Here is a 55,415-nt window from a genome sequence, read left to right on the forward strand (position 1 = left end):
GCGGCGGCCACATCATGGATGGTAATTCTGCTCATGCCGTTACTTGCCCGAATAAAAACGCCGGAAGAGAGGATAAAACGTTACACCTTAAAGCCGAAAAATAATATCAGCCCTGGCCGGAAGAGTGTGATTCAGCGCGCACATCACTCTGATAAAACGTTTTATCATCGGCTTACTTTATCACTGTGACTAACTGCCGCCGGAGTCATCATGCCCGCACCTCAACAAAAAATGTCTGTCTGGGAGTTTTTCCAGAGCCTGGGGAAAACCTTTATGCTGCCGGTTGCCCTGCTCTCATTCTGCGGCATCATGCTGGGTATCGGCAGTTCGCTGAGCAGCCATGATGTCCTGACGCTGTTACCGATGCTGGATCAGCCGTGGCTGCAGTATCTGTTTTTGTGGATGGCGAAACTCGGCTCCTTCGCCTTTAGTTATTTACCGGTGATGTTTGCCGTGGCGATCCCGCTCGGCATGGCGCGTGAAAACAAAGGCGTGGCGGCATTTGCCGGCTTTGTTGGCTATGCAGTGCTCAACCTCAGCATCAACTTCTGGCTCAATATCAATGGCATTCTGCCTACCACCGATGCCGCAGTGCTGAAAGCCAACAACGTCCAGTCGATACTCGGTATCCCGTCGATTGATACCGGCATTCTGGGTGCGGTGATTGTCGGCATTGTGGTGTTCTGGCTGCATGAGCGCTTTCATAACATCCGGCTGCCCGATGCGCTGGCTTTCTTTGGTGGTACCCGCTTTGTGCCGATCATTACCACGCTGGTGATCGGCGTGCTGGGACTGGTGGTCCCGTTGATCTGGCCTTTCTTTGCTCGCGGCATTACCGGGCTCGGCTGGATGATCAACAGCGCGGGCGATTTCGGTCCGATGATCTTTGGCACCGGTGAGCGTTTACTGCTGCCGTTTGGCCTGCAGCATATTCTGGTGGCGATCATGCGCTTTACTGATGCCGGCGGCACGCTTGAGGTGTGCGGCAAAAGCGTCAGCGGCGCCCTGACCATCTTCCAGGCACAACTGGCCTGTCCGGAGACTCATGGTTTTGCCGAAAGCGCCACCCGCTTCCTGTCGCAGGGCAAAATGCCGGCCTTCCTGGGTGGCCTGCCTGGCGCTGCGCTGGCTATCTATCACTGCGCCCGCCCGGAAAACCGCCATAAAATTAAAGGATTACTGATTTCCGGTGTGGTGGCCTGTGTGGTTGGCGGCACCACCGAACCGATTGAGTTCCTGTTTTTATTCGTCGCGCCGTTCCTCTATCTGATCCATGCGCTGTTAACCGGCGTCGGCTTTAGCCTGATGGCGATACTGGGCGTCACCATCGGCAACACCGACGGTAACGTTATCGACTTCGTGGTGTTTGGCGTGCTGCACGGCCTGTCGACCAAATGGTATTGGGTACCGGTGGTGGCTGCGATCTGGTTTGCCGGTTACTACCTGATCTTTCGTTTTGCCATCCTGCACTTCAATATCAAAACGCCGGGCCGTGAAGTCGAAAGTGCCAGCGCGCTGGCACAGCAGGTCAGCAATGCCGGTAAAGGCAAGTCGGGCTACAACTCACCGGCCATTCTGGCGGCGCTGGGCGGGGTGGAAAATATCACCTCACTGGATAACTGCCTGACGCGTCTGCGTCTGACCATCGCCGATATGAGCAAGGTCAACGATGCGGCGCTGAAAGCCAACGGCGCGATTGGCGTGGTGCACCTTAATAAGAGCAGCCTGCAGGTGGTGATCGGGCCACAGGTGCAGTCGGTGAAAGACGAACTGTCGACGCTGATGAACGTCACCGCTTAACGTACCGGGAGCCGCAATGTTCAATTTTGATGAGGTTATCGATCGCCGTGGCAGCTGGTCTACCCAGTGGGATTTTGTGGCCGATCGCTTTGGCGTGCCCGATCTGCTGCCGTTCACTATCTCCGATATGGATTTCAAAACCGCGCCGGTAGTGCTTGAAGCGCTGCGTCAGCGCCTCGATCACGGCGTATTCGGCTACAGCCGCTGGCAGCATGATGCGTTTCTGTCGGCCTGCTGCCACTGGATGAACAGCCGGTTCGGCTATCAGCCGTCGCCCGATACGCTGGTATATGGGCCGTCGGTGATCTACATGGTGGCGCAGATGATCCGGCACTGGAGCGAGGTGGGCGATGAAGTGCTGATCCACACGCCGGCCTACGATGCGTTTTACAAAACCGTGTACGGCAACCAGCGGCAGGTGCTGGAAATGCCGTTGCAGCGGGTGGGCCCGGAGTGGCACTGTGATATGACGGCGCTGGCGGCGAAGCTGGCGCGTCCGCGCTGCAAAATCCTGCTGCTGTGCAGCCCGCACAATCCCACTGGTAAAGTCTGGACGGCAGCCGAACTGCAGCAGATGGCTGAACTCTGCGAGCGTCACCACGTTCGGGTGATCAGTGATGAGATCCATATGGATATGATGGTCGGCGATCGGCCACATACGCCGTGGGCCCGCGTGGCGCGTGGCGACTGGGCGCTGTTTACCTCAGCATCGAAAAGCTTCAACCTGCCGGGGCTGACCGGCGCCTGGGGCATTATTCCGCAGCCAGACGATCGGGCGGCCTGGTTTCAGGCGCTTAAAAACGCCGACGGACTCTCCTCACCGGCGGTGCTCGCGGTTGCCGCACACATTGCCGCTTACCGGCACGGTGCGCCGTGGCTTGACGCGCTGCGTGACTATCTGAGAGGTAACCTGACCCTGGTGGCCGACCGCCTTAACGCCGCCTTTCCGTCGCTTAACTGGCAGCCGCCTCAGGCGACCTATCTCGCCTGGATCGATCTTAATCCGCTCGGCATCGCCGAACAGACGCTGCAGCAGGCGCTGATCCAGCAACGCGTGGCGATCATGCCCGGCTCAACCTACGGCAGTGCTGGCCAAGGTTTCCTGCGCCTCAACGTAGGCTGTCCGCGCAGTAAGGTCGAAGATGGCGTCAGCCGGCTGATTGCCGCGATTCACGCCTCGTCCGCCTGAAGCCAAGCCATTTGTCGGCGATCACCGGCCGGTTATGGGTAATTAAACAGCATCCGGGCCGGTTGTTGCGCAAATAGCTGGCGCTGTTGCGCAAGATATTTTTATAATGTTATGCACTTTAGTCACCACTGAGCGAGTGCACCATGATCGATACCACCATTCCTCTTACCGATATTCATCGCCATCTCGACGGCAACATCCGTGCACAAACCATTCTTGATTTAGGTCGCCAGTTTAATCTTGCCCTGCCCGCCACCACGCTGGAGACCCTGCGTCCGCATGTGCAGGTCGGCGACAATGAGCCTGACCTGGTGAGCTTCCTGCAAAAACTCGACTGGGGCGTGAAGGTGCTGGGCGACCTCGATGCCTGCCGCCGTATTGCGCTGGAAAACGTTGAAGATGCGGCCCGCGCTGGCATTCACTATGCGGAACTGCGCTTCTCACCTGGCTATATGGCGATGACCCATCATCTGCCGATTGCCGGGGTGGTCGAAGCGGTGATTGATGGCGTCAGAGCCGGTTGCCAGCAGCACAATATCGACGTGCGCCTGATTGGCATCATGAGCCGGACCTTCGGTGAAGAGGCCTGCCTGGCCGAGCTGGATGGCCTGCTGGCGCATCGCGATCACATCACCGCCGTCGATCTGGCCGGCGATGAGCTGGGCTTCCCCGGCAGCGAGTTCCTCAGCCACTTTACCCAGGCACGCGATGCCGGTTTCCGGGTGACGGTGCATGCCGGTGAAGCCGCCGGGCCGGAGAGCATCTGGCAGGCGATTCGTGAGCTGGGTGCCGAGCGTATCGGCCACGGCGTCAAGGCGATTGAAGATCGGGCGCTGATGGATTTCCTCGCAGAGCACCACATCGGGATTGAATCCTGCCTGACCTCCAACATTCAGACCAGCACCGTGGCGTCACTGGCGCAGCATCCGCTGAAGGCCTTCCTTGAGCACGGCATTCTGGCAACACTGAATACTGATGACCCGGCGGTTCAGGGCATTGAACTGGCGCATGAGTATCACCATGCCGCACCGGCAGCCGGCCTGAGCCCGGCGCAAATTCGTCAGGCGCAGCAAAATGGTCTGACCATCGCGTTTCTCAGCGACGCCGAGAAAGCCGCGGTCCGCGCCCGCGTGCAGTAAGACGGTAGCTTTAAAGCAAAAAAACGGGCCGGTTATCCGGCCCGTTTTTATGGTGACGCGCGAAAGGACAAGTGGCTTTAAGACCGAGCCTGCGCAGGGAACAGGGTCAGATCGGAAAGACGCAAAAGCCGCCATCCCTGGCACGCTCGGCTCACGCAATTGCGCACCTCAACCCTGAGGTGCGCCCGTAGCGGGCCAACGCTTTGCGTTGTTCAAAAACGCTCCCGGTGTTGTTGTCCATGGCTGGGACGCTTTCCTCTTCTGACCCCTGTTCCCTGAGCGTTGAGCAAATTTATTGCTGCCGGACTTACCCGTTTTTGAACTTGTCAGCTCTCTTACAGCAATATTAAGCAGCCAATATTGCTCTCACCGATCAGACGCGCTTCAGCGACAGCGTCTGGCGTTTCTCAGCCGATTGCAGTCCGAGCTCAATCAGCTCCATCACCTGAATCGCCTCTTCTGCCGTCACCGGGTTACTGCCGCGACCGGCAATCGCATCACGAATGCCCGCATAGTAAGCCGGATAGTTACCTGGCTGCGTCAGCTGGCTGGTTTCGGTCAGTGAATCGCCGTCGACCAGCGTCAGGGTGCCGTCACGCATGTCGTAACCCCAGTCTTCCTGCGGCGGGAAATCACCGGACTTCAGGCGATCTTCCTGCGGATCGAGACCATATTTAACGTAGCTGCCGCGGGTGCCGTGCACGGTGTAACGCGGCGACTCGGCGGCCACCAGCATGCTGGCGTGCAGCACCACGCGGCGCTGTGGATAGGTCAGGGTCGCGTGGAAGTAGTCGGTGGTTTGCGCGCCAGGCCGCATCTCGGCCAGATCGACGTTAATCGCCACCGGCGGGCCAAACAGCTGCAGGGCCTGATCCAGCAGATGCGGTCCCAGGTCATACCAGATACCGCTGCCGGCGCCTTTCATTTCACGCCAGCGCTGACGCACTTCCAGCCGGAAGCGGTCGAAATGCGACTCGAAGTAGCGGACTTCTCCCAGCGTACCGGCGTCGATCAGCGATTTCAGCGTCAGGAAATCACTGTCCCAGCGACGGTTATGGAACACCGATAACAGCAGCCCTTTCGCTTTGGCTAAGGCATCCAGCTCGCGCGCCTGTGACAACGTCACGGTAAACGGCTTATCGACCACCACATGTTTACCGGCGTTCAGCGCCGCTTTCGCCAGCGGAAAGTGGGTATCGTTGGGGGTAGGAATAACAATCAATTGCAGAGACGGGTCGTCCAGCAGTGCCTGAGGATCAGCCACTACCTGAACCGCAGGCCAGTCGGCGTGGACTTTGCTGGCATCGCTACTGGAAATAGCGGCCAGTTCAACGTCCGGGGTGCCCGCAATCAGCGGGGCATGAAACGTTTTGCTGGCAAAACCGTAACCGATCAGGCCAACACGCAGTTTATCGCTCATTTTAATCCCTCTTAGAGCCTATCCCGCTAGGCGTAATTATTGCAGACAGTCTGGACCCGGACAGCGCGGAGTAACCGGAGCGTACAGCGGGTTCGTCAGGATTGTGAGCCCTGTTCAGGTACAGACTGACAAATAAAATAGCCTACCGGGATAGGCTCTTAGTTGCTAACCTGATTGATTTAAGACTATTAACCAGGCCAGGACAAGGAGGAATTTCCCGAAAAAACTAAGAGATAGCACTCTGTGTCATCGGCCAGGCGGTTTGTGCCGCCAGGTTGTCGTGCGCGTCCTGATTGCGGCGACGGAAGTCACTCGGGCTGACGCCGACCCGCTTACGGAACACCCGGGAAAAGTAGAGCTGGTCGTCGTAGCCGACTTCGCGCCCGACGGTAGCAATCGGTTCCTGAGTGGTTTGCAGCAGCAGTTTAGCGCGAATCACCCGCTGATCTTCGCGCCAGCGCAGCAGGTTAACGCCCATCTGTTCGCGGAACAGGTGTGCCAGCCGCGACGGTGACAGGCAGACATGACGCGCCACCTCTTCAATTTTCACTTCGCTGGCCAGATGATTGGTGACGTACTGACAGGCTTCAATCACCCGCGGATCGCGGATCAGCTGATGACTGCGCGGATCCTCTTCCACCGCCCGCAGCAGCAAGCGCTCCAGCAGGTTCATCGCCAGCTCTTCCGCAAAGCGGCGGCCGGAGTTATGGGTCTGTTCGATACTGGCAAACAGCCGGTCAAATTCGCCGCGCAGCGATTCCGGCAACAGCAGACGGCCGACGCCCTCCTGCTCATCCTGCCAGCGCAGCCAGTCGTGCCAGTAGGCGCGCGGCCGGAAATAGACCCAGCGATGAAACCACTGTGGGCTGTCAGGCGCGCGGCCATAGTAGTGGGCGGTTTTAGGCTGAAACAGCAGCATTTCGCCCGGCTCGCAGTCAAAGGCCCGCTCGCCATCGAATACCCGCCCTTTGCCTTTAATGGTGAGATTGAGAATGTAACCCTTCATGCCGTGCGGACGATCGATAAAAAAGTCCAGCGGACCGTCGGCGGTAATCGGCGTCAGCCCCGCCACCAGCCAGGCATTGAACGAATAGCCCGGCAGTAAAGGATTTTGCTGCTCGGCCGGTAATTCACGGTGATACATAGCGTCCTCACTCAGTCTGTCATTGATCGGATCACCCGCGGACGCCTGATGCGTCCGCGGGTTAACTGCTCGCCAAATCAGGCTTTATGCTTTTGTTTGTAGCGGTCAAATATCACCGCTGCTAACAGTATCAGACCGCGCACCACATACTGTGAGAATGGCGAGATATTCAATAAATTCATCGCATTCTCAACAGTTCCCAGAATCAGCACCCCGGCAACCACATAGGAGATTTTACCGATACCGCCCTTCAGTGAGACGCCGCCCAGCACGCAGGCGGAGATCACCACCAGCTCATAACCCAGCGAGGTCATCGGCTGACCACTGGTCATGCGTGAAGCCAGAATGATGCCCGCCGCGGCCGAGACCAGGCCGGACAGAATAAAGATAATGATCCGGGTCCGCACCACCGGCACCCCGGCCAGTCGTGCCGCTTCTTCATTACCGCCAATCGCCAGCGTATTACGGCCAAAGGTGGTTTTGTTCAGCAGAAAGCCGAAGATCAGCATGGTGGCGATGGTCAGCCAGATAGGCGCAGGGACGCCCAGCCAGTTGGCAAACCCGAGCGCGAAGAAGCGTTCATCTTCGATACCAACGGCTTTACCGTCGGAGAAGATGTAGGCCAGACCGCGCACGATTTGCATGGTCGCCAGGGTGGTGATCAACGCATTGATCTTCAGCCGGGCGATGACAAAGCCATTGATAAAGCCGGTGAGCATACCGAGCACCAGACCGGCTGCCACGCCAATCCACAGGCTTTCGGTCATGTTGATCACTACCGCCGTGACCACGCCGGCACAGGCGATGACCGAGGCGACCGACAGGTCAAAATCACCGGAGGCCAGGCAGAACAGCATGCCGCAGGCGACCATGCCGGACATCGACATCGCCAGCCCGAGGCCTTTCATATTGATAAATGAGCCGAAGTTCGGCACAAATACCGCACAGGCAATAAACAGCAGCGCAAACACCACCAGCATGCCGAAATTGTCCCAGATGCGACCAAACTGCAGGCCGCTGCGTGACGCTGGCGGCGGCGTATTTGAGGTCGTGGATGAAGCCATGTTGCTCTCCTGTCAGGCCACGGCGGCCGCTTGTGTGGTTTTTGGCATTGCCAGGCTCAGCGTTTGCTGCTCCGTGGCGTCGTCGTGCAGCACTTCACCGGCAATCGCCCCTTCACGCATCACCACGATGCGATCGGCAAGGCCCATCACTTCCGGCAGGTCGCTGGAGGCGAACAGTACCGCGATGCCGTCATTGGCCAGCTGGTAAATCAGGTTATAGATTTCGTGTTTCGCCCCGACATCAATGCCGCGCGTCGGCTCATCCAGCAGGATCACCTTCATCTCTTCGGATAACCAGCGGCCGAGAATCGCCTTCTGCTGGTTACCGCCGGAGAGGTTCATGATCAGCTGTTCTGCCCCAGGCGTTTTGATGTTAAGCGAGCGGATATGGCTGTCGGCGTTGCGGCTTTCCCAGTCGTTTTTGATCAGGCAACCCGCGGTAAGGTTGTGACGCCGGGCGCTGATGTTGATGTTATCGCGCACCGAGTGCACCGGAATGATGCCTTCAGCTTTACGATCTTCCGGACACAGCATAATGCCGGCGCGGATAGCGTCGATCGGTTCGCGCAGCGTCAGCGGTTCGCCATCCAGCAACACCCGGCCGCCGCGCAGGCGCGTGCCGCCGAACAGCCCTTTCAGCAGTTCGCTGCGTCCGGCGCCGACCAGGCCAAACAACCCAACGATCTCGCCAGCGTGGACCTTGAGCGAAATCGGCGTTCGCACCCCCTTCGCTTCCACCTGGTCCAGCTCAAGGCGCACCGCGCCTTTTTCACGCGGCGAATAACCGTAGATATCACCGAGGTTGCGGCCCACCATCGCCTGCACCAGATCGTCATGATGGGTGTTAGCCATGTCGGTAAAGGTGCGGACATAGCGGCCATCTTTGAACACCGTGATGGCGTCGCTGAGGGCAAAAATCTCTTCCATCCGGTGTGACACGTACAGCACCACCCGGCCCTCCTCACGGAGCTGACGGATGACGCGGAACAGGTTGTCGATTTCACGCGCCGACAGCGAACTGGTCGGTTCATCAAAGGCGATAATGCGCGCGTTACGCGCCAGCGCTTTGGCAATCTCCACCATCTGCCACTGACCGAGCGACAGGTACTTCAGCGGCATATCCGGGTCGATATCCATGCCGAGATTTTTCAGTTGCAGACCGGCCTCGTAGCGCATCAGCTTACGATTGACCAGGCCATGCTTGTGCGGAATCTGGCCGAGATAGATGTTCTCCGCCACGCTCATTTCCGGCACCAGGTGCAGTTCCTGGTAAATAATCGCCACCCCGGCATCCAGCGCATCGGTGGTGTGCTGGAAGTTTACCGGCTGGCCTTTGATCCGAATCTCGCCGCCGCTCGGCTGGTAGCTGCCGCTGAGAATTTTCAGCAGCGTCGATTTGCCTGCGCCGTTCTCGCCCATTAAGGCGTGGACTTCACCGCTGCGGCAGTCGAAAGAGATATCCTGCAGCGCTTTCACGCCAGGAAAGGTTTTACTGATGCCATGAAACGACAGAAATGCTGAATCAGTGTTCATGTTTATCCTCACTATTTCGCGCCGCTTACCCGCACCGGGTGTTAATGCCCGGCGGCAGTGTGGCGGCGCGAAATACACGGGCTGACTATATCGTGACGCCGTTGTGTTCAGACACCGGCAGGAGCAGGCTTTACATCAGCCCTTTCTTCGCCAGTTCGGTTTTGAAGTTGTCGCGGGTGATTAACACCACGTCGGTGACTTCGGTGAATTTTGGTGGCTCTTCGCCTTTGCTGACCCAGTTGTAGAGCATCTGGCTGCTTTTATAGCCGTGAACATCCGGGCTCGGCAGCAGAGAACCGTAGAAGCCGGTGGCTTTATCTTTCGACAATTCGCTGATCGCATCGACGCCGTTGATGCCGATACCGATGACGTCAGCCGCTTTAAAGCCCTGTCCTTCTGTGGCACGCACGCCGCCCAGCACGGTGTTGTCGTTCATGCCGACAATCAGCCAGTGTTTAATTTCAGGGTGCTGGACCAGCAGTGAGTTACCGGCATCAAACGCGCCCGGAATATCATTTGATTTGGTCGGCACCTGATAAATCTGTGCGGCCGGGAAGCCGGCTGCTTTGATCGCGTCCATCGAGCCGCCGGTGCGACGACGCGCGGTGTCCAGCTCATTCGCTGTGATGGCCATTACGCCGGTGGTTTTCGCATCCCAGCCGCGTTTCTGCATCTCTTTGTAGAGTTCCTGACCCTGACGCTCACCAATTTTGGTGGCCGCCATCATCACCAGCGGAACGGTATCCATCGGCTTGCCTTTGGCGGTCACGAACTGATCGTCCACCGCAATCACCTTCAGACCATAGCCACGTGCTTTGGCCATGATCGCTGAGCCAAGCTTTGGATCGGGCGTACAGATGACGAAGCCTTTGGCGCCGTTAGCGGCCAGGCTGTCGATGGCGTTGAGGGTTTTCTCACCATCGGGAACGGCAATCTTAATCACGTCAAAGCCCAAATCCTTGCCGGCTTTATCGGCGAACTTCCACTCGGTCTGGAACCAGGGTTCCTCCGGTTGCTTGACTAAGAAACCGAGCTTCATGGTCTCGGCGATAGCGGATTGTGACATAACCGCTGCCAGGCCGATGGCCGCGAACGCTTTAGTGAATTTATGCATGATGCTCTCCGGTGCCAGGTTGTTTTTCACTGCTAATAACGAATCGGTGTAAACGCTACCAGTCTTTTTTCATTTGTAGGTACAGCCATAAATCAGTGCGTTAGAGTGCTATGTGCTGAAAGCCTGTTCAGACGCTGGGCTAGTTTTAGCGGGATTAGCGAAGAAAAATGTAGAGCGGTATCACATCTTAAAATCACGGTAGAATGGTCCATATATTCAGCAAATTTAACCGGAGGTTAACTTTTGCAATGGATCACAAAATCACTGTCGATGACAGAAAAGTGCATATTGTCAGCCAGCCATGACTAACCGTTCTGGCGCGCCGGTCACAGGATGTAGGAGTTCATTAACTACAGGAGATTCCGATGCGTGCTGGAGCCATCACCCTTGGGCTGGACTTTGGTAGTGATTCGGTGCGTGCGCTGGCCGTTGATTGTCACAGCGGCAAAGAGCTGCAGAGTGCGGTGGTCAGCTACCCGCGCTGGCAACAGGGCTTATACAGCGATCCACACACCAACCGTTTTCGTCACCATCCACAGGATTACATCGATGCGATGGAACAGGCGATGCTCGGCGTTCTGAATGCGCTCAGCGAAACGCAGCGCGCCGCCGTAGTCGGCATTGGCGTCGACACAACCGGCTCGACCCCGGCCCCCATCGATCGCGACGGTAACGTGCTGGCGCTGCGCCCCGAATTTGCCGACAACCCCAACGCCATGTTTGTGTTATGGAAAGATCACACTGCAATTGAAGAAGCGGAAGAGATCAATCAGCTGTGCCACAGCGGCCGCTTTCAGGATTACAGCCGCTATATCGGCGGCATTTACTCCTCAGAATGGTTCTGGGCCAAGATTCTGCACGTATCACGCGAAGACGCGGCGGTGCGTGACGCGGCAGTCTCGTGGGTCGAACTGTGCGACTGGGTACCGGCGTTACTGAGCGGCACCACGGCACCCGACCGGCTGCGGCGTGGCCGTTGCGCCGCCGGACATAAAGCGCTGTGGCACGGCGACTGGAACGGCCTGCCCGAAGCGGACTTCCTCAATGCGCTGGACCCGCTGCTCACTCAGCAGCTCGATTCGCCGCTGTTCAGCGACACCTGGACCGCTGACCTGCCGGTCGGCACCCTCAGCCCGGAATGGGCGCAGCGGCTCGGTCTGCCGCAGACGGTCACCCTGTCCGGCGGTGCGTTTGACTGCCACATGGGCGCAGTCGGCGGCGGCGCGAAGCCGTATACCCTGGTCAAAGTAATTGGCACCTCCACCTGCGACATCCTGATTGCCGATGCTGACCAGGTTGGCGATCGCGCAATTAAAGGTATCTGCGGTCAGGTTGATGGCAGCGTGATGCCCGGTGCTGTCGGGCTGGAAGCGGGACAGTCTGCTTTTGGCGATATCTATGCCTGGTTCAGCCGCCTGCTGGGCTGGCCATTGCAACTGGCCGCTGAGCGTCATCCGGCGCTGAAACCGCAACTGGCAGAAATGCAGAAAACGCTGATTAAAGATCTGACCGAGGCGTGGGCTGCCAATCCGCAGCTCGACCACCTGCCGGTGGTACTCGACTGGTTCAACGGCCGCCGCACCCCGAATGCCAACCAGCGCCTGAAAGGGGTCATAACCGATCTCAACCTCGGCACTGACGCACCGGCGCTGTTTGGCGGGCTGGTTGCCGCCACCGCGTTTGGTGCGCGCGCCATTATGGAGTGCTTCGAGCAGCAGCAGATCCCGGTAGAAAACATCCTGACCCTCGGCGGCATCGCGCGTAAATCGCCAGCGATTATGCAGGCCTGCTGCGACGTGATGAACCGGCCACTGGATATCGTCGCCTCTGATGAATGCTGTGCGCTGGGCGCGGCGATTTTCGCCGCCGTCGCGGCCGGCGTCTACTCCAGCGTGCCCGAGGCACAGCAGGTGATGGCCAGTCCGATTGCCGTCACCCTGCAGCCCGATCCGGCGCGCGTGGCACGCTATCAACAACTCTATCAACGCTATCAACAATGGTGCGTGACGGCTGAACCGCAATACGCCGCTCGCCCCGCTTCCGCTAAGAGCCTATCCCAGTAGGCGTAATTGTTGCAGGCAGTCTGGACACGGACAGCGCGGAACAACCGGAGCGTACACGGAGTACGTGAGGATTGTGAGCACTGCCCAGGTTCAGACTGACAAATAAAATAGCCTATTGGGGTAGGCTCAAAGTAAAGGAGTGATTTTATGGAACAGTTAAACAGCTACAGCGTGTGGTTTGTGATTGGCACGCAGCACCTCTACGGTGCGGAGACGTTACGCCAGGTAGAACAGCATGCGCGTCAGGTAGTCGAGGGATTAAATCAGGCTGGCCTGCCGCTGCAGCTGGAGCTGAAACCGCTGGTGAAATCACCGGATGAAGCGCTGACGCTGTGCCGCGACGCGAATCATGACACCCGCTGCGTTGGCATCATTACCTGGCTGCACACCTTTTCGCCGGCTAAAATGTGGATCGGCGGCCTGAGCGTGCTGAATAAACCACTGCTGCAGTTCCATACCCAGTTCAATGCTGAAATTCCGTGGGACAGCATGGACATGGACTTTATGAACCTGAACCAGACCGCACACGGCGGCCGTGAGTTTGGTTTTATCGGCGCACGGATGGGTCTGCAGCACAGCGTGGTCACCGGTCACTGGCAGGACGGTGCCAGCCAGCAGCGTCTGGGTAACTGGATGCGTGCGGCGCTGACGAAACAGGCCAGCCAGCAGCTAAAAGTGGCGCGCTTTGGCGATAACATGCGCGAAGTGGCGGTTACCGAAGGCGATAAAGTCGCGGCGCAGATTCAGTTCGGTTATGCCGTCAACGGCTGGGGCGTCGGCGATCTGGTTGAGGTAATCAATCAGGTCAGTGATGGCGACGTCAATGCGTTGATCGATGAGTACGAAAGCCTCTATCGCTTTACCGATGTGGCGGCCTCGGGCGGCGAAAAACGGCAGAACGTGCTGGATGCAGCGCGTATCGAGCTGGGCCTGAAGCGTTTCCTGGAAGCAGAAGGCTGCCAGGCATTTACCACCAACTTCCAGACGCTGCACGGTATGACGCAGTTGCCGGGACTGGCGGTGCAACGTCTGATGGGCCAGGGTTATGGCTTTGCCGGTGAAGGTGACTGGAAAACCGCGGCGCTGTTACGCATTTTCAAAGTGCTGGCGGGCGATCGCAAAGGTGGTACCTCATTTATGGAGGATTACACCTATCACTTCTCACCGGGTAACGATCTGGTGCTCGGCTCCCACATGCTGGAAGTCTGCCCGTCGATTGCCATTGAAGAGAAGCCATTAATCGATGTGCAGTTCCTCGGCATTGGTGATAAAGCCGATCCGGCCCGCATGATTTTCTCAACGCCAGCCGGGCGTGCGATTAACGCCAGCGTAATTGACATGGGCGATCGTTTCCGTCTGCTGGTTAACGTGGTAGATGCGATTGAACAGCCGAAACCGCTGCCGAAGTTGCCGGTTGCGCGCGCACTGTGGAAAGCCCAGCCGTCATTGGCGACCGCGTCCGAAGCGTGGATTCTGGGCGGCGGCGCGCACCATACGGTGTTCAGCCAGGCGCTGACTTTGGATGATATGTATCTGTACGGTGAGATGAACGACATCGAAGTGCTGGTGATTGACGAGCATACACGTTTACCTGCTTTCAAAGATGCGCTGCGCTGGAACGAAGCGTACTACCGGTTGAAACGTTAATTACGCACTGCGGCAGCGCTGTTCATTTTAATGATTAGCAGCGCGCCAGAATCAATCAAACCACCGATGCAGGCTTATGCGGCATCGGTTTTTTTTATTAAAACGGTGCTATTTAGTTGGGGATGGCGGGCGTTCCGTAACATCGCCATCAACAGATCCCTGTAGCCCCGGCTGCCGGGATACTCGCCTCACACTGTCCACTCTCCTGCTTCTTAAAGCGATGCATCAGCCCAGCCGGGACGGAAAGGCATGCCTGAAGAGCAAAGCGTCCGCGCCCGGGATGGCGCGGCCGATCCGCAGGGATGCGGGAATCCTTTGCGATCGGGCATGCCTTTCCTGACCCTGCACCTTCATCTAACAGCGACTGTTTTAGCCGGATATACAAACATCCTTTACTGCAATGTAACCTCTTCATGATCTTGCTCTTTAACCCACCAGCCTGTATTGCTTGATGCCTGACAAAATAAAGGTGCCCCGCACATGCTTATTGCCGAGCTGAATCAACATCCCCGCTACGCCGAACAAACCGCACAGCTGCTGCACACTGAATGGTCACATTTTCCTGCATGGTCTCACCCGCCTGCCATTGTTGCGCGTTTAAAACAGCGCAATCAGAAACCTTCGGCAGAATTTACCCTTATTGCCACGCCGGATGGCGAAACGGTGATCGCGACCTGTAGCGTCATTCGCTATGAACTGGATGACATTGCCGCGCGGGAATACTGGATTGGTGAGGTGGTCACAGATAAGAGATTCCGGGGTCAGGGCGTGGCAAAAGCGTTGATCCAACAGGCGATTGCGACAGCAATCAAACAACAAATCAGTGAACTGTGGCTCTATACGCCCGATCAGCAAGGGTACTATCAGCGCTCAGGATGGCAGGCGGTGGAACAGCGGCACATAGCGGGTGAAGAGGTCACGGTGATGAAGTTGCGTCTGGCGCAGTAAAGGACGGCTCGGGCGAGCCGCCCTCTAGCGGGATACTCAGGTAGTCAGGAACTCAATCGTTTTACCGGTGCATTCTGCTGGCGATCCCAGATCACCGTCAGCAAACGTTGTAACGCGATAAAGGCAAACAGCAGGATACCAATGGCGATTTTGGTCCACCACGAGCTGAGGGTGCCGTCGAAGTTAATCCAGGTCTGGATCAGCCCCTGAATCAGCACGCCGAACAGCGTACCCAGCACCGTTCCGACCCCGCCCGACAGCAGCGTGCCGCCGATGACTACCGAAGCAATCGCATCCAGCTCCACGCCCAGTCCCGCCAGCGCATAACCGGCCGAGGTGTAGATAGAGAAGACGATACCGGCTAGCGTGGCTAAGGTGGTAGAGAGCATATAGATTTTGATGGTGGTGGCACGAGTCGAGACCCCCATCAGCTGCGCCGAGGTCAGGTTACCGCCAATCGCGTAGACCTGATTACCAAAGCGGGTACGGTGCGCCAGAATAATCCCACCCAGCACCACCACCAGCATAATCACCGCCAGCAGGCTGAGACGTCCGCCGCCTGGCACTTTCCACGCCAGGCTGGAGAGCATGGTATAGAACGGATGATCGATCGGAATCGAGTTCTCCGACACCAGATAGCTGCAGCCGCGCAGAAAGAACATGCCGGCCAGGGTGATAATAAATGCCGGGATCTTCAGCGCATCGATCAACCAGCCCATCATCGCGCCGAACAAGGCACCCAGCGCCAGAATTACCGCAAAAGCCAGCAGCGGATCGAGGTGGAAATCGCCAATCGCCCGCGCCAGGAACACCCCGGTAAAGGCGATCACCGCGCCGACCGACAGATCGATACCGCCGGATAAAATCACAAAAGTCATACCGACCGCGATAATGCCCAGAAAGGCGTTATCAGTCAGGATATTGCAGATGACCCGGGTTGAGGCGAAGCCCGGAAACTGGCTCAGGCAGAACAGGTAACCCGCGACGAACACCAGCAAGGTGATCATCAACGGCAGATGGCGTTTGATCATGTCGGGCGTCTCCGTTTTAACATCGCAATAAACCGGGGTGATTGCAGTAACAGCACGCACATCACTACCACCGCTTTGACCACCTGATTCAGCTCTGGCGGGAAGCCGGAGAGCAAAATACCGGTGTTCATCGACTGAATAATCAACGCACCGATCAAAGACAGCACCAGATTGAAGCGTCCGCCCATCAGCGAAGCACCGCCGATCACCACCGCCAGAATCGCATCCAGCTCCAGCCATAATCCGGCGTTATTGGCATCCGCACCGCGAATGTCGGCAGCAACAATCAGCCCGGCTACCGCAGCGCAAACGCCGCTGATGGCGTAGGTCGACATCACCACCAGCCAGCCGGTGACGCCCGCATTGCGCGCGGCACGCAGGTTGATCCCTACCGCTTCAATAAACAGGCCGAGCGCGGTTTTGCGAGTCAGCAGCCAGACCGCCAGCGCCACCAGCAGAGTGATCCACACCGGTACCGGCAACATCAGCAGCGAACCGTTGCCAAACCAGCCAAGACTGTCACTGTCGAAGGTAACGATCTGACCCTGGGTAATCAGCTGGGCAATACCGCGCCCCGCCACCATCAGAATCAGCGTGGCGACGAACGGCTGTATACGCAGCAGCGCCACCAGCACCCCATTCCAGATACCGCAGGCCAGACCGGTAGCCAGCGTCACGGCAATGATAAACGGCACGCTGTGTCCGGCCACGGTCAGGGTCGCTGCCGTCGCGCCGGCAATCGCCATCACCGCCCCAACCGACAGATCGATACCGCCGGTGGCGATCACCAGCGTCATGCCAATTGCCAGCAGCGCCACCGGCGCAGCGCGGTTGAGGATATCAATCGGACTGCCGAACAGTCGGCCATCCTGCAGATGGACAGCAAAAAAGTTATTTGCCACCAGGCTATCGATCAGCAGCACCAGCAGCAGCGCCGCGATTTGCGGCATGCCCGGTGGCAGTTTCAGCTTACGGCGTTGCGGTTTTTCAGGTGTCATAGGGGTCTCAAGCATGTTGTGCCCCTCCGTCAGCGATAGCATTGACGATCGACGCTACCGAAAGTTGCTCCAGCGGAATTTCTGCCACCTGCTTCAGATCGCGCATGATCAACACCCGATCGGCATAACCCACCAGTTCTTCAAGCTCAGAGGAGATGACCAGCAGCGCCAGTCCATCAGCACATAAGGATTCAATTAAACGAATAATCTCGGCGTGCGCGCCCACGTCAATGCCGCGCGTCGGCTCGTCGAGGATCAGAAACTGCGGTTTAGTCACCAGCCAGCGCGACAGCAGCACCTTTTGCTGGTTGCCACCCGACAGCAGCTCCACCGGTTGATCGGCGTGTGGAGTTCGAATGCCCAGGCTCTTGATAAAGCGTTCGGCGATCGCCTGCTGCTCACGCTTTTTAATCGGTCGTAACCAGCCGCGCTGCGCCTGCAATGCCAGAATGATATTTTCGCGCACCGATGCCGCGCCAATAATCCCGTCGGTTTTGCGATCTTCCGGACAGAACCCCATACCCAGCTGCGAGGCGCGAGCCGGGTTAGTGATTCGCTGCACCTTGCCTTTGATTTTTGCCGTGCCGCGATCGGCGCGGCGAATACCAAACAGCACTTCTGCGGTTTCGGTACGGCCCGAGCCCAGCAGTCCTGCCAGACCGACCACTTCACCCGGCCGGACCTCCAGATTAAACGGCTCGATGGTGCCTTTTTTGCCGTAATCTTCAAACGATACCACCGGCTGATTACTGCGCAGGGTGCTGCCCTGCCGCTGCAGCGCCGTCTCCAGCAGTTCGCGCCCCAGCATCAGTTTGATCAGTTCAATTTGCGGCAGCGAGGCGGTGTCGCGGGTAGCGATAAATTGCCCGTTGCGTAATACCGTGATGCGATCGGTGATGCGGTAAACCTGGTCGAGAAAGTGGGTAACGAAAATCAGGCTCATCCCTTTGGCTTTTAACTGCGCCATCAGGGTAAACAGCATCTCCACTTCACTGGCGTCGAGGCTGGCGGTTGGTTCATCCAGAATCAGCACCTGGGCGGAGAGATCGACTGCGCGGCAGATAGCGATAATCTGCTGCATCGCCACCGAGTAGTGTCCCAGCGGGCGCGTCACGTCGAGTGAAAAACCGTAGTTACGCATCAGCGCATCGGCATCCCGCACCATGCGCCGCCGATCGAGCATGCCGAAGCGTCGTGGCTCGCGGCCTATATAGAGGTTATCGGCTACCGACATATTCGGCAGCATGTTCACTTCCTGATAAACGGTACCAATGCCCATCTCCTGCGCCTGGGCAGTGTTGTGCGGCGTAATCGGCTTACCGTTCAGGGTGATGGTGCCGGCATCGCGGCTGTAGACGCCGGTCAACACTTTGATCAGGGTTGACTTCCCCGCGCCGTTCTCGCCCAGCAGCGCCATGATCTCGCCCTTGCGAATATCAAACGAGACGTTGTTCAGCGCTTTAACGCCGGGAAATCCTTTGCTGACGCCGCTGATGGTTAACAGCGATGTTTCATTGTGTGTGGTCATTCTGCTAACTCCGCCTCACGTCATGAAAAACCGCCCCGCAGGGCGGTCTGCGGCTTAGTAACCCATGCCTTTTTTGCGTTCCAGTTCCCGCTGAGCGTCAGCAGGAAGGAACAGTTTCGATTCGGTTTTGATCACTTTTGGCGGCAGCGTGCCCTCTTTCTTAAATTTCTCCAGCGCATCAAAGGCCGGGCCGGCCATGTTTGGCGTCAGCTCCACGTTGGCATTGGCTTCGCCTGCCAGCATCGCTTTATAGATATCCGGTACGCCGTCAATCGAGCCGGTCAGAATATCTTTGCCGGGCTTCAGACCGGCTTCTTTAATCGCCTGGATGGCACCGATCGCCATGTCATCGTTGTGTGCGTAAACCATGCAGATGTTCTTGCTGTTGTTTTCCGCCTTGATGAAGCTTTCCATTACCTCTTTACCTTTGCTGCGGGTAAAGTCGCCGGACTGAGAGCGGATCACTTTGATGTTCGGATGACCGCTGATCGCTTCAGCAAAGCCTTTCTTACGATCGATCGCCACGCTGGCCCCGACCGTGCCCTGCAGTTCCACCACGTTACACTGCTTGTCGCCGACGGTTTTCACCAGCCAGTCGCCAATCAGCTTGCCTTCCAGCACGTTATCCGCAGTGACAACCGCCTGATACAGCGATTTGTCTTTGACTACGATGGCGCGGTCCAGCAGATAGACCGGGATTTTGGCGTCTTTGGCTTCTTCCAGCACCGGTTCCCAACCGGTCTGCACCACCGGCGCGATAAAGATGGCGTCAACGCCCTGAGCGATAAACGAGCGAACCGCTTTAATCTGGTTCTCTTGTTTTTGCTGACCATCAGCGATTTTCAGGGTGATACCGCGTTTTTTAGCTTCGCTTTTCGCCACGTTGGTTTCGGCGGAGCGCCAGCCAGATTCCGAACCCACCTGCGAGAAGCCGACCGTCATGTCCGCAGCCAGCACTGGTCCGGTCAACGCGGCGCTGACCAGCGTGGTCAGAAGTAAACGTTTCCACATAGTTTTTATTCCTCTGAAGGGCATTTGCTGTTTAGGGTAGAGAGCCCGCTTAGCCTGGACTAAAAAAGGGTGCATAATGGCGACATGCTTCACAAAATTGAGCAATTTAAAGGAGTTACGTCAACATCAACCGTTTTATAGCGCAGGCTGTTATGGATAAAACAACTGAAAGTGAAATCAGGACGGGTTAAATAATTGTAATAAACAGAATCGCTTATGCGCAGCCCCACTGAAAGCGATTACAGCCAGGCGTACAAAATGGGTTATCCGCCTGCGGGATGAACAAAAAATGGGATTTGTGATTGCCCGCACATTGCTTGCATAGTGCTAGCGTAGCGCTCGCATAGTGCCCACATAGTGCATTTTTCAGGTGACTGGCGGGCGAAACGTTTCTCTGGCGACTTCTGCGGGCGATCGGTTGACAGCGCGACGCCGGCTGACCACGACGGGCGGCCTGAGACGACGGCAGGCAATGCGCACTGCCGGGTTAAGGGCGACCCTGACCAAGCGTTTTTTTACTCCGCTGCGGCGTATTTACTGCACCATCTGTGTTAGCGTGTTGTTCATTAGTCACCACTCGTTCAGAAGTCACCACTGAAGGCAACATCATGTTTATCTCAGGTTCGATCACCACCACTACCACTACCACTACCACTACTACCACCCGCACCGCTTTGAGCGGCGGCGTGAGCGTATCTGTGACCGGCACCTGACAAACAGATCTTCGCTCCCCGCCCAACCGGACGGGGACCTGTTCTCCGTTCTTTACCCTCTGAATGGAGAAACAACATGAGTTCATCTGAAAGCGCATTATTAGTCATCGATATGCAACAGGGCCTGTTCAGGGGAGCTGTCACGCCTCATCACGCCGATAGGGTGTTAGCGAATATTTGCCTGCTGATTGAAAAAGCGCGTCAGGCTAAGGTCCCGATCTTTTTTGCACGCCATACCGGACCCGATGATTCCCCATTCAGCGCCCGGAGCCCGTTAACCCGTCTGTTGCCGGAACTGGGCGTTGATGATGCGCAGGAGGGTGTTTTTATCAAAAAATTCCCCAGCTGTTTCAGAGATACGCCGCTGCTGAGCCAGTTACGAGAAAAAGGGATTAAACAGCTGGTGGTGACCGGGATGAAAACCGAGTTTTGCGTCGATACCAGCTGTCGGGCAGCCGCAGATTGCGGTTTTTCAGTGGTGCTGGTTTCTGATGCCCACACCACGGTGGATAATCCCCATCTGACCGCAGAAAAAATCATTGCTCACCATAATCTGACCCTGGCCGGTCCGTTTGTTACCCTGAGCGCGGCTGCGGAGTGGCATTTTTAGTCAACATTGCGTTATTAAAATCTGCGCAGTCACTCTATCTGCCGCGCCGGTCAGCCACCTGCAACGCTGCTGCCAGCAGGCCTGATGCTGGCCTTCACCACGCAGGCCAGGCAAAAACCGTCCGGACGCGGTGTGACACGCCTGGCACCTCAGCGCGGAGGGATTATTTTCTGACACGGGCGATGTTGCAGAATTCCCGGTTCAGCACCGCGGGCAGGTGGCCCTATCCGCGAATAAACCTGCAAAAATGGACTTTTAGCGGCGTATTCCGGTCGTTTATCTGATTTTCACCTTTTTTTGATCACAGGATCTGGACAGGTTTAGCTTGCCCCCTATACTGAGCACTCCTTAGTTCCTTCTACTGTTATGGCAATGATGACTGCGTACGACTACCTGCTTAAATTTCGTAAAGTGAATAACTCAGACAGTCTGGAAAAGCTCTTCGATCACCTCAATTACTCGCTCACCGATGAGATGGATATCATCAATATGTACCGTGCTGCCGATCATCGGCGCGCCGAACTGGCGTCGGGCGGACGGTTATATGATCTTGGCTGTGTGCCTAAGACGGTGTGGCGCTACGTGGTATAACTTCCTGCTGCCTGATTTTTTTGGTTACGTTGTCCAGGCGGGCGCGCCCCATCTGGACATGCTATTCTGCTGCGCTTCGACTTCCCAAGACAGGAATTACCGCTATGAATGAACAGGTTGCTGCGCCGCGCATCGGTGGCTGGCTTTTGCTGCCGCTGGCCTGGCTGATTATGACCCTGTTAACCACTGCGCTGGTAATGGCGATGTACCTTACACCGCTGTTTAATCCGGAATGGCGCGCGACACTCTTCTCCCATGGCAGCACCCTTTTCTCTTACTGGGCCATCTCCCTGCTGACCGCCGTGGCGGTCTGGGCTTACAGCCTATGGATTAGCTGGCTGTTCTTTAAGCGCTCACGCCGTTTACCGCGCCATTATCTGCTGTGGTTGCTGATTACCGTGCTGTTGGCGCTGAAAACCTTTGCCTTTACCCCGGTAACCGACAGCCGCGCCTTACAGACGCTGTTGCTTTCACTGGCGGCCGCAGCGGTGTTTGCCCCTTACTTCAAACGCTCAAAGCGGGTAAAAAGCACCTTTATTGAACCCTAACGCTGTGAGTTGTGTCAGGAATTTAATTCTGAGTGCGGTCTGCCCGGCCGGTTGCGGCGTAGCGGTTGAGATACGCCGCACTATCAATGATAATAAGCCGCTTTCTGGATTTCAGGCGAAAAAATGACCGATTATCTGCTTCTCTTTGTTGGTACTGTGCTGGTAAATAACTTCGTGCTGGTGAAGTTCCTTGGCCTGTGCCCGTTTATGGGCGTTTCCAAAAAACTGGAGACGGCAATCGGCATGGGCCTGGCCACCACTTTCGTGATTACGCTGGCCTCAATCTGTGCCTGGCTGGTGAATCACCTGATTTTGCTGCCGCTCGATCTGGTCTACCTGCGCACCATGGCCTATATCCTGGTGATCGCGGTGGTGGTGCAGTTCACCGAGATGGTGGTACGTAAAACCAGCCCGTCGCTCTATCGCCTGCTGGGCATTTTCCTGCCGCTGATCACCACCAACTGCGCGGTGCTGGGCGTGCCATTGCTGAGCGTCAATCTGAATCACACCTTTCTGCAGGCAGCCCTGTACGGCTTTAGCGCCTCACTCGGCTTCTCGCTGGTGATGGTGCTGTTCGCCGGCATGCGTGAACGTCTGGTGCTGGCCAACGTCCCGGCCCCGTTCAAAGGTAACTCCATTGCCCTGATCACCGCTGGCCTGATGGCGCTGGCGTTTATGGGCTTTACCGGTCTGGTGAAATTCTGATGACCGCGATCTGGATAGCAGTTGCTGTATTAAGTGCGCTGAGCCTGGTGTTCGGTGCGCTGCTGGGCTACGCTTCACGCCGCTTTGAGGTCGAAGAAGACCCAATCGTTGAGCAAATTGATGCCATTCTGCCGCAGAGTCAGTGCGGGCAGTGTGGCTATCCCGGTTGCCGCCCCTATGCCGATGCGGTGGGCAACAACGGTGAAGCCATCAACAAGTGCGCGCCAGGCGGCGAGCAGACCATGCTCAAGCTGGCAGAGCTGCTGAACGTTGAGCCGCAGCCGATTGATGGCGATGAAACCGCCAAAGCGCCGGTCCGCACCGTGGCCTTTATCGATGAAGCGAACTGCATTGGCTGCACCAAGTGTATTCAGGCCTGCCCGGTAGATGCGATTGTCGGGGCGACCCGCGCCATGCACACCGTGCTGAGCGATGTCTGCACCGGCTGCGATCTCTGTGTTGCGCCCTGCCCGACTGACTGCATCGAGATGCGGCCGGTTGAGACCACGCCTGCCAACTGGAAGTGGGATCTGAACAGCATTCCGGTGCGGGTGATTCCGGTAGAAACTCATGCTTAATTTGTTGAATTTTTTCAAAAAAGATAAGATCTGGGATTTTCAGGGCGGCATTCATCCGCCGGAAATGAAAACCCAGTCCAACGGTACCCCGCTGAGCGAACTGCCGTTGCCGCACCGTTTTATCATCCCGCTGAAACAGCACATCGGTCACGAAGGTGAAATCTGCGTGGCACCGGGCGATAAGGTGCTGCGCGGTCAGCCCCTGACCTTTGGCACCGGCCGGATGTTACCGGTGCATGCCCCGACCTCCGGCACCATCGAGGATATCGGTCAGCACATGACCGCCCATCCGTCTGGCCTGTCAGAGCTGTGCATTTTCCTGACGCCCGATGGCGAAGACCGCTGGATGCCGCTTGATCCCCTGCCCGATTACCGCCAGCATCCGCGCGCCGACATCGTGCAGCGTATTCACGATGCCGGGATTGCCGGTCTGGGCGGCGCGGGCTTCCCGACCGCCACCAAGCTTAAAGGCGGTCTGCGCGGTGTCAAAACCCTGATCATCAATGCGGCAGAGTGCGAGCCTTACATCACTGCGGATGACCGTCTGATGCAGGACTACGCGGCTGAAGTGCTGGAAGGCAGCCGGATTCTCGCCTGGGTATTACAGGCAGAACGGGTGCTGATTGGCATCGAAGATAATAAACCTGAAGCCATTGCGGCACTGAAGCAGGCGTTAGGCGGCGAGCGCGATCTGCAAATCCGGGTGATCCCGACCAAATACCCCTCTGGCGGTGCTAAACAGCTGACCCGCATCCTGACCGGGATGGAGGTTCCGCACGGCGGACGCTCGACCGATATTGGTGTGCTGATGCAGAACGTCGGTACCGCCTGGGCAGTTAAGCGCGCGATTATCAATGGTGAACCGATTACAGAACGCGTCGTGACGCTGACCGGCGAGGCGATCGCCCAGCCGCGCAACGTCTGGAGCCGTCTCGGCACGCCTATCAGCCATCTGCTGCATCAGGTCGGGTTCCGTCCTGGCCCGCGCCAGATGGTGATCATGGGCGGTCCCCTGATGGGCTTTACCCTGCCGTCGCTGGACGTGCCGGTGGTGAAGATCACCAACTGTATTCTGGCCCCGTCCAGCAGCGAAATGGGTAACAACGACGAAGAGCAGTCCTGCATTCGCTGTTCTGCCTGCGCTGATGCCTGCCCGGCTAAACTGCTGCCACAGCAGCTTTACTGGTACAGCCAGGGCGGCGACCACGATAAGGCGCGCGCGCATCACATTGATGATTGCATTGAGTGCGGTGCCTGCGCCTATGTCTGCCCGAGCAATATTCCGCTGGTGCAGTATTACCGGCAGGAAAAAGCTGAGCTGCGCGCCATCGATCTGGAAGCGAAACGTACCCTCGAAGCCAAAGCGCGCTTTGAAGCGCGCCAGACCCGGCTGGAACGTGAGAAGCAGGCGCGTGAAGCGCGACATGAAGAGGCGAAACAGCGCGTTGCCCGCAGCGACAACGGCGAGCTGGCGGCAGCGAAAGCGCGGGCCACCGCCCGTCGTGCCGAACCTGATGAAGCCGCTGCTGAAGCGCAGCGTGAAGCCCGTCATGCGCAGGCGCGTCTGCGTCAGGCCGAGGCTCAGGCAGAAACTCAGGCGCTGAGTCGTCAGACTACCGATCCGCGTAAAGCGGCGGTTGAGGCGGCGATTGCCCGCGCCAAAGCGAAGAAAATGACGCCAGCCGGGGCCGGGAGCGAGGCCAATGAAGAGGCGGCAGTCGATCCGCGTAAAGCGGCGGTTGAAGCGGCTGTTGCCCGCGCGAAGGCGAAGAAAGCCGCCCAGGCAGACAGCGCGCAGCCGGTAACGGACGCTGAGTCACAGCCTGCCGCTGAAACTGACGATCCGCGCAAAGCCGCGGTGCAGGCCGCGATTGCCCGCGCGAAGGCGAAGAAAGCCGCCCAGGCGGAAAGCGCGCAGCCGGTAACGGACGCTGAGTCACAGCCTGCCGCTGAAACTGACGATCCGCGTAAAGCCGCGGTGCAGGCCGCGATTGCCCGTGCGAAGGCGAAGAAAGCCGCCCAGGCGGACAGCGCGCAGCCGGTAACGGACGCTGACGCCCAGCCTGCTGCTGAAACTGACGATCCGCGCAAAGCCGCAGTGCAGGCCGCGATTGCCCGCGCGAAAGCGAAGAAAGCCGCCCAGGCAGACAGCGCACAGCCGGTAACGGACGCTGACGCACAGCCTGCCGCTGAAACTGACGATCCGCGCAAAGCCGCGGTGCAGGCCGCTATCGCCCGCGCGAAGGCGAAGAAAGCCGCCCAGGCAGACAGCGCACAGCCGGTAACGGACGCTGAGTCACAGCCTGCTGCTGAAACTGACGATCCGCGTAAAGCCGCAGTGCAGGCCGCCATTGCCCGCGCGAAGGCGAAGAAAGCCGCCCAGGCGGAAAGCGCACAGCCGGTAACGGGCGCTGACGCACAGCCTGCTGAAGAAACTGACGATCCGCGCAAAGCCGCGGTGCAGGCCGCTATCGCCCGCGCGAAGGCGAAGAAAGCCGCCCAGGCGGAAAGCGCACAGCCGGTAACGGGCGCTGACGCACAGCCTGCTGAAGAAACTGACGATCCGCGCAAAGCCGCAGTGCAGGCCGCTATCGCCCGCGCGAAGGCGAAGAAAGCCGCCCAGGCAGACAGCGCGGCGGAGCCACAGCCGGTAACGGGCGCTGAGTCACAGCCTGCTGAAGAAACTGACGATCCGCGCAAAGCCGCAGTGCAGGCCGCGATTGCCCGCGCGAAGGCGAAGAAAGCGCAGGCTCAGGCAGCGGCGGCCGATGCAGCCTCACGTGATGCTGCGGTAGTGGCCACGCAGGCCCATTACGCCGTCGAAAAAGCTGAACAGGCGCAGGAGCAAGCGAACAACGCCAATGCTGAACCGGAACAGGCACCTGAATTGAATCAACCCGATGATGCGCGTAAAGCCGCCATAGCGGCCGCCATCGCACGTGCCAAAGCGCGTAAAGCGCAGTCGTCTACGACGCTTGAGGATTAAATGGCTTTTCGTATCGCAAGTTCCCCTTATACCCATAACCGCCGCAGTACCGGCAATATCATGTTGCTGGTGGTGCTGGCGGCGGTGCCGGGTTTTGCCGCACAGTGTTATTTCTTTGGCTACGGCACGCTTTTACAGGTTTTACTGGCTACGCTGACCGCCTGGCTGACTGAAGCTGCTATTTTACGGCTGCGTAAAGCGCCGGTTGGCAGCAACCTGGCAGACAACTCAGCGCTGCTGACGGCGGTGCTGATCGGTATCAGTCTGCCCCCGCTGGCACCGTGGTGGCTGGTGGTGATCGGCACGGTGTTCGCCATCGTCATTGCCAAACAGCTGTATGGCGGGCTGGGCCAGAACCCCTTCAATCCGGCGATGGTCGGTTATGTGGTGCTGCTGATCTCCTTCCCGGTCCAGATGACCAGCTGGTTGCCGCCCGACACGCTACAGGCGATTAAACCGACGCTGATGGACAGTCTGAGCATGATATTCCGCGGCCATACGCTGGCGGGCGAGACCATGCAGCAGTTGCAGATTGGCGTTGACGGCATCAGCCAGGCGACGCCGCTGGATACCTTTAAAACCGGGCTGCGCGCCGGTCACAGCGCCGATCAGTTACTGGCGCAGCCAATCTACAGCGGCGTGCTGGCGGGTCTCGGCTGGCAATGGGTCAATCTGGGTTACCTGGCTGGCGGTCTGTTTCTGCTGTGGAAAAATGCGATCCGCTGGCATATTCCTGCCGCTATGCTGCTGTCGCTGGCGTTCTGCGCTACGCTTGGCTGGGTATTTTCACCAGACTCGCTCAACAGTCCGCTGATTCACCTGTTCTCCGGCGCGACTATGTTGGGTGCATTTTTCATCGCCACCGATCCGGTTACCGCCTCCACCACTAACCGCGGTCGTCTGATTTACGGCGCGCTGATCGGCCTGCTGGTCTGGCTGATCAGAAGTTTCGGCGGTTACCCGGATGGCGTGGCCTTCGCGGTGTTGCTGGCCAACATCTGCGTGCCGCTGATTGACTACTACACCCAGCCGCGCGTTTACGGCCATTTAAAGGATTAAGCGATGCTGGAGACGATTCGTAAAAATGGCGTGACGCTGGCGATCTTTGCCGCGATCACTACTGCGGCGACCGCAGTGGTTAATACCGTGACCAAACCCACGGTGGAACATCAGACTCAGCTACAGCAGAAAAACCTGCTTGACCAGGTGGTGCCGACCTCGCTCTACGACAACAACATCCAGCAGGATTGTTACGTTGTCACGGACCCGGCGTTAGGCAATGCCGCGCCCCACCATCTTTATCTGGCGCGTAACAACGGTCAGCCAGTGGCGGCCGCGCTGGAAACGACCGCGCCGGATGGCTATTCCGGTGCCATTCAGATGCTGGTCGGGGCCGATTTTCACGGTAAAGTGCTGGGTGTGCGGGTGGTGGAACATCATGAAACGCCGGGTCTGGGCGATAAAATCGAGTTGCGTATTTCGGACTGGATCAACAGCTTTAACGGCAAAGTGGTTCAGGGTCCGACAGATAAAGCCTTTGCGGTGAAAAAGGATGGCGGTGAGTTCGACCAGTTTACCGGTGCCACCATTACCCCACGCGCGGTGGTCAACGCCACCAAACGCACCGCACTGTTAATAGCAACCCTTCCGGAGAAACTCTCTTCGTTACCGGCATGTGGAGACGCAAATGAGTGAAGCTAAAAGCCTGCTGGTCGGCGGGTTGTGGAAAAATAACTCCGCCCTGGTGCAGCTGCTGGGTCTCTGCCCGCTGCTGGCCGTGACCGCCACCGCCACCAACGCTCTGGGATTAGGTCTGGCGACCACCTTGGTGCTGACTCTGACCAACAGTTTTATCTCCGCCTCACGCCGCTGGGTGCCGTCGGAGATCCGCATCCCGATTTACGTGATGATCATCGCTTCGGTGGTGAGCTGTGTGCAGATGCTGATTAACGCCTACGCCTATGGTCTGTATCAGTCGCTGGGCATCTTCATCCCGCTGATTGTGACTAACTGCATCGTGGTTGGCCGGGCCGAGGCGGTCGCCTCGAAAAGCAGCATCCCGCTGGCGGCGCTGGATGGTTTCGCCATCGGTATGGGTGCTACCTGCGCCATGGTGGTGCTGGGATCAATGCGTGAAATCATCGGCAGCGGCACGCTGTTTAACGGTGCCGATCAGCTGCTGGGGCCGTGGGCTAAATCGTTGCGGATTGAGGTGGTGCATTTTGACTCGCCGATGCTGCTGGCGATGCTGCCGCCCGGAGCCTTTATCGGTCTCGGCATGATGCTGGCGGGTAAATATCTGATCGACCAGAAAATGAAACAACGGGCTGCACAGCGCGCAGAAGCCGCTGCCTCTGCCGCTCCACAGGGCGCGACCGGGAAAGCGGTGTGAACCAGACCAAACGTAATGAGATCCTCCGTCGGCTGCAGCAGAATAATCCGCATCCGACCACCGAGCTAAACTTCAGCTCGCCGTTTGAGCTGCTGATTGCGGTTCTGCTGTCGGCGCAGGCCACTGACGTCAGCGTTAACAAAGCCACCGCCCGGCTCTATCCGGTGGCGAATACCCCGGCCGCGATGCTGGCGCTGGGCGTTGAGGGCGTTAAGGAGTACATCAAAACTATCGGGCTGTTTAACAGCAAAGCGGAAAATGTGATTAAGACCTGCCGCATCCTGCTGGAACAGCATAACGGCGAGGTGCCGGAAGATCGTGCGGCGCTGGAAGCACTGCCCGGCGTGGGCCGTAAAACCGCCAATGTGGTGCTGAACACCGCGTTTGGCTGGCCGACTATCGCGGTCGATACCCATATCTTCCGCGTCTGCAATCGCACCCACTTTGCGCCGGGTAAAAATGTCGAGCAGGTGGAGCAGAAACTGCTGAAGGTGGTGCCGGCGGCCTATAAAGTTGATTGCCACCACTGGCTGATCCTGCATGGCCGCTATACCTGCGTGGCGCGAAAACCGCGCTGTGGTGCCTGTCTGATTGAAGACCTGTGTGAGTATCCCGATAAGGTTGATTAATTTTCATTCTGACCCGCTACGGCGGGTCTTTTTATTTAGCGCCCCACCTGCCAGCGCCAATGACGACAGTTAAACATCGTTGCTGCCCCATGATTTCCCCTTTTTTCCGGGGTAAATATCGCCCCGAAGATACCTGCACAATTTGTCGGGTTGTTACATTGATGTTGATGATGGAAAATCGCCGACCCCGACGATAAGAAAAAGTTATGACACGGTGCGTAAAGTAATGAGCAAAAGCCCTTCCAGCGGGAGGCAGGCGATGCGCCTGTTTCTGGCCCGATTCTGGCCCCATCCGCTGGCGGTGAGTAAAAAGCATGTGATGATCGCCAGCCTCGGTGCCGGTATCGGATTGATCCTGACCAGTCTGCTGAGTCACTGGGTGCTGGGCGAGCTGAACCTGTGGTTTGTCGCGCCGGTGGGTGCATCGGCGGTATTGCTGTTTGGCGTACCGGCCAGTCCGCTGGCGCAGCCGTGGGCAATCGTCGGCGGCAATACGCTGTCGGCGCTGGCTGGCGTGACGATCGGTCAGCTGATCCCCAATCCGGCGATTGCCTGTGGCGTCGCCGCCTGCATGGCGATCCTGCTGATGTTTCAGCTACGCTGCCTGCATCCGCCGGGCGGCGCTGTCGCCCTGACCGCCATTCTGGGCGGACCCACAGTGAATCAACTCGGCTATCATTTTGTCCTGACGCCGGTGCTGCTCAACTCCCTGACCCTGGCGCTGCTGGCTATCCTGTTCAACAACCTTGCCGGGCGGCGCTATCCCCATCCGCTGGCACCGGAAGAGGTGAAACCGTCTCCGGTTGAGATACCGGTGCCGCTGACGCGCGCGGATCTGCATCAGGCGCTGGAAGGCGGCGAACTGCTGGATATCGACGAGGACGATCTGCAGGCGCTGTTGCAGCGTGCCGAACAGATTGCCCAGCGTCGTCAGACCGCCAAAGCGTGAGGCGCCGCGGCCGGTAATGCTGACGGCCAGACCCTGAATATGATCCGACCCACAGTTTTGCTCAGCCAAAGCGAAGCGCCGGTCCAATAACATATTGATAACAATGATGCCCAGGCCGGACGCCCAGTGTCCCCTGGGCGATTGCCCATAGAGCCCGCCTTTTCAGCGCCCTACACTTTGCTCTTCTCTACGCAGCCGCGAGGAAGACCGATGGATAGCGCCCTGTCACCGCATCACGATGAGCTGATCGCCTCCGCCATCAAAAAGTTTTTTACCCGCATCATTCCGATGCTGGCCGTTATGCTGATCATTAACCAGATTGACCGTGCCAACATTGGCTTTATCAAGGCAGAGCTTCACACCGACGCCGGGATCAGCGCGGCCGCCTTCGGCCTAGGTGCCGGGCTATTTTTTATCGGTTACGCGCTGTTTGAGGTGCCGAGTAACCTGATGATGAAGCGTTATGGTGCCCGGGTCTGGCTGACCCGCATCATGATCACCTGGGGTATGGTGGTGGTGCTGACCGGCTTTATCACTTCTCCGCTGCATTTCTACCTGTTGCGCTTTTTACTGGGCGTTGCCGAAGCGGGCTTTTTCCCTGGCGTGCTGTTCTATTTTCGCCAGTGGGTGCCCAATGCCTGGCGCGGCCGGGCCACTGCGATGGTATTGAGCGCAACCGCCGGGGCATTTCTGTTTTCCGGCCCGATCACCGGCGCGATCCTGATGCTGCATGATTTTCTCGGTATCGCCGGCTGGAAATGGGTGATGTTCCTCGAAGGTGGTGCCTCGGTGCTGGTGGGGATCGTGGCCGCCTGGGTGCTGGTTTCGCGGCCCGCCGATGCCCGCTGGCTGAGCGAGCCGGAAAAGCAGGCGCTGGCACAGCAGCTGCACAATGAAGAAGCCCATCGCGATCGGCTTAACCAGCAGCCGGGCCGGATGTCACTGCTGCGTAACCGTAGCCTGCTGTTCTTCTGCGCCATTTTCTTCACCATGACCATGACCGGCTACACGCTGGTGTTCTGGCTACCGCAAATTATTCAGCGTATTCAGGGCTTCAGCAGCTTTGGCATCGGCATTCTGACCGCCGTTCCCTGGCTGTGCGCGATTGTCGCCATCAATCTGCTGAGCCGTTTTTCAGACCGCCATCGCGATAAGCTGGATAAAGCGCTGGGTGTCGCGATGCTGGTGGCCGCCTGCGGTACCTTTATGGCGACGCTGGGATCGCCGTGGTTTGGTTTTCTGGCGATGATCGTCGCCTGCATCGGCTCGAAAGTCAGCGCCACCTTCTTCTGGCCCATGCCACAGGGTGAACTGCCCGCATCGATTGTCGCCCCGGGAATTGCGCTGGTGAACTCCATCGGCAATCTTGGCGGTTTTTTCGCGCCGACGGTGTTCGGCTATCTGGAAATGAAGACCGGCTCGACCACCGGCGGCCTGTATGCACTGACCAGCGTGTCGCTGCTGACCGGTCTGTGGCTGCTGCTGCGCCGTAAACCCACCCCGTCTTCCCTTGTACCTATGGAGAATCAACATGTCAGCCAGTCCAGTCATTAAAACTATGCGGGTGGTGCCGGTCGCCGGCTATGACAGCATGCTGCTGAATATTGGCGGCGCGCATAACTGCTATTTCACCCGCATTCTGGTGATTATGACCGACTCCGCCGGCCGCACCGGCGTCGGCGAAAGCCCCTGCCACGCCTCGACGCTGGCGCTGCTGGAGCGCTTCCGGCCACAGATTGAGGGCAGCGATCTGCTGCGGCTCAACGCAACGATTTCGACGCTGTTTGCCAGCGATGCGCGACACCAGCAGAGCGCACATACCAATGACATTCACATTCCGCAGATGAACCCGGAGAAATTCTACAATGCCGCTGCGGCGATTGAAGCGGCGCTGCTTGACCTGCTGGGACAGCATCTCGATTTGCCGATCGCCGAGCTGCTGGCCAGCGGCAAACAGCGCGATCGGGTGCCGGTGCTGGGCTACCTGTTTTATATTGCCGACCGTAAACTGACCACCATGAATTATCAGGCGGGTCCGGCTGGTAGCGATGGCTGGCTGCAACTGCGCCATGAAAAAGCGATGGATGCTGCTGCCGTGGTGCGACTGGCAGAGGCTGCGACGGATCGTTACGGTTTCCGTGATTTCAAGCTTAAGGGCGGCGTGCACCACGCAGAGGTGGAAGTTGAAACCGTTAATGCCCTGCTGGCACGCTTTCCCGATGCGCGAGTCACGGTGGACCCCAACGCCAGCTGGTCACTGGATGACGCGATTTATTATGGACGCCAGCTGGCGGGTCGCATTCCTTATCTGGAAGATCCCTGCGGCGCGGAGAACGGCTATTCCGGCCGCGAGACGCTGGCAGAATTTAAGCGCGCCACCGGCATTCCGGTCGCCACCAACATGATTGCCAATGACTGGCGTCAGTTGCAGCATGCCTTACAGCTTAATGCCATCGATATTCCGCTGGCCGATCCGCACTTCTGGACGATGCGGAATGCGCATACCGTGGCGCAGCTGTGCCACGAATGGGGCCTGACCACCGGCTGTCACTCGAATAACCATTTTGATGTGTCGCTGGCGATGGTGGCGCACCTGGGAGCGGCTGCGCCTGGCGATCGGCTGACCGCCTTCGATACGCATTGGATCTGGCAGGATGGACAGCAGCTGACGCAGCAGGCACCCCAGATTCGCGACGGCTATCTGGAACTGCCTGAGGGGCCAGGACTGGGTATTACGTTAGATATGTCGAAGGTTGAAGCGGCACATGCTCTCTACAATGCACTGCCGGATAAGAACCGTAACGATGCAATCGGCATGCAGTTCCTGATTAATAACTGGCGCTTTGATGCCAGACGCCCGGCGCTGTTACGCGATTAATCGCGCAGCCGGTGACACTGTCACCGGCTGCTGGCGGTCAGCGCTGCGCCAGCGCGGCCTGCATCCAGGCGACCACCAGCGGTGAGGTCTTCTGTTGCAGCGCGGCCCGCTCTGACTGAAACAGCGTGGCGACAAAAAACGGGTGATCGTCCAGCTCAACACCGCGTACATCACCGTCTGAGTCCCAGGCGGTGATAGTCAGCGTCCTGTCGGCCAGCGCTGCGCTGAAGTCCGGGTTAACGCCAAAGTTACAATGGTAACCCTCATCGCTGTTCAGCGTGCCGTAGGCCCTGGCAATACGCGAACCGGCGGCAAAGCTGACCGCGCCGCGCTGCTCCACCAGCGAACAGCTCAGTGGCGCTATCACCATCCGTCCGCTCTGGTCGGTCTCCGCATGTGCCGCATCCTGCCAGTCGAGCACGTTGCGGGCATACTCAATCACCGCATACTGAAACCCGCCGCAGGAGCCGAGAAAAGGTTTGCCCTGTTCCCGCGCCATACGGATGGTGGCAAACACGCCGGCATCATGGTGATAAGGGCTGCCTGGCACCACCCAGATCGCCTCACGCTGTTGCAGCCGGCTGAGATCGCCCAGTTGTTCAGTGGCAATCCACTCTGCGTCAACGGTGATATTCAGCTCAGCGGCGGCACGTTCTATTGCCAGCGGAATCGCCTGATGGGCGACGGCGTCAGCACGGTAATCGCCGACCAGAGATAAACGTAAAGGGGAAGACATAAACCATCCTCATGAGGGAAAGAATGAGGTTACAGGAATGTTAATTTGCTGTCGAGCGAGGCCGGACGCGCCGTGAATTTGTGCCCTCTGCACCCTACCGAACCGGGCATCTGATTCCGGACTGTCAGACCGCGCAGGCAATTTTTATGCTTCGATTGTCGTCTGCTGCCGTTTTTTGCTGCGCAGATTTTCAGCACGCAAACGGTTTCTTCTTTTTCTTCCTGAATTAAATCATCTATTTGTGCGCAGGATCGTCATTTGTTCACTTTTAGTGCAAAGCGGCCAGATAAATGATGGATATTTCGCCGCTTCGCCTGGAATATAGTCGCTGACTGACGAATAGTGCTGGATAGTTATTATTCAACAAACTATTAATCTGCATAATCCTCTATTAGCAGTTAATATCAATATTATCCAGCCACTGGCTCGCATCCACAGCATTTATACTGCTATAATCGACACTTGCCATATTTAAATCCGATTAACAGTTTGTTATAAGTTTTTTAACCCGACAATATCAGGCTAAACCAGTGGTCAGAAAATTCTTGCCCTGTCGCGCTTAATCAGCCAAATTAGTCGCCGCTTTTCCCTTCTAATAACAATCTTGCGCATGGACAACTCACATGACGCGGACTTAATTCCTGTCCCGAAACAGGGTGTGATAAAACTGAGGTACATGTGTCAACTGCAAACAAACACACTGATGAGACAGTCAGTCTCAATGCGTTTAAACAGCCAAAGGCGTTCTACTTAATCTTCTCGATTGAGCTGTGGGAACGTTTTGGTTTCTATGGCCTGCAGGCCATCATGGCGGTTTACCTGGTGAAACAGCTGGGGATGTCCGAATCAGACTCCATCACGCTGTTCTCCTCGTTCAGCGCACTGGTCTACGGACTGGTGGCGATTGGTGGCTGGCTCGGCGATAAGGTGCTGGGTACCAAACGCGTGATTGTGCTGGGCGTGCTGGTGCTGGCGCTGGGTTATGCGCTGGTGGCCTTCTCCGGTCACAACGTCAGCATTGTCTATATCGGTATGGCGACCATCGCCGTCGGTAGCGGCCTGTTTAAAGCGAACCCGTCTTCGCTGCTGTCAACCTGCTACGACAAAGATGACCCGCGTATCGACGGTGCTTTCACCATGTTCTATATGTCGATCAACATCGGCTCGCTGTTCTCGATGATGCTGACCCCGTGGTTAGCCGAGAAATATGGCTACAACGTGGCGTTCTCGCTGTCGGTCATTGGTCTGGTGATCACCCTGTTCAACTTCCTGTTCTGCAAGCGCATGGTCAAAGATTACGGTTCTAAACCGGACTTCGCCCCGCTGCAAATCGGTAAGCTGCTGATGACGCTGGTAGGCGTTGTGGTGCTGGTGGCACTGGCTAACTGGATGCTGCATCACCAGTCTATCGCCCGTCTGGTGCTGGCGGTGATTGCGCTGGGTATCGTGCTGGTGTTTGCCAAAGAGGCCTTTGCCCTGCAGGGTGCCGCGCGTCGTAAGATGATTGTCGCCTTCCTGCTGATGGTCGAAGCGATTCTGTTCTTTGTGCTCTACATGCAGATGCCGACTTCGCTGAACTTCTTTGCCATCCGCAACGTTGAGCACAGCATTCTTGGCATCACCTTTGCGCCGGAACAGTTCCAGGCGCTGAACCCGTTCTGGATTATGCTGGCCAGTCCGCTGCTGGCGGCGCTCTACAACAAGCTGGGCGATAAACTGCCGATGCCGCATAAGTTTGCTTTCGGCATGGTGCTCTGCTCAGGTGCGTTTCTGGTGCTGCCGGTGGGCGCGAAGTTTGCCAGCGATGCGGGTATCGTCTCGGTTAACTGGCTGATTCTGAGCTATGCGCTGCAGAGTATCGGTGAGCTGATGATCTCCGGTCTCGGCCTGGCGATGGTCGCACAGCTGGTGCCACAGCGTCTGATGGGCTTTATCATGGGCTCATGGTTCCTGACCACCGCAGGCGCGGCAGTGATTGCCGGTAAAGTGGCTAACCTGATGGCAGTGCCGGAAAACGTGACCGATCCGCTGATTTCGCTGGCCACCTATAGCCGCGTGTTCCAGCAGATTGGTATCGTGACCGCGGTCATTGCCCTGCTGATGCTGATTACAGCGCCGTTGCTTAACCGGATGACCCAGGATAACGACGCAAAAACCAAAGAGGTCGAGGCGTAAACCGTCTGACCCTTTACCCGCCGGGCACTGCCCGGCTTTTTTTTATTCCTCTCCCAGTCGCCCTCTCTCCGTTCCCTGATCGTCGTCACTGGCAATTCCGGGCCAGGCCCTTATGATGCAATGATCCCATCGCATCAAGGAGGCTGGTCATGAAACTGTTTTGCAAAGCGGGTGCCTGTTCTCTCTCACCCCACATTGTCATGCGCGAATGCGGGCTCGACTTCACGCAGGTGAATGTTGATCTGGCAAAAAAAATCACGGAACGTGGCGACGATTATTGGCAAATCAATCCCAAAGGACAGGTACCGGCGCTGCAGCTCAGCGACGGCACGGTACTGACCGAAGGCGTGGCGATTGTGCAGTATCTGGCGGACCTCAAGCCTGACCGCCATCTGCTGGCTCCGGTCGGCAGCCTGACGCGCTATCACACCGTGGAATGGCTGAGCTACATCAGCAGCGAACTGCACAAAAGTTTTACCCCGCTGTTTCGTCCGGATAGCACGGAAGAGGAAAAAAGCCGGGCGCGGACCCTGCTGACGGCTAAGTTCCGCTTTGTGGATGAGGCGCTGCGTGACAAGCAGTGGCTGATGGGGCTGCGCTTTAGCGTGGCCGATGCCTATCTGTATGTGGTGACGCGCTGGGCCAGAGCGCTCAGGCTCGATTTATCGGCCTGTACGGCGCTGGAGAGCTGGTTCAGTCGGGTGACGGCGCGGCCAGCGGTGCAGGCGGCGTTAACGGCGGAAGGCTTACACTGAGTCTGGTGCTACCTCAGCAAAAAATGAGCCGCTACGTGAACAGGGCCGATGATCCGGCCCTGCTCTGTTTTACAGCTTTTCAGCCGCGAAGTGCTGGGTCGGCGCGGCAATCGCATCCTGCGCGGCCACCAGTTGCAGTTCATACTCGCCCATCTGATGGGTTTTCAGCATCACTTCATACACTGCCGCCGTCACGTGCTCCAGCGCATCCTGTAAGCTTTTGCCGTGCAGCAGATTCACCAGCAGCAGGCCGCTGGTCAGATCGCCCACGCCAACCGGTTGCCGTACGCCGAAATCAACCAGCGGACGACTGATGTGCCAGGCATCTTCGGCGGTGACCAGCAGCATCTCAAAGCGATCGCTGCGACGGCCCGCCCGCGCCAGATGTTTTACCAGCACCACTTTTGGTCCCTGGGCGATCAGCGCCCGCGCGGCGTCTACCGCGGCATCAACGTCGGTAATGCTGCGCTCGCTCAGCATTTCCAGTTCCAGCAGATTCGGGGCGATGATATCGCTGGCCGGCATCGCCATTTTACAGTGAAACTCCGCCACGCCCGGCGCTACGATACAGCCCTTTTCAGGATGGCCCATCACCGGATCGCAGAAATACCAGGCGTCGGGATTAGCCGCTTTGACCTGGCGGACAATCTCTAAAATCTGTTCGCCCTGTTCCGCCGATCCCAGATAGCCGCTCAGCACCGCATCACAGGTCTTCAGGCGGTCGATGTCGGCGATACCTTTCACGATATCGGTCAGATGGGTGGCTGGCATCACCGTGCCGGTCCAGTGACCATATTGCGTATGGTTGGAAAACTGTACGGTGTTCAGCGGCCAGACGTTCGCGCCCATGCGGCGCATCGGAAACTCGGCCGCCGCGTTACCGGCATGACCAAAAACAACGTGCGACTGAATCGCTAAAATATTTTTCACTTGTTTGCCCTGTCCTGCCTTGCCATAAAAAAGGGCCGGAAACCGGCCCTGAAATCTTACTGCCAGTTAATCAGGCAGTAATGTTTCTTGCCGCGACGCAGCAGCGTGTAGCGATTAAACAGCTTATCGCTGTCGCTGAAGCGGTACTCCGCGTCCGACTGCTTCTCACCGTTGAGTGAGACGGCGTTTGAGCCGATCATGGTGCGAGCCTGACCGCGTGACGGCACCAGCTCCGCTTTTACCAGCGCCTGCTGCAGATCGTCCTCCGCGCTCAGGGTGATGGTCGGCATGCCATCCTGCGCCAGCTGTTCGAAATCGGCTTCGGTCATTTCGCTGATCGAACCGGAGAACAGGCTGGCGGTAATCCGTTTCGCGGCGGCCAGACCTTCCTCACCGTGCACCAGGCGGGTGACCTGCTCGGCCAGTACATACTGCGCACGTGGCGCGGTACCGCTGTTTTTGTCTTCTTCTTCCAGCGCATTGATCTCTTCAATGCTCATGAAGGTAAAGAACTTCAGGAACCGGTAAACATCGGCATCCGCGGTGTTGATCCAGAACTGGTAGAACTTATAAGGACTGGTTTTCTTCGCATCCAGCCAGACCGCGCCGCCTTCGGTTTTACCGAATTTAGTGCCGTCAGACTTGGTGATCAGCGGAACCGTCAGGCCAAACACCTGATTCTGATGCAGACGACGGGTCAGATCGATACCGGAGGTAATGTTGCCCCACTGATCGGAGCCGCCAATCTGCAGCGAGACGCCGTGACGCTCATTGAGGCAGGCGAAGTCGTAGCCCTGCAGCAGATTATAGGAAAACTCAGTGAAGGAGATGCCCTGATCGTCACGGTTCAGACGCTGCTTCACCGCTTCTTTATTGATCATCTGGTTCACTGAGAAGTGCTTACCAATATCACGCAGGAAGGTCAGCACATTCATGCTGCCAAACCAGTCATAGTTATTGGCGGCGATAGCGCTGTTGCTACCGCAATCGAAATCAAGGAATGGCGCCACCTGCTGGCGGATCTTTTCAACCCATTCGTTGACGGTTTCGCTGGTATTGAGTTTACGCTCTGCTGCTTTAAAGCTGGGGTCGCCAATCAGGCCGGTAGCACCGCCAACCAGCGCGACCGGCTTGTGTCCGGCATCCTGAAAACGCTTCAGGCAGAGCAGCGGTACCAGATGGCCCAAATGCAAGCTGTCAGCAGTGGGATCAAAGCCGCAATAGAGCGAAATTGGCCCCTGCGCCAGTTTCTCTGTTAACGCGTCTTCATCCGTCACCTGGGCGATCAGGCCCCTCTCTTGCAATTGTTGTATCAGGTTACTGCTGGTCATCACTGACTCCAAATTGATCAGACTGCACCTATGCTGGTACACAGCTTTCCGCTGAGTTGCGGAATCGAAAAAAATGAGGGCTATAGCATAAAGCGCTGACGCCTTCTGTGCCAGCGCTGAAAGGCGGGAATCTTACCGATTCAGGGTGCCAGTCGGTCGATTTTCCAGCCGTCGTGATCGCGCTGATAGAGGAAACGATCGTGCAGGCGATGTTCGCCCCCCTGCCAGAACTCCACCGTATGAAATTTCACCCGGTAGCCGCCCCAGAAACTGGGCAGCGGGATCTCGCCCTGCTGGAACTTCTGCTTAAGCTCAAGGAACTTGCCTTCCAGTATGCCGCGCGCGGAGATGCGACTCGACTGCTTCGACACCCAGGCACCAATCTGGCTGTCACGCGGACGGCTGTGGAAGTACTTCAGCACCTCCAGCGGCGACAGCTTCTCGACCTCACCCAGCACCAGCACCTGACGCTCCAGAAAGTGCCACGGGAAATGCAGCGAAATACGCGGGTTGTGCGCCAGCTGCAAGGCCTTACGGCTGCCCAGATTGGTATAGAACACCATGCCCTGCGCATCAAAATGCTTCAGCAGAACGATGCGTTGCCACGGCTGCCCCTCTTCATCCACCGTCGCCACGGTCATCGCCGTCGGATCGGGCAGCTTCGCTTCGCAGGCCTGGCTCAGCCACTGTTCAAACAGCACGATAGGATCGTCCGGCAGATCCTTACGGCGCAGCCCGCCGCGGGTATATTCACGCCGCAGGTGGGCAATGGTGTGTAGCGTATCGCTGTCGCTCATAATGTTCGCTCATTCAGATAAACAGTCAGCTGGCGGGTTGCAGCTCACAATCATTAACGACAATTTTATCGTTACGTTCGATAAACGCGCCGTTTCCTTTGGACCAGAAGACATAGTTGCCGTCGCTGTAGCGGGCACCCGAGGCGGATACCGTCTGTTTTAGCGTCAGCGGCTGACCATCCATAATAAAGCTGACCTGCTGCTGTGCTTCATCAAGGGTGACGGTCAGCGGCAAGGTACCGCAGCGGTAGTGCAGGGTCTGGGGCGCCGGTGGCTGTTTATGCATCAGGCTACAGCCCGACAGCAGCAGCGCAGCGGCAACGGTTAATCCTTTCAACATAAGCGGGTCTCCTTCACGAGTGAAGCTGGCATTATAAGAAGGATTTGACGTGAAGTAAGTGGGAATCAACGCCAATCTGGCCGACAGCTGAGATTGAGGTGCTTTATTGCGGTTTATCAGCCGGTTGTCTGAATGCACGCGCGGCTTAATCAGGCTACGCTCTATAGATCTGAAGCGAGGGAGACAAAAATGAAATTTGATAACGAAGATGCGTTCAAACTGGCAGTCGCGTTTATGAACCACAAAGAGAACGCCACCATAGCCAGTAGCTACTTTAAAACCTTTATCGACACCTACCAGAAATTCGATCGCTGGCTGAGCGCCTCCGATCCGATCAATGCGATGAAAGCCGAGAAAGCGGCCGCCAAAGCCGGGGAAGACTCGCTCCTCTGATCGCCCCTGCCGATCGGCGCACCCAGTTGATCGGCACGGTTATCAGCCCTGTCCGACCCGGTAGCGGCTCACTCTGCCGGGTCATCAATCTCCGCGATCAGGCTGGCATCCTGATGATGAATATTCCCCACCGCCTGGCTCACCGGGTGCCAGGCAAACGCCTGCTCCGGTAACGCCGCCTGCTGCGCAATCTCAACCGTCCGTTCTGGCGTCGTCTCCGCACTTAGCCACTCAGTTACTGCGCTGGCTTCCAGCACCAGCGGCCGCCGATCGTGAATATCAACCATCCCCTTATCGCTGGCGGCAGTCACAATCACAAATCCCTCTTTGCCGTGCTCGCGGTCATAAGGCGCTTTGCCGATAGCGGCGAAGAACAGCGGTTGCTGGTGACGATGGTAGATAAACCACGGCTGCTTCTGCTTGCCCTGTTTTTTCCATTCGTACCAGCCATCGGCTGGCACGATAGCGCGACCCTGTGCCCACAACGGTTTAAACATCCGTCCCTGCGCCGCGGTTTCGCTGCGCGCATTGATCAACGGGGCCTTGTGCCACCAGTCGGGACCGTACCCCCACAGCACCGGATCAAGATGCAGCTGGTTATCGTGCTGGTTAAGCAACAGCACCCGGCTACCGGGCGCCACGTTGTAGCGGCCGATCGGTTGCGGATCGTAAATAATTTCATCTTCCGGAATCCCCAGCGCATCGAAATAGTCATTCCGGCTGCTGTACTGCGCAAATCGTCCACACATAAGCACCTCCATGGTTAAGCATAGCTGACGCCGACGGCACCACCTGGACGGCGGCAGTGAGATTAATTTTACTGGTCTGACCTTTTTACTGCGGATTATTTGCGTATCCTTTAACCAGGCGGACAAATAACCTGCCCGACTGCTTTCATTGGCAATAAATGCTATATCCGGCGCACAGGTGGACGATTATTCCCCTGCACGCGCCTTTCTGGCCAAAAATTAGCCAACGAAGCGCTACAGAGCCAGCAAAATTTATAAAGGCGTCTATGCTGTATACGTCTGGATTTACTTCAAGGAGATGAAAAAATGAAAATGAAATCCCTCTCGGCTGTCGCTTTGGTGGCCCTTTGTTTAGGCACCCTGGCGGGTTGCGCATCTAATCAATCGATTAAGACTACCGATGGCCGCACTATTGTTACCGATGGCAAGCCACAAATTGATGATGATACCGGACTGGTCTCATACCGCGATGCTCAGACCGGTAAAACCGAGCAAATCAATCGCAATGAAATTAGTAACATGAGTGAACTCGACAACTAATATAAGGTGAATACGATGAAAAAAGCGCTGATTTTACCTCTTGCTGCATTGATTGGTATGACCGTATTAACCGGTTGCACCCGTACCAGCTATGCTATTCATACCAATGATGGACGCACCATTATTAGTGATGGCAAACCTTCTGAGTCAGATGCCGGTCTGCTGGCTTATAAAGATGCCAACGGCGTTAAGCAGCAAATTAATAAAGCTGACGTTAAAGCTGTTTCTGAAGTGCCAAATAAATAATTACGGATATTCCGTTATAAAGCCGCCGCCTGGCGGCTTTATTTTTGCCTTTTTTTAGCTGAAACGTTAATCGCGGCCTGTGCTGCAGTGCGCCCTTAACACCGCTGCCCTTCAGCTGTGTCGGGCTGTCCGGTGCTACTGCCGCGCTTTATTCCGCCCCTTCGCTTATCTGAATTTCAGGCTCATCCAGCTTTTGTTACCGGTATTATGCGTACCCCGAGTGGCGTCAAAAATAGTAAGGCGTAACGTTTTAGCCAGATATCAGTAAGTTAACCGGATAGGAAAAAGTTCATTTTATTTGCTGATGACTTTAATAGCGTCTGCCTTAGGGGATTCCACTTTCGTTTAAGCTGCCTTTAACTAGAATAATTATTGTGTTATTTACATTTTCACTCAGGAGGTTACCCATGGTATTTCACGATAAATCAACCGGTCATATGATTCTTGGTGAAGCCGCCATTAACCTGGCGTTTGAACAACAGGATATTACGCTGGTATCACTGATTCGACAGTTGGGTGAGATGGCTGAAAATGAGAGTAACGACGATCGCGTGGCGCAAATTGCTGATGCGCGCAACTGGCTGAAAAGTTTTATCAATGCTTCAACCCGCGATCGGGCCGAGCTGAACTGGCTGGTGGTGACCGGACAGGAACCGGTTGAACTTAAAAACTATCGTTAATCCTTCCTCTCCGGCTGACATTTCTGCCGAGGGCACCTTCTCCGGTGCCCGTATCGCCCCGCTGCCCGCCTTTTATTACCGCGTCATGCTATTACCGCGTCATGCTGCTTCAGACGAGCCAGCTGAGAAGCGAATCCTGTGCTCTGCCGCGTGCAGGGCAACGGCAGGCTGACCTGTCCGGGCCAACTGTGGCGCTAGCCAGTTCGCCTATTCAGTCAGTGGCTCGCCGTTTTCGGTTACGCTCTGATGCGACGGATGTTGTGTCGCATGGGTTTCGAACCCGCCACGGGCGGCAAAAACGGAACAGCCGATAGCGGCCACCAGGGTCAGTAAGATTGAGGTTTTCACGAAACAGGCCTTAATTTTCTACGCAGGATAATGGAGCAGAAAAGCCTGGCACACAATAAGCGGTTCGGAAAGCGCACCGCAGAATTTCTCTGACTGAAAAGCGCGGGGCTAATGGAGTTTACGCGCCAGAATGCGAATCGCTTTCCGACAGGATAAGCGCGTATTACGGTCAGGTGAACGGACGCGCAAACTGTGCAGCGCAGTGATGATCTCATGAACACTCAGCACTTCATCGGGCCTGATCAGGCGTGAGACCACTTTTCCTATCAGGGCGCGAATTTCATCATTAATCGTCAGGTCGTCGTCTGTCACTGCTCGCTCCCGGGCATCTGGCGGGCGGCGATTGTCCCGCCGCGGGTTATGATCGTTGCCATCGCGTTTCTCTTGTTCGCTGTGGGTTCCCTCTGTCCGTTTACCGATAAATTTAGGAAGCGCTCGCCTCCTAATTAGCTAAATTTTAACCCAGCACTTTTAATGCCAGGGCAAGGGTCTGTTGTTCGTCTGCCACATCGCTGACCTTGCCCGCCACCCGCATCCCATAGGCAATGCAGAGGATCAGTCCGGCAGCCGACTCAACATCCAGCGTGGCGGAGACAGAGCCATCCTGCTGTCCCTGCTCCAGCAGCGAAACCAGAAAGCACTGATTACGCACCACCACCTGATTGATGCGGAGCGCCAGCGCCTCATCCAGCGTCTGCAATTCAATCGCGCTGGCGACCACCAGACAGCCGCGTCGCCCTTCAACGGCACGCGCGGAATCGAGATAAAACTGCAGCAGTTCCGCTATTTTTGCCCGTCCGCTGGTACAGGGCAGCAGCCGGCGGCGCAGCTCGGCATTACGCAGCAGCAGATAACGTTCAAACACCTGCAGAAACAGGGAGCGTTTATCTTTAAACGCCTTGTAGATGCTGCCAGCAGAGAGGTTCATCGCCTCGCCCAGCTCGCTCAGTGATGCCGCGTGATACCCTTTTTGCCGAAAAACAATCATGGCGTGGTCCAGAGCCTGTTCAATATCAAACTCTCTGGGGCGGCCCCGCTCTTTGTTTTTATGCGCTGTGGCTATCGTGATCATCATTACCGGCCAGGGGGAAAGGTGCTCCCGTAAAAATCAACAGGGGATTGTATCCCAGCCGCTGATAATAAGTATACCGCGCTGATACTTTATCTTCAGGCATGGGGTCGGCTGCGTGACAATTTAATCGCCTTAATGGTTAACGATGTTACTCAATTTATGCTTTTTTGTGCGAACCTATTTTCCCGGTATCAGAACAATCCCGTCGCTTATTTATCCAGCAATAATGCTGCCTCAGCGTGACGTTCGGCCTTTTGCTGGCGGCGTTTCTCGCTATTTATTTTGATCAGCCACAGCGCAAACTGTTTAATAAGCAAGCTGGCATGGCTTTCATTATCCGCAAAGCAGATAAATAGCTGAGATTTTATATTATTGCTCTCATCGACTGCATAAATTTCATATTCCTCTTCGCGACGGTTTTTTACTATCGCGGTGAAATGTATGGCTGGCCACTGATTAATTCTGTTTTCAAATTGTCTAAAATTCATCACATTTACCTAAATATTTTATCAATACACCCGACCAGCTAACAACTGGTCGGGCCAGGTAAAGGATAACGGCCCGATAATTTCACTGCGTGATAAAAAAAGCTTTTATCCGGAAATCATTATGCTACGGCGGCAGTAAAAACAGCGGGCGCTTATTTCACTCTCGCGACCGGTAAATCGGTCAGACGGGTAGTGTAAGCGGGCGACAGCATCTCGCGTTTCATCGCCCACTCTTTATGGATGCCCTGCCCGGCAAACCACAGCTTTCCCCGGCCTTTCTGGTTGATGCGGTCAACCAGCTGCATCAGCACCTCGCTGTCAGCGCGCGGTGGCATCTCATCGAACAGATTAAGCTGGGCTACGCCCTGACTGAAAAAATCGCCCAGCAGGACACCGGCTTTCATATAGCGGTGGCCCTCTATCCAGATATTATCCAGGCACGCCATGGCGACGCGGATAATGTCACGCGTGTCATGGGTTGGGGTCAGCAGCTGACCGGTAGACTGATTGCCATAGAAAGTTTCGTTGACCGCATGTGGACTGGTACGCACAAATACCCCGACCTGACGGCAATATTGTTTCTCCCGCCGCAGTTTTTCTGCCGCCCGTTCGGCGTAGGCGCAGATGGCCTGCCGCATCTGATTGTAATCGGAGATACGGCTGCCAAACGATCGCGAACAGATGATCTGCTGCTTCACCGGAGTGAACTCTTCCATTTCCAGACAAGGCTCGCCGCGCAGCTCCCTGACCGTACGCTCCAGCACCACATTAAAATGCTTGCGAATGGTCGGAGTACTCTGGGCAGCCAGATCCTGCGCGGTCTCGATCCCCATCGCATTCAGCCGTTTCGCGATGCGGCGACCTACGCCCCACACCTCGGCGACATCAATCAACGCCAGCAGCTTTTTCTGCCGCTCAGGATCGGACAGATCGACGATGCCGCCGGTTTTGCTCCACTTCTTGGCGGCAAAATTAGCCAGCTTCGCCAGGGTTTTGGTCTGGGCAATGCCGACGCCGACGGTCAGATGCGTCTCTTTCAGCACCCGTTGGCGGACCTGGCGGGCAAAGGTTTCCAGCGCCGTACAGTTCTGCACGCCGGTCAGATTCAGAAACGCTTCGTCGATCGAGTAGATCTCAACCGAAGGTGCCATCTCTTCCAGGATGGTCATTACGCGTTGGCTCATATCGGCGTAGAGCGCATAGTTCGAGCTGAAGACCTGCACCCCATGACGCGTCAGTTCTTCACGCATTTTAAAATAGGGTGCGCCCATTTTGATGCCCACCCTTTTCGCCTCAGCGCTGCGCGCAATGACACAGCCGTCGTTATTCGACAGCACCACCACCGGCTTGCCGCGCAGATCGGGCCGGAACACCGTTTCACATGAGGCATAAAAACTGTTCACGTCGACCAGCGCGAACATGATTAATGGGTCGATTTAATAACGAAGGTCACCACACCGAACACTTCAAGCGCATCTTCCGTTTTAATGGCGATCGGCTTGAACTGGGTATTCATCGGCATCAGTTGCAGGCAGGGATGGAGCTGGAGGCGTTTAACCGTGAATTCACCGTCAACGGCGGCGACCACAATATCGCCATGGGCAGCGGTCAGCGAACTGTCGACCACCAGCATGTCACCGTCGTTAATACCCGCGTCTGTCATCGATTCACCGCTCACCCGGACAAAATAGGTGGCGCTGGGTCGCTGAACCATCAGCGCGTTTAAATCAATTCTTTGTTCGACATAATCCTGCGCCGGTGAGGGAAATCCGCAGGGTACCCGCTCGATGTACAACGGCAACGGCATAACGGCGCGCAGGTCCGCAGGTTTGATGAACTCCATAATAACACTCCTTTTCCAGATAACTGTATATAAACACAGTAATATCGAATTACCCTTTTAATCAAGCGCAACGGAAAAGGTTTAAGCGAAGGGGTTGATGACAATGCACTTTTTTTTGTGGCGTTTTTTTGCGCTGGCGTAATATTCAGCAGAAAGCGATCGCTATCACCGCACAAGCTGAGCGGCGCGACTTGTTGATCGGGAATGGCGGTATAATCGCCCGGCTAATGCATTATTCTGACTTAAGGAAAATCTGACAAAGTTTGTCTGCTGCCTGCGTTGTTTGAATATCCGGCGTGGCATGGTTATTCTGCGGTGTTTAATCATGGAGGTGTTATGTCAGACGATGCGCGAATCAAACATCTTGAAGATGAAGTCCGTCAGCTAAAAGTAGAGACCACGGTATTAAAAGAGATCCTCGGCCAGCAAATTGCGCTGAATAATCTCAACTACAAAGGTAAGTTTGATGATGTGCTGGCGGCGCTGGCGAAAGAATATGCCGGACGCGGTCTGGATGAGGGCGATAACCGGGCGATCCATGACACATTACGGCAGTACATTAAATATGAGCCGCCGTCAGTAGAATAAGCGTTACCCGGCAGCCAGAGCGTTGCCGGGCTTCAGCGGCGACCCGGTGCTGAGGCCCGGTCTGCTATCCACACCTCGCCGCCTCAGGCCGCAGGTTTACACTTCGCTATCGCTTTCCAGCGCATCCTGAATCGCATCCGCCAGATTAGCAATTTCATTGGCCACCGCCTGCAGATCCCACGCCGTTTTTGAACCGGTCGCCGAGGTTGACGCGCTGACTGACTCTTTAGCTACCGCCAGCGCCGCTGCCACCGCCACCGTGCGCTTGTGCTGTTCCTGCGTGATGCCGGCAGGCGGAAGCGCGAAATAGTCGTTAATCATGATCATCTCCTTCTGATAAGTAAGCGCTAAACCTTAGCCTTCTGAGGCGCAGGTGTGAAGTGAATTGTGCTGGCTTCACGGCCAGGTGAATAAGATTGCCACCGTTGTACCGCCCGCCCCTGTCCCGTCAGCGCGGTTTTACTGTCTGAACCTGTACAGGTTTTTGCGGAAAATCACCCAGACGTACAGCCTTGAGCGGAAATATTTTTTTCAGCCAATTTGATAAAGAAAAAGCGAAAAGCGCAGCGAAAAGAAAATAACCACTTGTATTTAAATATATTTAATAAAAATTAACCTTTAATTATTTTAAACATGCATGCAAAATACACCACCGACCAGTAAAATTTTATCGAATTTCGTTGTACAAGTTTGTCGTTATTGTATAACTTTGCGCCGTGATGTTAAGTCACTTGTAACGAAAGGTGCATTGCACCGCATCTGAAGGTGTCGTGGATTTCCACCTTCAGATGCTCTTTTTTTGCGTCGTCCGCTGACCGGACCTGAAATGGCGCATTTACCCCCCTTTTTGATGAGGCCTGATATGCAAACGACAATCAATACAGAGTCTCAGATTTCTGAATACTTCATGAACTCTGGCACTCCGGTTACCAGCGAGAAAGAAGTTATTGCAGCCGTCCATGCTGAACTCGCGCATTACAAAACCCACGTTTCCGATAAAGACATTGTGCTGGGCCTGATTCATCGTCTGGAGAGTGAGCGTGACGTGGCTAAACAGGATATTTATCGTCAGGCACTGGAACACGTTCTGCAGAATGCGTCGTCGACCAGTAACAGCTGACATCCTGTGTCTGTTGTGAGGGATCACTGATTAGCACGGATGCTTTTGCTTCCCAGAATTTGCCCCGCCTGCGGGGCTTTTTTACGCCTTTTTTTCCGGTGGTCAGCGTCATCATTCTACTGTAATCAGCCCTCATCGGCGGACCAACCGTTTATCCATTTTTCGCGGTTTTTTGCCGCTTATCCCCTCTTACTCATCCACTAATTGCTCTCGTTACGCTTTCTTTTTTCGCTATCCCTGTCCAGGCTTTTTCCTGCATCGAGTGCAAACACTGACGAGGAAAAAAATCATGTTTCATCATTCATCAAAACTCCAGTTCCCGGTTCGCGTCGAGAAACCAGATCCAGAATTCGCCATGCTGTTACAGCAAGCCATCGGTGGCGTAGAGGGTGAAATTCGTGTGGCGATGCAATACTTTTTCCAGGCGATGGGCGCGCGTGGCGATGCCCGGATTCGGGATCTGCTGATCTCCACCGCAACCGAAGAACTCGGCCATATCGAAATGCTGGGCTATGCAGTGGCACTCAACCTTGAGGGCGCACCGCTCTCCTACCAGGAAGCCTCAGCCAAAGATCCGGTGGTTAACGCCATTCTGGGCGGCATGAACCCGCGTCATATCCTTTCATCGGGTCTGTCAGCGATGCCGGTGAACGCCAACGGTATGCCGTTCGACATGAGCCATATCTATGCTTCCGGCAACGTGGCGGCCGATATGCTGGCTAACGTCACGGCTGAAGCCACCGGCCGCGTGCTGGCGACCCGCCTGTACAATATGACGGAAGATAAAGGGATGAAGGACTTCCTGTCGTTCCTGATCGCTCGTGACACCATGCACCAGCAGCAGTGGCTGGCGGTGATTGAAGAGATGGGCGGCCTGAATGCTTCGCTGCCTATTCCAAACAGCTTCCCGCAGGAAAATGAAGCGCAGGAACACTCTTACTACTGCCTGAACACCTCGCTGGATAAACCGCTGCCGGAAGGCCGCTGGAGCAATGGCCCGGCCTACGACGGTCACGGCCAGTTCAGTGCAAAACAGCAGCCGGAGATCCTCGGTGATGAGCCGCTGCTCGGTAACGCCCGTCCAGGCTCAGGCGCACAGCAGGAGCAGATTGACGGTGTCGCGTCACCGAAACCTTAATTGACGCCAGCGTGTCAGTCAGGACCACAGCCGTTCCGGCGGTCCTGACTGACTGTTTTACGCTAACGGATTTTTATGGAGGAATATTCATGTCATCGACTCAACGCCCCCAACCCCCTTTTGCCGAACAGCAACAGAACTGGCCCGGTACGACCTCGGCCATGCAGCCGCAGCCCGATCATGGTGAACAAAGTTATCAGGGCTCAGGCCGGCTGGCAGGCAAAAAAGCCATTATTACCGGCGGCGATTCCGGCATCGGTCGGGCGGTCGCTATCGCGTTTGCCCGCGAAGGGGCTGATGTCCTGATCTCTTATCTTGATGAACATGAAGATGCGCAGGATACCGCCCGGCTGGTCGAAGCCGCAGGCCAGAAAGCGATTCTGGTGCCAGGCGACATTACCGAGGCAGCACACTGTTCCGCCATCGTTGAGAAAGCGGTAGAAGCGTTTGGTGAGATCAACATTCTGGTGAACAACGCGGCTTATCAGATGACGCGTGAATCGCTGGATGAGATCAGCGATGACGAGTTTGACCGGACGATGAAAACCAATCTTTACGCCCTGTTCCGCATCACCAAAGCGGCAGTGCCGCATATGCCAGCGGGTGGATCGATCATTAATACCGCGTCGATCAACGCCGACCAGCCAAAGCCGAAGCTGCTGCCCTACTCGGCGACTAAAGCGGCTATCGTCAACTTTTCCGGCAGCCTCGCCGCCATGCTGGCGGAAAAAGGCATCCGCGCCAATGCAGTAGCACCGGGCCCAATCTGGACACCGCTGATCCCGTCGACCATGCCGGTTGAGCAGGTGAAAAACTTTGGCAGCGAAGTGCCGTTGCAGCGCGCCGGTCAGCCAGCTGAACTGGCCCCGACCTATGTGATGCTGGCCAGCGATGAGGCCAGCTATATTTCGGGCGCTACGGTCGCCGTCACCGGCGGCGTGGCGATTATTTGAGGTCGCTTCCCCTTGCTGCCCGACCAGCAAGGGGAAAGCTGTTGGCCGTTATGCTATCCGCTGTTGCTGTTTCGCCCACTGGTAGAGCTGTTCCCGCGCCAGATTCTTCATTTTCACTTCGCACATGATGTCGAAATCCTGAAACGACAATGCCCAGTCATTGAGCGTGTCGTTGAAGTAGTAATCGGAGTGCGCCCGCAGTTTGCTTTTCGACACGCCCAGCTGTTGCTGATCCGGCCAGCCCTGCGGCGGAATAATCCCCTCCTGTGAAATCGAATAATGCAGTACCGGCCGGACGCCGCGCCACGACGCGATTATCGCGGCAATCCGCGCATCGTCAGGCTGGATAAACTGATTCTCTTTTACCCAATGATGGTGAATATCCAGCACCACCGGACAGAGCGCGGCGGCCTGCAGTACGTCATCCAGCGAACAGGATATTTCGTCATTCTCTACCGTCAGCATCCGACGCGCTTCCTCGCTCAGCTGACCAAACGAACGTTTAAAACCGTCGAATCCCGCCTTACCGTTCATATGAATATTGATCTTAAAATCCTGGAAGCGTTTGCCGTAGCCCATCAGGCAGGCGCAGAGCGTGTGATACTCGACATCCTCCAGCGCGCGGCTCACCACATCCGGATTATCTGACGCCAGCACCGTATATTGCCCCGGATGAAAGGAGAGTCGGATCTGGTGCGCGCGTGCCAGTTCACCGCAGCGGGCGAACAGTGGATGAAGCTCGGGTAAAAACGCGGCAAACAGCGACGTGGCCTCCGGAACGGTATAAAGCGGCAGCAGATCGCTGCCAATACGCATCATTCTTAACGGCTCCGGTAAGGTCGCCAGCTGCTCCAGCGTCAGGTAGAGCTGGTTAAGGTTGGTAACGGATATCTCATAAATCAGTTGATTACGTTGATCGTGCGGTAAACTCAGAAACCGTTTACGCGTGGTGGCGCGGAACGGGAAAAACTGTTTGCCATCGTGGTTGAGATACTTACATGCAAAGCCTAATTTCATGTCTGCTCCTGATTTATGCTTATCAGAAGTGTAACAGGCCTCAGTCACTCAGCCAGTGGGCAGAGATTGACCAACCCGGTAACAAGGAGATTCGCTATGCAGGGTGCTGATATCCAGCGCATCGCTATTGAGGCGGCCGAGCGGCTGCCTGCCGCCGAGTCCAGCTATCCGTTTGGACCGGCACATCAGGTCTATAAAGTGTGCGGTAAGGTGTTTCTACTGCTGACCGTGCTGCGGGGGGTGCCGATCATCACCCTGAAATGCCAGCCGCAGCAGGCGGAACTGCATCGCGCCATCTATCCCTCTATTACCGCCGGTTACCATATGAATAAGCAGCACTGGATCACCGTCTACCCGGGCGACGCACTGTCAGAAGGGTTGATCCAGCAGCTGGTCGACGATTCGTATCAACAGGTGGTGAAGGGAATACCGGCCTCGCGCCGGCCGGTATGGGTTGGCTGAAATCCCGCCAATTTATGCAGATAATCAACAGATTAGCGAGGCGACAGCCGCCTCGATTTTGCCGTTTTGCTGGCATAATCCAGCCGGCAAACTAAACTTAATGCTGTGACTAGCTAGTCCTACTTATCTAAGGAACCTGATACGAGGCCTATCTATGACACAACAGAAATACCGGGGTGGCGCAGGCAACTTTGCCAATGACCCGGACCGTGCCAGTGAAGCTGGAAGTGCCGGTGGCAAAGCCAGCGGAGGCAATTTCAAGAACGATCCTGAAAGAGCCAGGGAAGCTGGCCGCAAGGGCGGTAAAGTCAGTCGGCGCACCTCTAAGTAGATCTGAGTGAAGCGCTTTAGGATTTTGTACGCCACGGATTGGCGATTTACCTGCATAAGCTGGCCGCGTTTGTCGCCTGAAAACCCGCCGTTACGGGCGGGTGTGTCAAAAGCCGAAGCAAATCCTTAATGATGCAGCATCTCATCCACCACCTGCGCATTCATCATCTGCCAGGGATAGTAGGTCGGCCAGTTATCCATCTCCGCCAGTAAAGCTTGCTGCGAACGATTACCCATAAAAATATGGAAGTGGGCTGATTTGCGCGGTGCGATGGTGTGATCGCTGAACTGCACATATTTCGGCGCATCGCTGTTCGCCTCCTGGCATTCGAACAGGTAGCGCACCCCTTTCTTGCCCGAGGTATAGGTCAGGATCCGGTGGCCGGCATAATGGTAGCGGCAGGCGCTGACCCGATCGCCAATATGAAATTCCATCACGCCGTTTTCGATGCCGATAGTGTCGACGTTGGTCGCGTAGCCTTTACGGTAATAAGCTTTAACCTGCTGCGCCGTTTTGCTGCCATCCTGCTGCGCTTTTTTCTGCCATACCGGGTCCAGCTCGCCACTTTCTAATAGCGGATAGACCGACTGCCACAGGCCATCCCAGTCCGACAGCGGGCGATCTTTAACATCCGCATCGGCAAAGTCCCCTTCCGCCGCTTTCTGTTCCATGGCTGACAACGGTTTGCCGTGCGCATGATCGCCATGCGCCGCCACCTGATTGCTGATCAACAGCGCGCCCAGCGCCATCGCCCACTTACCTGTATGATTTGCCAACGTCGCGATCCTCAATAGAAGTTACAAAATGAAATGTTATGATATAACATTTCTAACTTCAATCAGGAAATGCACGCCGGCTGCAATTAAACCGACGCGTAGGCCGGATCGTCGTTACAGAACAGCGCCAGCTTATTGCCTGCCGGATCGCGCAGGTAAGCCACGTAAAAATTCGGGTTATAGCGTTCACGAATGCCTGGCGCGCCCTCATCTGTGCCCCCTGCCCGCAGGCCCGCCGCGTAAAGCTCGTCAACCCTTTGCCGCGTCGGCGCGCGGAATCCGGCCATGTTGCCGTTACCCGGCTGCGCGTCTGCGCCATCCCACGGCTTCGCAATGTAGACGGCACCGGGTCCGTTTTGCCGATCGGGCACCTCCGGCAGCGAAAAAATCAGCTGTTCGCCATCGGGCTCAATCAGATACCCGAGCGGCAGCAGAACTGCCCGATAAAAGTGACCGGACAGCGCCACATCATTCGCACCAATAAACAGATAGCTGAGCATACAGACCTCCGAATAGTTGCAGTTGGCCGGCAATAAGCGAAACGACAGGCTGCCGCACCGGGTGAAGGTTCTATTTTAGCCCGCCAAAAAGAAACCCGGCGAGGTCAGTTAAAGTCGCGGTTTAACCCCAGCTTTGGTCAGGTTGTTCTATATTTAGTGTCGTCGAAAGTAAAATAACCGCTGGAGCATGGATTAATGTCGAAAGAAACAGAGAAGAAAGAACTGAGCCACCGCGCCCCCACCACCGGGCCGGAGTCGTCAGAACCCGGACTCGGTTCGCTGGCACCTCAGGATGGATCACATCAGCCGCCAGCCGAACCGACGCCTCCCGGCAAACAACCGACCGCGCCAGGTAGCCTGAAAGCCCCGCAGACCCATAACGCTAAACTCGACCAGCTCAATGCCAGCCGTAAAAACGGCACCAACAGCCCGCTTACCACCAACCAGGGAACCCGTATTGCGAACGATCAGAATTCGCTGCGTGCCGGTTCGCGTGGGCCAACCCTGCTGGAAGACTTTATTATGCGTGAGAAGATCACGCATTTTGACCATGAACGTATCCCGGAGCGCATCGTGCATGCGCGCGGCTCAGCGGCGCACGGCTATTTTCAGCCCTACCGCTCGTTAAAAGATCTGACTAAAGCGCAGTTCCTCAGCGATCCGAATCAGGTGACGCCGGTTTTCGTGCGTTTCTCCACGGTACAGGGCGGCGCCGGTTCCGCTGATACGGTGCGTGATATTCGCGGTTTCGCCACCAAGTTTTATACCGAAGAGGGCGTCTTCGACCTGGTCGGCAACAACACCCCGGTGTTCTTTATTCAGGATGCGCATAAATTCCCTGACTTCGTGCACGCGGTGAAGCCTGAACCCCACAACGAAATCCCGCAGGGCCAGAGCGCCCACGATACCTTCTGGGATTACGTCTCTCTCCAGCCGGAAACCATGCACAACGTCATCTGGGCGATGTCCGATCGCGGCATTCCGCGCAGCTATCGCACCATGGAAGGGTTTGGTATTCACACCTTCCGCCTGATTAATGCTGCAGGCAAAGCGACCTTTGTCCGCTTCCACTGGAAGCCGGTGGCAGGCAAAGCCTCGCTGCTGTGGGATGAGTCGCAGAAACTGACCGGCCGCGATCCCGATTTCCATCGTCGCGACCTGTGGGAAGCGATTGAAGCGGGTGACTTCCCGGAATATGAACTGGGCCTGCAGCTGATCCCGGAAGAGGATGAATTCAAATTCGATTTCGATATTCTGGATGCCACCAAACTGATCCCGGAAGAGCTGGTACCGGTTGAAATCGTGGGTAAGATGGTGCTTAACCGCAACCCGGATAACTTCTTCGCAGAAACCGAGCAAGTAGCATTCCACCCAGGCCACATCGTGCCGGGCCTCGATTTTTCCAACGATCCGCTGCTGCAGGGCCGTCTGTTCTCCTATACCGATACCCAGATCAGCCGCCTCGGTGGTCCGAACTTCCATGAGATCCCGATCAACCGTCCAACCTGTCCGTACCATAACTTCCAGCGTCAGGGGATGCACCGTCAGGATATCGACACTAACCCGGCCAACTACGAGCCGAACTCGATCAACGATAACTGGCCACGTGAAACCCCGCCAGCCGCTGAAGGTGGCGGTTTTGAAAGCTACCAGGAGCGCGTTGAGGGCCACAAAGTGCGCGAGCGCAGCCCATCATTCGGTGAGTATTATGCTCAGCCGCGCCTGTTCTGGATGAGCCAGACGCCGGTCGAACAGCAGCATATTATCGGCGCTTACTCGTTCGAGCTGAGTAAAGTGGCGCGGGCCTATATTCGTGAGCGGGTGGTCGATCATCTGGCGCGGATTGACCTCGGTCTGGCGAAAGGCGTGGCGGATAATCTCGGTATCGCCCTGACCGCC

58 protein-coding genes and 1 pseudogene (2 of these 59 running past the window's edge) are annotated in these 55,415 nt (G+C 56.6%); 32 read left to right on the top strand and 27 right to left on the bottom strand.

Annotated features, from left to right (window positions below):
* Positions 1-35: the beginning of a Mal regulon transcriptional regulator MalI gene (gene malI, locus ACLIBF_RS11640; RefSeq protein WP_279810283.1), read on the bottom strand. The gene continues 991 nt to the left of window position 1, outside the view; 35 of the gene's 1,026 nt are visible here — the first part of the coding sequence; its start codon is at positions 33-35; its stop codon lies beyond the left edge, outside the window.
* A gap of 175 nt (positions 36-210) precedes the next feature.
* Here malI and malX point away from each other — a divergent pair, with 175 nt between their 5' ends.
* The 3 genes from malX to add all read left to right on the top strand — a co-directional run bounded on the left by malX (position 211) and on the right by add (position 4,128).
* The gene (gene malX, locus ACLIBF_RS11645) at positions 211-1,800 is read left to right on the top strand and encodes a maltose/glucose-specific PTS transporter subunit IIBC (protein ID WP_031377616.1); all 1,590 of its coding nucleotides are present in this window, start codon (positions 211-213) and stop codon (positions 1,798-1,800) included.
* A 16-nt stretch (positions 1,801-1,816) separates the two neighbouring features.
* The gene (locus ACLIBF_RS11650; protein ID WP_448309853.1) at positions 1,817-2,989 is read left to right on the top strand and encodes a MalY/PatB family protein; all 1,173 of its coding nucleotides are present in this window, start codon (positions 1,817-1,819) and stop codon (positions 2,987-2,989) included.
* Between the two features lie 143 nt (positions 2,990-3,132).
* Positions 3,133-4,128, top strand: a complete 996-nt coding sequence (gene add, locus ACLIBF_RS11655) for an adenosine deaminase (protein WP_069728259.1) — start codon at positions 3,133-3,135, stop codon at positions 4,126-4,128.
* Between the two features lie 373 nt (positions 4,129-4,501).
* On the opposite strand, the gene ACLIBF_RS11660 is transcribed toward add, so the two are convergent.
* From ACLIBF_RS11660 to ACLIBF_RS11680, 5 genes are all read right to left on the bottom strand, one after another.
* Positions 4,502-5,548 (bottom strand): oxidoreductase, encoded by a 1,047-nt coding sequence (locus tag ACLIBF_RS11660; RefSeq protein WP_031377614.1) that lies wholly within the window; start codon positions 5,546-5,548, stop codon positions 4,502-4,504.
* Positions 5,549-5,774: 226 nt separating this feature from the next.
* Positions 5,775-6,692 carry an arabinose operon transcriptional regulator AraC gene (araC, locus tag ACLIBF_RS11665; RefSeq protein ID WP_046288339.1) on the bottom strand — a complete coding sequence of 306 codons (918 nt, stop codon included), beginning with the start codon at positions 6,690-6,692 and terminating at the stop codon, positions 5,775-5,777.
* Between the two features lie 77 nt (positions 6,693-6,769).
* Complete coding sequence (araH, locus tag ACLIBF_RS11670; RefSeq protein WP_031377613.1) at positions 6,770-7,756, bottom strand: L-arabinose ABC transporter permease AraH; 987 nt, start codon at positions 7,754-7,756, stop codon at positions 6,770-6,772.
* 12 nt (positions 7,757-7,768) lie between these two features.
* Positions 7,769-9,289, bottom strand: coding sequence for an L-arabinose ABC transporter ATP-binding protein AraG (araG, locus tag ACLIBF_RS11675; RefSeq protein ID WP_031377612.1), 1,521 nt, complete (start codon positions 9,287-9,289; stop codon positions 7,769-7,771).
* Positions 9,290-9,419: 130 nt separating this feature from the next.
* Positions 9,420-10,403, bottom strand: a complete 984-nt coding sequence (locus ACLIBF_RS11680) for an arabinose ABC transporter substrate-binding protein (RefSeq protein WP_031377611.1) — start codon at positions 10,401-10,403, stop codon at positions 9,420-9,422.
* Between the two features lie 365 nt (positions 10,404-10,768).
* Here ACLIBF_RS11680 and ACLIBF_RS11685 point away from each other — a divergent pair, with 365 nt between their 5' ends.
* The 3 genes from ACLIBF_RS11685 to ACLIBF_RS11695 all read left to right on the top strand — a co-directional run bounded on the left by ACLIBF_RS11685 (position 10,769) and on the right by ACLIBF_RS11695 (position 15,061).
* Positions 10,769-12,466 (top strand): ribulokinase, encoded by a 1,698-nt coding sequence (locus tag ACLIBF_RS11685; RefSeq protein WP_046288340.1) that lies wholly within the window; start codon positions 10,769-10,771, stop codon positions 12,464-12,466.
* A gap of 147 nt (positions 12,467-12,613) precedes the next feature.
* On the top strand, positions 12,614-14,113 hold the full coding sequence (gene araA / locus ACLIBF_RS11690) for an L-arabinose isomerase (RefSeq protein WP_046288341.1): 1,500 nt from the start codon (positions 12,614-12,616) through the stop codon (positions 14,111-14,113).
* Between the two features lie 480 nt (positions 14,114-14,593).
* Positions 14,594-15,061 carry a GNAT family N-acetyltransferase gene (locus tag ACLIBF_RS11695; RefSeq protein WP_046288342.1) on the top strand — a complete coding sequence of 156 codons (468 nt, stop codon included), beginning with the start codon at positions 14,594-14,596 and terminating at the stop codon, positions 15,059-15,061.
* Positions 15,062-15,105: 44 nt separating this feature from the next.
* Here the strand turns inward: ACLIBF_RS11695 and yjfF are convergent, their stop codons facing one another.
* From yjfF to ACLIBF_RS11720, 5 genes and pseudogenes are all read right to left on the bottom strand, one after another.
* Positions 15,106-16,092 carry a galactofuranose ABC transporter, permease protein YjfF gene (gene yjfF, locus ACLIBF_RS11700; protein ID WP_031377340.1) on the bottom strand — a complete coding sequence of 329 codons (987 nt, stop codon included), beginning with the start codon at positions 16,090-16,092 and terminating at the stop codon, positions 15,106-15,108.
* A pseudogene (gene ytfT / locus ACLIBF_RS11705) lies at positions 16,082-17,105 on the bottom strand (galactofuranose ABC transporter, ATP-binding protein YtfT); the annotation flags it as partial. The pseudogene ytfT and the gene yjfF, both read right to left, overlap by 11 nt.
* Entirely contained in the window at positions 17,098-18,618 is a 1,521-nt protein-coding gene (locus ACLIBF_RS11710) for a sugar ABC transporter ATP-binding protein (protein WP_046288343.1), read from the bottom strand. The pseudogene ytfT and the gene ACLIBF_RS11710, both read right to left, overlap by 8 nt.
* Before the next feature lie 54 nt (positions 18,619-18,672).
* Positions 18,673-19,629: a galactofuranose ABC transporter, galactofuranose-binding protein YtfQ gene (gene ytfQ, locus ACLIBF_RS11715; RefSeq protein WP_448309857.1), complete on the bottom strand. Its 957-nt coding sequence runs from the start codon at positions 19,627-19,629 to the stop codon at positions 18,673-18,675.
* 487 nt (positions 19,630-20,116) lie between these two features.
* Complete coding sequence (locus ACLIBF_RS11720; RefSeq protein WP_279810278.1) at positions 20,117-20,338, bottom strand: hypothetical protein; 222 nt, start codon at positions 20,336-20,338, stop codon at positions 20,117-20,119.
* Between the two features lie 80 nt (positions 20,339-20,418).
* On the opposite strand from ACLIBF_RS11720, the gene ACLIBF_RS11725 reads away from it, so the two are divergent.
* The 13 genes from ACLIBF_RS11725 (at position 20,419) to ACLIBF_RS11785 (ending at position 33,208) form a co-directional block, all read left to right on the top strand.
* Positions 20,419-20,952, top strand: a complete 534-nt coding sequence (locus tag ACLIBF_RS11725) for a cysteine hydrolase family protein (RefSeq protein ID WP_279810277.1) — start codon at positions 20,419-20,421, stop codon at positions 20,950-20,952.
* A 375-nt stretch (positions 20,953-21,327) separates the two neighbouring features.
* Positions 21,328-21,543 carry a transcription modulator YdgT gene (gene ydgT / locus ACLIBF_RS11730; protein WP_031377344.1) on the top strand — a complete coding sequence of 72 codons (216 nt, stop codon included), beginning with the start codon at positions 21,328-21,330 and terminating at the stop codon, positions 21,541-21,543.
* A gap of 104 nt (positions 21,544-21,647) precedes the next feature.
* Positions 21,648-22,091, top strand: coding sequence for a DUF2569 domain-containing protein (locus tag ACLIBF_RS11735; RefSeq protein WP_069728255.1), 444 nt, complete (start codon positions 21,648-21,650; stop codon positions 22,089-22,091).
* A gap of 123 nt (positions 22,092-22,214) precedes the next feature.
* On the top strand, positions 22,215-22,796 hold the full coding sequence (rsxA, locus tag ACLIBF_RS11740; RefSeq protein WP_031377346.1) for an electron transport complex subunit RsxA: 582 nt from the start codon (positions 22,215-22,217) through the stop codon (positions 22,794-22,796).
* Positions 22,796-23,374: an electron transport complex subunit RsxB gene (gene rsxB / locus ACLIBF_RS11745; protein ID WP_031377347.1), complete on the top strand. Its 579-nt coding sequence runs from the start codon at positions 22,796-22,798 to the stop codon at positions 23,372-23,374. Before rsxA ends, rsxB begins: the two co-directional genes overlap by 1 nt.
* Complete coding sequence (rsxC, locus tag ACLIBF_RS11750) at positions 23,367-26,360, top strand: electron transport complex subunit RsxC (RefSeq protein ID WP_448309858.1); 2,994 nt, start codon at positions 23,367-23,369, stop codon at positions 26,358-26,360. Before rsxB ends, rsxC begins: the two co-directional genes overlap by 8 nt.
* Positions 26,361-27,419 (top strand): electron transport complex subunit RsxD, encoded by a 1,059-nt coding sequence (rsxD, locus tag ACLIBF_RS11755; protein ID WP_031377349.1) that lies wholly within the window; start codon positions 26,361-26,363, stop codon positions 27,417-27,419. It begins immediately after the preceding gene.
* A 3-nt stretch (positions 27,420-27,422) separates the two neighbouring features.
* On the top strand, positions 27,423-28,055 hold the full coding sequence (gene rsxG, locus ACLIBF_RS11760) for an electron transport complex subunit RsxG (protein ID WP_031377350.1): 633 nt from the start codon (positions 27,423-27,425) through the stop codon (positions 28,053-28,055).
* Positions 28,048-28,752 carry an electron transport complex subunit E gene (locus tag ACLIBF_RS11765; protein ID WP_046288345.1) on the top strand — a complete coding sequence of 235 codons (705 nt, stop codon included), beginning with the start codon at positions 28,048-28,050 and terminating at the stop codon, positions 28,750-28,752. Before rsxG ends, ACLIBF_RS11765 begins: the two co-directional genes overlap by 8 nt.
* Positions 28,749-29,381, top strand: a complete 633-nt coding sequence (gene nth / locus ACLIBF_RS11770; protein ID WP_031377352.1) for an endonuclease III — start codon at positions 28,749-28,751, stop codon at positions 29,379-29,381. Before ACLIBF_RS11765 ends, nth begins: the two co-directional genes overlap by 4 nt.
* Positions 29,382-29,607: 226 nt before the next feature.
* Positions 29,608-30,330 (top strand): HPP family protein, encoded by a 723-nt coding sequence (locus tag ACLIBF_RS11775; RefSeq protein ID WP_031377353.1) that lies wholly within the window; start codon positions 29,608-29,610, stop codon positions 30,328-30,330.
* Between the two features lie 210 nt (positions 30,331-30,540).
* Positions 30,541-31,884, top strand: a complete 1,344-nt coding sequence (locus tag ACLIBF_RS11780) for an MFS transporter (RefSeq protein WP_279810275.1) — start codon at positions 30,541-30,543, stop codon at positions 31,882-31,884.
* Positions 31,862-33,208, top strand: coding sequence for an enolase C-terminal domain-like protein (locus ACLIBF_RS11785; protein WP_279810274.1), 1,347 nt, complete (start codon positions 31,862-31,864; stop codon positions 33,206-33,208). Before ACLIBF_RS11780 ends, ACLIBF_RS11785 begins: the two co-directional genes overlap by 23 nt.
* A 37-nt stretch (positions 33,209-33,245) precedes the next feature.
* On the opposite strand, the gene ACLIBF_RS11790 is transcribed toward ACLIBF_RS11785, so the two are convergent.
* On the bottom strand, positions 33,246-33,944 hold the full coding sequence (locus ACLIBF_RS11790; RefSeq protein WP_279810273.1) for a CTP synthase C-terminal region-related (seleno)protein: 699 nt from the start codon (positions 33,942-33,944) through the stop codon (positions 33,246-33,248).
* A 678-nt stretch (positions 33,945-34,622) separates the two neighbouring features.
* Here ACLIBF_RS11790 and dtpA point away from each other — a divergent pair.
* The gene (gene dtpA / locus ACLIBF_RS11795) at positions 34,623-36,119 is read left to right on the top strand and encodes a dipeptide/tripeptide permease DtpA (protein WP_031377355.1); all 1,497 of its coding nucleotides are present in this window, start codon (positions 34,623-34,625) and stop codon (positions 36,117-36,119) included.
* 149 nt (positions 36,120-36,268) lie between these two features.
* Complete coding sequence (gstA, locus tag ACLIBF_RS11800; RefSeq protein ID WP_031377356.1) at positions 36,269-36,874, top strand: glutathione transferase GstA; 606 nt, start codon at positions 36,269-36,271, stop codon at positions 36,872-36,874.
* Positions 36,875-36,943: 69 nt separating this feature from the next.
* On the opposite strand, the gene pdxY is transcribed toward gstA, so the two are convergent.
* The 4 genes from pdxY to ACLIBF_RS11820 form a co-directional block, all read right to left on the bottom strand.
* Positions 36,944-37,804, bottom strand: a complete 861-nt coding sequence (pdxY, locus tag ACLIBF_RS11805) for a pyridoxal kinase PdxY (RefSeq protein WP_031377357.1) — start codon at positions 37,802-37,804, stop codon at positions 36,944-36,946.
* A gap of 56 nt (positions 37,805-37,860) precedes the next feature.
* The gene (gene tyrS / locus ACLIBF_RS11810) at positions 37,861-39,135 is read right to left on the bottom strand and encodes a tyrosine--tRNA ligase (protein WP_031377358.1); all 1,275 of its coding nucleotides are present in this window, start codon (positions 39,133-39,135) and stop codon (positions 37,861-37,863) included.
* 140 nt (positions 39,136-39,275) lie between these two features.
* Positions 39,276-39,932: a pyridoxamine 5'-phosphate oxidase gene (pdxH, locus tag ACLIBF_RS11815; RefSeq protein ID WP_069728248.1), complete on the bottom strand. Its 657-nt coding sequence runs from the start codon at positions 39,930-39,932 to the stop codon at positions 39,276-39,278.
* Positions 39,933-39,957: 25 nt separating this feature from the next.
* Positions 39,958-40,272 carry an MliC family protein gene (locus ACLIBF_RS11820; RefSeq protein WP_031377360.1) on the bottom strand — a complete coding sequence of 105 codons (315 nt, stop codon included), beginning with the start codon at positions 40,270-40,272 and terminating at the stop codon, positions 39,958-39,960.
* Between the two features lie 189 nt (positions 40,273-40,461).
* Here ACLIBF_RS11820 and ACLIBF_RS11825 point away from each other — a divergent pair, with 189 nt between their 5' ends.
* Positions 40,462-40,665 (top strand): hypothetical protein, encoded by a 204-nt coding sequence (locus ACLIBF_RS11825; RefSeq protein WP_031377361.1) that lies wholly within the window; start codon positions 40,462-40,464, stop codon positions 40,663-40,665.
* 68 nt (positions 40,666-40,733) lie between these two features.
* Here ACLIBF_RS11825 and ACLIBF_RS11830 read toward each other — a convergent pair whose 3' ends face one another.
* The gene (locus ACLIBF_RS11830; protein WP_279810271.1) at positions 40,734-41,414 is read right to left on the bottom strand and encodes an SOS response-associated peptidase family protein; all 681 of its coding nucleotides are present in this window, start codon (positions 41,412-41,414) and stop codon (positions 40,734-40,736) included.
* A 306-nt stretch (positions 41,415-41,720) separates the two neighbouring features.
* Between ACLIBF_RS11830 and ACLIBF_RS11835 the strand changes: the two genes are divergently transcribed.
* The 3 genes from ACLIBF_RS11835 (at position 41,721) to ACLIBF_RS11845 (ending at position 42,880) form a co-directional block, all read left to right on the top strand.
* Complete coding sequence (locus ACLIBF_RS11835; RefSeq protein WP_031377363.1) at positions 41,721-41,954, top strand: YgdI/YgdR family lipoprotein; 234 nt, start codon at positions 41,721-41,723, stop codon at positions 41,952-41,954.
* Positions 41,955-41,969: 15 nt separating this feature from the next.
* Positions 41,970-42,200, top strand: coding sequence for a YgdI/YgdR family lipoprotein (locus tag ACLIBF_RS11840; RefSeq protein ID WP_031377364.1), 231 nt, complete (start codon positions 41,970-41,972; stop codon positions 42,198-42,200).
* A 407-nt stretch (positions 42,201-42,607) separates the two neighbouring features.
* Entirely contained in the window at positions 42,608-42,880 is a 273-nt protein-coding gene (locus ACLIBF_RS11845; RefSeq protein ID WP_069728247.1) for a hypothetical protein, read from the top strand.
* A 207-nt stretch (positions 42,881-43,087) separates the two neighbouring features.
* Here the strand turns inward: ACLIBF_RS11845 and ACLIBF_RS11850 are convergent, their stop codons facing one another.
* The 6 genes from ACLIBF_RS11850 to umuD all read right to left on the bottom strand — a co-directional run bounded on the left by ACLIBF_RS11850 (position 43,088) and on the right by umuD (position 46,631).
* Positions 43,088-43,228, bottom strand: a complete 141-nt coding sequence (locus ACLIBF_RS11850; RefSeq protein ID WP_227021914.1) for a hypothetical protein — start codon at positions 43,226-43,228, stop codon at positions 43,088-43,090.
* Positions 43,229-43,336: 108 nt separating this feature from the next.
* Positions 43,337-43,540: a hypothetical protein gene (locus tag ACLIBF_RS11855; protein ID WP_031377366.1), complete on the bottom strand. Its 204-nt coding sequence runs from the start codon at positions 43,538-43,540 to the stop codon at positions 43,337-43,339.
* 145 nt (positions 43,541-43,685) lie between these two features.
* Positions 43,686-44,300, bottom strand: a complete 615-nt coding sequence (locus ACLIBF_RS11860) for a TetR/AcrR family transcriptional regulator (protein WP_069728385.1) — start codon at positions 44,298-44,300, stop codon at positions 43,686-43,688.
* 209 nt (positions 44,301-44,509) lie between these two features.
* Positions 44,510-44,788, bottom strand: a complete 279-nt coding sequence (locus tag ACLIBF_RS11865; RefSeq protein WP_279810270.1) for a hypothetical protein — start codon at positions 44,786-44,788, stop codon at positions 44,510-44,512.
* A gap of 152 nt (positions 44,789-44,940) precedes the next feature.
* Complete coding sequence (gene umuC, locus ACLIBF_RS11870) at positions 44,941-46,209, bottom strand: translesion error-prone DNA polymerase V subunit UmuC (protein ID WP_031377369.1); 1,269 nt, start codon at positions 46,207-46,209, stop codon at positions 44,941-44,943.
* A gap of 2 nt (positions 46,210-46,211) precedes the next feature.
* A complete protein-coding gene (gene umuD, locus ACLIBF_RS11875) occupies positions 46,212-46,631 on the bottom strand; it encodes a translesion error-prone DNA polymerase V autoproteolytic subunit (RefSeq protein ID WP_069728246.1) in 420 nt (139 codons plus the stop codon).
* A gap of 336 nt (positions 46,632-46,967) precedes the next feature.
* Between umuD and ACLIBF_RS11880 the strand changes: the two genes are divergently transcribed.
* Positions 46,968-47,219 carry a hypothetical protein gene (locus ACLIBF_RS11880; protein ID WP_031377371.1) on the top strand — a complete coding sequence of 84 codons (252 nt, stop codon included), beginning with the start codon at positions 46,968-46,970 and terminating at the stop codon, positions 47,217-47,219.
* Between the two features lie 96 nt (positions 47,220-47,315).
* Here the strand turns inward: ACLIBF_RS11880 and ACLIBF_RS11885 are convergent, their stop codons facing one another.
* On the bottom strand, positions 47,316-47,540 hold the full coding sequence (locus ACLIBF_RS11885) for a hypothetical protein (RefSeq protein WP_031377372.1): 225 nt from the start codon (positions 47,538-47,540) through the stop codon (positions 47,316-47,318).
* A gap of 541 nt (positions 47,541-48,081) precedes the next feature.
* Between ACLIBF_RS11885 and ACLIBF_RS11890 the strand changes: the two genes are divergently transcribed.
* From ACLIBF_RS11890 to ACLIBF_RS11900, 3 genes are all read left to right on the top strand, one after another.
* Entirely contained in the window at positions 48,082-48,339 is a 258-nt protein-coding gene (locus ACLIBF_RS11890) for a biofilm development regulator YmgB/AriR family protein (protein ID WP_031377373.1), read from the top strand.
* A gap of 289 nt (positions 48,340-48,628) precedes the next feature.
* On the top strand, positions 48,629-49,477 hold the full coding sequence (locus tag ACLIBF_RS11895; protein ID WP_069728245.1) for a manganese catalase family protein: 849 nt from the start codon (positions 48,629-48,631) through the stop codon (positions 49,475-49,477).
* An 89-nt stretch (positions 49,478-49,566) separates the two neighbouring features.
* Complete coding sequence (locus ACLIBF_RS11900; protein ID WP_031377375.1) at positions 49,567-50,430, top strand: glucose 1-dehydrogenase; 864 nt, start codon at positions 49,567-49,569, stop codon at positions 50,428-50,430.
* A gap of 48 nt (positions 50,431-50,478) precedes the next feature.
* On the opposite strand, the gene ACLIBF_RS11905 is transcribed toward ACLIBF_RS11900, so the two are convergent.
* Positions 50,479-51,447 carry a UV damage endonuclease UvsE gene (locus ACLIBF_RS11905; protein ID WP_279810269.1) on the bottom strand — a complete coding sequence of 323 codons (969 nt, stop codon included), beginning with the start codon at positions 51,445-51,447 and terminating at the stop codon, positions 50,479-50,481.
* Positions 51,448-51,543: 96 nt separating this feature from the next.
* Here ACLIBF_RS11905 and ACLIBF_RS11910 point away from each other — a divergent pair, with 96 nt between their 5' ends.
* Positions 51,544-51,909, top strand: a complete 366-nt coding sequence (locus ACLIBF_RS11910) for an MmcQ/YjbR family DNA-binding protein (protein ID WP_031377377.1) — start codon at positions 51,544-51,546, stop codon at positions 51,907-51,909.
* A 154-nt stretch (positions 51,910-52,063) separates the two neighbouring features.
* Positions 52,064-52,240, top strand: a complete 177-nt coding sequence (locus tag ACLIBF_RS11915) for a con-10 family general stress protein (protein ID WP_031377378.1) — start codon at positions 52,064-52,066, stop codon at positions 52,238-52,240.
* A 125-nt stretch (positions 52,241-52,365) separates the two neighbouring features.
* On the opposite strand, the gene zinT is transcribed toward ACLIBF_RS11915, so the two are convergent.
* Both zinT and ACLIBF_RS11925 read right to left on the bottom strand, forming a co-directional pair.
* Positions 52,366-53,016 carry a metal-binding protein ZinT gene (zinT, locus tag ACLIBF_RS11920; protein WP_084227783.1) on the bottom strand — a complete coding sequence of 217 codons (651 nt, stop codon included), beginning with the start codon at positions 53,014-53,016 and terminating at the stop codon, positions 52,366-52,368.
* Between the two features lie 86 nt (positions 53,017-53,102).
* Positions 53,103-53,516: a VOC family protein gene (locus ACLIBF_RS11925; RefSeq protein ID WP_279810268.1), complete on the bottom strand. Its 414-nt coding sequence runs from the start codon at positions 53,514-53,516 to the stop codon at positions 53,103-53,105.
* A 195-nt stretch (positions 53,517-53,711) separates the two neighbouring features.
* Between ACLIBF_RS11925 and katE the strand changes: the two genes are divergently transcribed.
* Positions 53,712-55,415: the 5' portion of a catalase HPII gene (gene katE, locus ACLIBF_RS11930; RefSeq protein WP_031377381.1), read on the top strand. The gene runs 561 nt beyond the window's last position; only the first 1,704 of its 2,265 coding nucleotides appear in the window; it begins with the start codon at positions 53,712-53,714; the stop codon falls past the right edge of the window.

The sequence above is a fragment of the Pantoea sp. PGP6 genome (genome assembly GCF_053474785.1).

What these genes read in the sequence shown, in the direction of transcription:
- malX (WP_031377616.1), top strand. Translation starts at nt 211, where the DNA reads ATGCCCGCACCTCAACAAAAAATGTCTGTCTGGGAGTTTTTCCAGAGC.
- ACLIBF_RS11650 (WP_448309853.1), top strand. Translation starts at nt 1,817, where the DNA reads ATGTTCAATTTTGATGAGGTTATCGATCGCCGTGGCAGCTGGTCTACC.
- add (WP_069728259.1), top strand. Translation starts at nt 3,133, where the DNA reads ATGATCGATACCACCATTCCTCTTACCGATATTCATCGCCATCTCGAC.
- ACLIBF_RS11660 (WP_031377614.1), bottom strand. Translation starts at nt 5,548, where the DNA reads ATGAGCGATAAACTGCGTGTTGGCCTGATCGGTTACGGTTTTGCCAGC.
- araC (WP_046288339.1), bottom strand. Translation starts at nt 6,692, where the DNA reads ATGTATCACCGTGAATTACCGGCCGAGCAGCAAAATCCTTTACTGCCG.
- araH (WP_031377613.1), bottom strand. Translation starts at nt 7,756, where the DNA reads ATGGCTTCATCCACGACCTCAAATACGCCGCCGCCAGCGTCACGCAGC.
- araG (WP_031377612.1), bottom strand. Translation starts at nt 9,289, where the DNA reads ATGAACACTGATTCAGCATTTCTGTCGTTTCATGGCATCAGTAAAACC.
- ACLIBF_RS11680 (WP_031377611.1), bottom strand. Translation starts at nt 10,403, where the DNA reads ATGCATAAATTCACTAAAGCGTTCGCGGCCATCGGCCTGGCAGCGGTT.
- ACLIBF_RS11685 (WP_046288340.1), top strand. Translation starts at nt 10,769, where the DNA reads ATGCGTGCTGGAGCCATCACCCTTGGGCTGGACTTTGGTAGTGATTCG.
- araA (WP_046288341.1), top strand. Translation starts at nt 12,614, where the DNA reads ATGGAACAGTTAAACAGCTACAGCGTGTGGTTTGTGATTGGCACGCAG.
- ACLIBF_RS11695 (WP_046288342.1), top strand. Translation starts at nt 14,594, where the DNA reads ATGCTTATTGCCGAGCTGAATCAACATCCCCGCTACGCCGAACAAACC.
- yjfF (WP_031377340.1), bottom strand. Translation starts at nt 16,092, where the DNA reads ATGATCAAACGCCATCTGCCGTTGATGATCACCTTGCTGGTGTTCGTC.
- ACLIBF_RS11710 (WP_046288343.1), bottom strand. Translation starts at nt 18,618, where the DNA reads ATGACCACACACAATGAAACATCGCTGTTAACCATCAGCGGCGTCAGC.
- ytfQ (WP_448309857.1), bottom strand. Translation starts at nt 19,629, where the DNA reads ATGTGGAAACGTTTACTTCTGACCACGCTGGTCAGCGCCGCGTTGACC.
- ACLIBF_RS11725 (WP_279810277.1), top strand. Translation starts at nt 20,419, where the DNA reads ATGAGTTCATCTGAAAGCGCATTATTAGTCATCGATATGCAACAGGGC.
- ydgT (WP_031377344.1), top strand. Translation starts at nt 21,328, where the DNA reads ATGACTGCGTACGACTACCTGCTTAAATTTCGTAAAGTGAATAACTCA.
- ACLIBF_RS11735 (WP_069728255.1), top strand. Translation starts at nt 21,648, where the DNA reads ATGAATGAACAGGTTGCTGCGCCGCGCATCGGTGGCTGGCTTTTGCTG.
- rsxA (WP_031377346.1), top strand. Translation starts at nt 22,215, where the DNA reads ATGACCGATTATCTGCTTCTCTTTGTTGGTACTGTGCTGGTAAATAAC.
- rsxB (WP_031377347.1), top strand. Translation starts at nt 22,796, where the DNA reads ATGACCGCGATCTGGATAGCAGTTGCTGTATTAAGTGCGCTGAGCCTG.
- rsxC (WP_448309858.1), top strand. Translation starts at nt 23,367, where the DNA reads ATGCTTAATTTGTTGAATTTTTTCAAAAAAGATAAGATCTGGGATTTT.
- rsxD (WP_031377349.1), top strand. Translation starts at nt 26,361, where the DNA reads ATGGCTTTTCGTATCGCAAGTTCCCCTTATACCCATAACCGCCGCAGT.
- rsxG (WP_031377350.1), top strand. Translation starts at nt 27,423, where the DNA reads ATGCTGGAGACGATTCGTAAAAATGGCGTGACGCTGGCGATCTTTGCC.
- ACLIBF_RS11765 (WP_046288345.1), top strand. Translation starts at nt 28,048, where the DNA reads ATGAGTGAAGCTAAAAGCCTGCTGGTCGGCGGGTTGTGGAAAAATAAC.
- ACLIBF_RS11775 (WP_031377353.1), top strand. Translation starts at nt 29,608, where the DNA reads ATGAGCAAAAGCCCTTCCAGCGGGAGGCAGGCGATGCGCCTGTTTCTG.
- ACLIBF_RS11780 (WP_279810275.1), top strand. Translation starts at nt 30,541, where the DNA reads ATGGATAGCGCCCTGTCACCGCATCACGATGAGCTGATCGCCTCCGCC.
- ACLIBF_RS11785 (WP_279810274.1), top strand. Translation starts at nt 31,862, where the DNA reads ATGTCAGCCAGTCCAGTCATTAAAACTATGCGGGTGGTGCCGGTCGCC.
- ACLIBF_RS11790 (WP_279810273.1), bottom strand. Translation starts at nt 33,944, where the DNA reads ATGTCTTCCCCTTTACGTTTATCTCTGGTCGGCGATTACCGTGCTGAC.
- gstA (WP_031377356.1), top strand. Translation starts at nt 36,269, where the DNA reads ATGAAACTGTTTTGCAAAGCGGGTGCCTGTTCTCTCTCACCCCACATT.
- tyrS (WP_031377358.1), bottom strand. Translation starts at nt 39,135, where the DNA reads ATGACCAGCAGTAACCTGATACAACAATTGCAAGAGAGGGGCCTGATC.
- pdxH (WP_069728248.1), bottom strand. Translation starts at nt 39,932, where the DNA reads ATGAGCGACAGCGATACGCTACACACCATTGCCCACCTGCGGCGTGAA.
- ACLIBF_RS11820 (WP_031377360.1), bottom strand. Translation starts at nt 40,272, where the DNA reads ATGTTGAAAGGATTAACCGTTGCCGCTGCGCTGCTGCTGTCGGGCTGT.
- ACLIBF_RS11825 (WP_031377361.1), top strand. Translation starts at nt 40,462, where the DNA reads ATGAAATTTGATAACGAAGATGCGTTCAAACTGGCAGTCGCGTTTATG.
- ACLIBF_RS11830 (WP_279810271.1), bottom strand. Translation starts at nt 41,414, where the DNA reads ATGTGTGGACGATTTGCGCAGTACAGCAGCCGGAATGACTATTTCGAT.
- ACLIBF_RS11835 (WP_031377363.1), top strand. Translation starts at nt 41,721, where the DNA reads ATGAAAATGAAATCCCTCTCGGCTGTCGCTTTGGTGGCCCTTTGTTTA.
- ACLIBF_RS11840 (WP_031377364.1), top strand. Translation starts at nt 41,970, where the DNA reads ATGAAAAAAGCGCTGATTTTACCTCTTGCTGCATTGATTGGTATGACC.
- ACLIBF_RS11845 (WP_069728247.1), top strand. Translation starts at nt 42,608, where the DNA reads ATGGTATTTCACGATAAATCAACCGGTCATATGATTCTTGGTGAAGCC.
- ACLIBF_RS11860 (WP_069728385.1), bottom strand. Translation starts at nt 44,300, where the DNA reads ATGATCACGATAGCCACAGCGCATAAAAACAAAGAGCGGGGCCGCCCC.
- ACLIBF_RS11865 (WP_279810270.1), bottom strand. Translation starts at nt 44,788, where the DNA reads ATGAATTTTAGACAATTTGAAAACAGAATTAATCAGTGGCCAGCCATA.
- umuC (WP_031377369.1), bottom strand. Translation starts at nt 46,209, where the DNA reads ATGTTCGCGCTGGTCGACGTGAACAGTTTTTATGCCTCATGTGAAACG.
- umuD (WP_069728246.1), bottom strand. Translation starts at nt 46,631, where the DNA reads ATGGAGTTCATCAAACCTGCGGACCTGCGCGCCGTTATGCCGTTGCCG.
- ACLIBF_RS11880 (WP_031377371.1), top strand. Translation starts at nt 46,968, where the DNA reads ATGTCAGACGATGCGCGAATCAAACATCTTGAAGATGAAGTCCGTCAG.
- ACLIBF_RS11885 (WP_031377372.1), bottom strand. Translation starts at nt 47,540, where the DNA reads ATGATTAACGACTATTTCGCGCTTCCGCCTGCCGGCATCACGCAGGAA.
- ACLIBF_RS11890 (WP_031377373.1), top strand. Translation starts at nt 48,082, where the DNA reads ATGCAAACGACAATCAATACAGAGTCTCAGATTTCTGAATACTTCATG.
- ACLIBF_RS11895 (WP_069728245.1), top strand. Translation starts at nt 48,629, where the DNA reads ATGTTTCATCATTCATCAAAACTCCAGTTCCCGGTTCGCGTCGAGAAA.
- ACLIBF_RS11900 (WP_031377375.1), top strand. Translation starts at nt 49,567, where the DNA reads ATGTCATCGACTCAACGCCCCCAACCCCCTTTTGCCGAACAGCAACAG.
- ACLIBF_RS11905 (WP_279810269.1), bottom strand. Translation starts at nt 51,447, where the DNA reads ATGAAATTAGGCTTTGCATGTAAGTATCTCAACCACGATGGCAAACAG.
- ACLIBF_RS11910 (WP_031377377.1), top strand. Translation starts at nt 51,544, where the DNA reads ATGCAGGGTGCTGATATCCAGCGCATCGCTATTGAGGCGGCCGAGCGG.
- ACLIBF_RS11915 (WP_031377378.1), top strand. Translation starts at nt 52,064, where the DNA reads ATGACACAACAGAAATACCGGGGTGGCGCAGGCAACTTTGCCAATGAC.
- ACLIBF_RS11925 (WP_279810268.1), bottom strand. Translation starts at nt 53,516, where the DNA reads ATGCTCAGCTATCTGTTTATTGGTGCGAATGATGTGGCGCTGTCCGGT.